Origin of the sequence: Pseudomonas sp. 5Ae-yellow, assembly GCF_014077575.1 — a bacterium.
Lineage (GTDB): Bacteria > Pseudomonadota > Gammaproteobacteria > Pseudomonadales > Pseudomonadaceae > Halopseudomonas > Halopseudomonas neustonica.
This window is the reverse complement of sequence record NZ_JACGWE010000007.1, coordinates 1-55,535: the sequence shown is the minus strand read 5'-3', so window position 1 is coordinate 55,535 and position 55,535 is coordinate 1. Positions and strand designations below refer to the sequence as shown.

The 55,535-nt window shown below is 57.2% G+C and carries 56 protein-coding genes (1 of these 56 running past the window's edge); 26 read left to right on the top strand and 30 right to left on the bottom strand.

Features of this window, described 5'->3' with window-relative positions; all coding sequences use genetic code 11:
* The 3 genes in view from H4J77_RS06565 to H4J77_RS06555 are tightly spaced (at most 55 nt apart) and all read right to left on the bottom strand, a layout consistent with a single transcriptional unit that may run on beyond the window.
* Positions 1–375 carry the start of a TRAP transporter large permease subunit gene (locus H4J77_RS06565; RefSeq protein WP_182247618.1) on the bottom strand. 1,002 nt of this gene lie to the left of the window's left edge, so only the first 375 of its 1,377 coding nucleotides appear in the window; it begins with the start codon at positions 373–375; its stop codon lies beyond the left edge, outside the window.
* Positions 375–935, bottom strand: a complete 561-nt coding sequence (locus H4J77_RS06560) for a TRAP transporter small permease subunit (RefSeq protein WP_182247616.1) — start codon at positions 933–935, stop codon at positions 375–377. Before H4J77_RS06560 ends, H4J77_RS06565 begins: the two co-directional genes overlap by 1 nt.
* Positions 936–990: 55 nt before the next feature.
* The gene (locus tag H4J77_RS06555; protein ID WP_092287122.1) at positions 991–1,383 is read right to left on the bottom strand and encodes an acyl-CoA thioesterase; all 393 of its coding nucleotides are present in this window, start codon (positions 1,381–1,383) and stop codon (positions 991–993) included.
* Between the two features lie 250 nt (positions 1,384–1,633).
* Here H4J77_RS06555 and H4J77_RS06550 point away from each other — a divergent pair, with 250 nt between their 5' ends.
* From H4J77_RS06550 to phoU, 5 genes are all read left to right on the top strand, one after another.
* The gene (locus H4J77_RS06550) at positions 1,634–2,602 is read left to right on the top strand and encodes a PstS family phosphate ABC transporter substrate-binding protein (protein ID WP_123888106.1); all 969 of its coding nucleotides are present in this window, start codon (positions 1,634–1,636) and stop codon (positions 2,600–2,602) included.
* 120 nt (positions 2,603–2,722) lie between these two features.
* Positions 2,723–4,999 carry an ABC transporter permease subunit gene (locus tag H4J77_RS06545; protein ID WP_182247613.1) on the top strand — a complete coding sequence of 759 codons (2,277 nt, stop codon included), beginning with the start codon at positions 2,723–2,725 and terminating at the stop codon, positions 4,997–4,999.
* An 18-nt stretch (positions 5,000–5,017) separates the two neighbouring features.
* Positions 5,018–6,685, top strand: coding sequence for a phosphate ABC transporter permease PstA (pstA, locus tag H4J77_RS06540; protein WP_182247611.1), 1,668 nt, complete (start codon positions 5,018–5,020; stop codon positions 6,683–6,685).
* Between the two features lie 27 nt (positions 6,686–6,712).
* Positions 6,713–7,546: a phosphate ABC transporter ATP-binding protein PstB gene (pstB, locus tag H4J77_RS06535; RefSeq protein ID WP_182247609.1), complete on the top strand. Its 834-nt coding sequence runs from the start codon at positions 6,713–6,715 to the stop codon at positions 7,544–7,546.
* A gap of 14 nt (positions 7,547–7,560) precedes the next feature.
* Positions 7,561–8,292: a phosphate signaling complex protein PhoU gene (phoU, locus tag H4J77_RS06530; RefSeq protein ID WP_182247607.1), complete on the top strand. Its 732-nt coding sequence runs from the start codon at positions 7,561–7,563 to the stop codon at positions 8,290–8,292.
* 63 nt (positions 8,293–8,355) lie between these two features.
* Here phoU and H4J77_RS06525 read toward each other — a convergent pair whose 3' ends face one another.
* A complete protein-coding gene (locus H4J77_RS06525) occupies positions 8,356–8,670 on the bottom strand; it encodes a c-type cytochrome (RefSeq protein ID WP_123888111.1) in 315 nt (104 codons plus the stop codon).
* 378 nt (positions 8,671–9,048) lie between these two features.
* On the opposite strand from H4J77_RS06525, the gene H4J77_RS06520 reads away from it, so the two are divergent.
* Complete coding sequence (locus H4J77_RS06520; RefSeq protein ID WP_182247605.1) at positions 9,049–9,954, top strand: response regulator; 906 nt, start codon at positions 9,049–9,051, stop codon at positions 9,952–9,954.
* Between the two features lie 5 nt (positions 9,955–9,959).
* On the opposite strand, the gene phoR is transcribed toward H4J77_RS06520, so the two are convergent.
* The 4 genes from phoR to H4J77_RS06500 form a co-directional block, all read right to left on the bottom strand.
* Positions 9,960–11,252, bottom strand: coding sequence for a phosphate regulon sensor histidine kinase PhoR (gene phoR, locus H4J77_RS06515; protein ID WP_123888113.1), 1,293 nt, complete (start codon positions 11,250–11,252; stop codon positions 9,960–9,962).
* Positions 11,253–11,320: 68 nt separating this feature from the next.
* Positions 11,321–12,010 (bottom strand): phosphate regulon transcriptional regulator PhoB, encoded by a 690-nt coding sequence (gene phoB, locus H4J77_RS06510; protein WP_182247603.1) that lies wholly within the window; start codon positions 12,008–12,010, stop codon positions 11,321–11,323.
* 122 nt (positions 12,011–12,132) lie between these two features.
* Positions 12,133–13,020: a 4-hydroxybenzoate octaprenyltransferase gene (ubiA, locus tag H4J77_RS06505; RefSeq protein ID WP_182247601.1), complete on the bottom strand. Its 888-nt coding sequence runs from the start codon at positions 13,018–13,020 to the stop codon at positions 12,133–12,135.
* Between the two features lie 25 nt (positions 13,021–13,045).
* Positions 13,046–13,567, bottom strand: a complete 522-nt coding sequence (locus H4J77_RS06500) for a chorismate lyase (protein WP_182247599.1) — start codon at positions 13,565–13,567, stop codon at positions 13,046–13,048.
* 190 nt (positions 13,568–13,757) lie between these two features.
* Here H4J77_RS06500 and H4J77_RS06495 point away from each other — a divergent pair, with 190 nt between their 5' ends.
* The 3 genes from H4J77_RS06495 to H4J77_RS06485 all read left to right on the top strand — a co-directional run bounded on the left by H4J77_RS06495 (position 13,758) and on the right by H4J77_RS06485 (position 15,598).
* Positions 13,758–13,925, top strand: a complete 168-nt coding sequence (locus tag H4J77_RS06495; RefSeq protein ID WP_123888117.1) for a rubredoxin — start codon at positions 13,758–13,760, stop codon at positions 13,923–13,925.
* 23 nt (positions 13,926–13,948) lie between these two features.
* The gene (locus H4J77_RS06490; protein WP_182247597.1) at positions 13,949–15,115 is read left to right on the top strand and encodes an FAD-dependent oxidoreductase; all 1,167 of its coding nucleotides are present in this window, start codon (positions 13,949–13,951) and stop codon (positions 15,113–15,115) included.
* A 210-nt stretch (positions 15,116–15,325) separates the two neighbouring features.
* Positions 15,326–15,598, top strand: a complete 273-nt coding sequence (locus H4J77_RS06485; protein ID WP_092287169.1) for an HU family DNA-binding protein — start codon at positions 15,326–15,328, stop codon at positions 15,596–15,598.
* Positions 15,599–15,661: 63 nt separating this feature from the next.
* Here the strand turns inward: H4J77_RS06485 and H4J77_RS06480 are convergent, their stop codons facing one another.
* The 3 genes from H4J77_RS06480 to H4J77_RS06470 all read right to left on the bottom strand — a co-directional run bounded on the left by H4J77_RS06480 (position 15,662) and on the right by H4J77_RS06470 (position 20,161).
* Positions 15,662–17,068 carry an aminoacyl-tRNA deacylase and HDOD domain-containing protein gene (locus tag H4J77_RS06480; RefSeq protein WP_182247595.1) on the bottom strand — a complete coding sequence of 469 codons (1,407 nt, stop codon included), beginning with the start codon at positions 17,066–17,068 and terminating at the stop codon, positions 15,662–15,664.
* Positions 17,069–17,165: 97 nt separating this feature from the next.
* On the bottom strand, positions 17,166–19,250 hold the full coding sequence (gene recG / locus H4J77_RS06475; RefSeq protein WP_404940758.1) for an ATP-dependent DNA helicase RecG: 2,085 nt from the start codon (positions 19,248–19,250) through the stop codon (positions 17,166–17,168).
* The gene (locus H4J77_RS06470; protein ID WP_182247591.1) at positions 19,247–20,161 is read right to left on the bottom strand and encodes a hydrogen peroxide-inducible genes activator; all 915 of its coding nucleotides are present in this window, start codon (positions 20,159–20,161) and stop codon (positions 19,247–19,249) included. Before H4J77_RS06470 ends, recG begins: the two co-directional genes overlap by 4 nt.
* A 201-nt stretch (positions 20,162–20,362) precedes the next feature.
* Here H4J77_RS06470 and H4J77_RS06465 point away from each other — a divergent pair, with 201 nt between their 5' ends.
* A complete protein-coding gene (locus H4J77_RS06465) occupies positions 20,363–21,205 on the top strand; it encodes an NAD-dependent epimerase/dehydratase family protein (protein ID WP_182247589.1) in 843 nt (280 codons plus the stop codon).
* Positions 21,206–21,216: 11 nt separating this feature from the next.
* On the opposite strand, the gene H4J77_RS06460 is transcribed toward H4J77_RS06465, so the two are convergent.
* Positions 21,217–22,542 carry a PQQ-dependent sugar dehydrogenase gene (locus tag H4J77_RS06460; protein WP_404940757.1) on the bottom strand — a complete coding sequence of 442 codons (1,326 nt, stop codon included), beginning with the start codon at positions 22,540–22,542 and terminating at the stop codon, positions 21,217–21,219.
* 177 nt (positions 22,543–22,719) lie between these two features.
* Here H4J77_RS06460 and H4J77_RS06455 point away from each other — a divergent pair, with 177 nt between their 5' ends.
* A complete protein-coding gene (locus H4J77_RS06455) occupies positions 22,720–23,142 on the top strand; it encodes an OsmC family protein (RefSeq protein ID WP_182247587.1) in 423 nt (140 codons plus the stop codon).
* Between the two features lie 181 nt (positions 23,143–23,323).
* Here H4J77_RS06455 and H4J77_RS06450 read toward each other — a convergent pair whose 3' ends face one another.
* From H4J77_RS06450 to gmk, 4 genes are all read right to left on the bottom strand, one after another.
* Positions 23,324–23,704 carry a RidA family protein gene (locus H4J77_RS06450; RefSeq protein WP_123888124.1) on the bottom strand — a complete coding sequence of 127 codons (381 nt, stop codon included), beginning with the start codon at positions 23,702–23,704 and terminating at the stop codon, positions 23,324–23,326.
* 17 nt (positions 23,705–23,721) lie between these two features.
* A complete protein-coding gene (spoT, locus tag H4J77_RS06445; protein WP_182247585.1) occupies positions 23,722–25,869 on the bottom strand; it encodes a bifunctional GTP diphosphokinase/guanosine-3',5'-bis pyrophosphate 3'-pyrophosphohydrolase in 2,148 nt (715 codons plus the stop codon).
* Between the two features lie 64 nt (positions 25,870–25,933).
* Positions 25,934–26,191, bottom strand: a complete 258-nt coding sequence (gene rpoZ, locus H4J77_RS06440; protein WP_123888126.1) for a DNA-directed RNA polymerase subunit omega — start codon at positions 26,189–26,191, stop codon at positions 25,934–25,936.
* 84 nt (positions 26,192–26,275) lie between these two features.
* The gene (gene gmk / locus H4J77_RS06435; RefSeq protein WP_182247583.1) at positions 26,276–26,899 is read right to left on the bottom strand and encodes a guanylate kinase; all 624 of its coding nucleotides are present in this window, start codon (positions 26,897–26,899) and stop codon (positions 26,276–26,278) included.
* Between the two features lie 145 nt (positions 26,900–27,044).
* Between gmk and H4J77_RS06430 the strand changes: the two genes are divergently transcribed.
* Both H4J77_RS06430 and H4J77_RS06425 read left to right on the top strand, forming a co-directional pair.
* Entirely contained in the window at positions 27,045–28,298 is a 1,254-nt protein-coding gene (locus H4J77_RS06430; protein WP_182247581.1) for a DUF2254 domain-containing protein, read from the top strand.
* A 131-nt stretch (positions 28,299–28,429) separates the two neighbouring features.
* Complete coding sequence (locus H4J77_RS06425; protein WP_182247579.1) at positions 28,430–29,188, top strand: GntR family transcriptional regulator; 759 nt, start codon at positions 28,430–28,432, stop codon at positions 29,186–29,188.
* 52 nt (positions 29,189–29,240) lie between these two features.
* Here H4J77_RS06425 and H4J77_RS06420 read toward each other — a convergent pair whose 3' ends face one another.
* Together H4J77_RS06420 and H4J77_RS06415 are read right to left on the bottom strand one after the other, a co-directional pair.
* The gene (locus H4J77_RS06420; RefSeq protein ID WP_123888130.1) at positions 29,241–30,605 is read right to left on the bottom strand and encodes an NCS1 family transporter; all 1,365 of its coding nucleotides are present in this window, start codon (positions 30,603–30,605) and stop codon (positions 29,241–29,243) included.
* Positions 30,606–30,712: 107 nt separating this feature from the next.
* Positions 30,713–31,456 carry an aspartate/glutamate racemase family protein gene (locus H4J77_RS06415; protein ID WP_123888131.1) on the bottom strand — a complete coding sequence of 248 codons (744 nt, stop codon included), beginning with the start codon at positions 31,454–31,456 and terminating at the stop codon, positions 30,713–30,715.
* A 164-nt stretch (positions 31,457–31,620) separates the two neighbouring features.
* Between H4J77_RS06415 and puuE the strand changes: the two genes are divergently transcribed.
* Genes puuE through H4J77_RS06400 form a run of 3 tightly spaced genes read left to right on the top strand, consistent with a single transcriptional unit; the run spans position 31,621 to position 33,920 of the window.
* On the top strand, positions 31,621–32,544 hold the full coding sequence (gene puuE / locus H4J77_RS06410; protein WP_182247577.1) for an allantoinase PuuE: 924 nt from the start codon (positions 31,621–31,623) through the stop codon (positions 32,542–32,544).
* 14 nt (positions 32,545–32,558) lie between these two features.
* Positions 32,559–33,407 carry a bifunctional allantoicase/(S)-ureidoglycine aminohydrolase gene (locus H4J77_RS06405; protein WP_182247575.1) on the top strand — a complete coding sequence of 283 codons (849 nt, stop codon included), beginning with the start codon at positions 32,559–32,561 and terminating at the stop codon, positions 33,405–33,407.
* A gap of 24 nt (positions 33,408–33,431) precedes the next feature.
* Positions 33,432–33,920: an ureidoglycolate lyase gene (locus tag H4J77_RS06400; protein ID WP_182247694.1), complete on the top strand. Its 489-nt coding sequence runs from the start codon at positions 33,432–33,434 to the stop codon at positions 33,918–33,920.
* Between the two features lie 51 nt (positions 33,921–33,971).
* Here H4J77_RS06400 and H4J77_RS06395 read toward each other — a convergent pair whose 3' ends face one another.
* Positions 33,972–34,838, bottom strand: coding sequence for a YicC/YloC family endoribonuclease (locus H4J77_RS06395; protein WP_182247573.1), 867 nt, complete (start codon positions 34,836–34,838; stop codon positions 33,972–33,974).
* 163 nt (positions 34,839–35,001) lie between these two features.
* Here H4J77_RS06395 and rph point away from each other — a divergent pair, with 163 nt between their 5' ends.
* Together rph and H4J77_RS06385 are read left to right on the top strand one after the other, a co-directional pair.
* Positions 35,002–35,721 (top strand): ribonuclease PH, encoded by a 720-nt coding sequence (rph, locus tag H4J77_RS06390; protein WP_123888135.1) that lies wholly within the window; start codon positions 35,002–35,004, stop codon positions 35,719–35,721.
* A 139-nt stretch (positions 35,722–35,860) separates the two neighbouring features.
* Complete coding sequence (locus H4J77_RS06385) at positions 35,861–36,262, top strand: DUF4870 domain-containing protein (protein WP_182247572.1); 402 nt, start codon at positions 35,861–35,863, stop codon at positions 36,260–36,262.
* Positions 36,263–36,378: 116 nt separating this feature from the next.
* Here H4J77_RS06385 and H4J77_RS06380 read toward each other — a convergent pair whose 3' ends face one another.
* Positions 36,379–37,158, bottom strand: coding sequence for an exodeoxyribonuclease III (locus H4J77_RS06380; RefSeq protein WP_182247571.1), 780 nt, complete (start codon positions 37,156–37,158; stop codon positions 36,379–36,381).
* Between the two features lie 72 nt (positions 37,159–37,230).
* Here H4J77_RS06380 and pyrE point away from each other — a divergent pair, with 72 nt between their 5' ends.
* Positions 37,231–37,875 (top strand): orotate phosphoribosyltransferase, encoded by a 645-nt coding sequence (gene pyrE, locus H4J77_RS06375; protein WP_123888138.1) that lies wholly within the window; start codon positions 37,231–37,233, stop codon positions 37,873–37,875.
* Positions 37,876–38,023: 148 nt separating this feature from the next.
* Positions 38,024–38,629, top strand: coding sequence for a DUF4124 domain-containing protein (locus H4J77_RS06370; RefSeq protein ID WP_182247570.1), 606 nt, complete (start codon positions 38,024–38,026; stop codon positions 38,627–38,629).
* 29 nt (positions 38,630–38,658) lie between these two features.
* On the opposite strand, the gene H4J77_RS06365 is transcribed toward H4J77_RS06370, so the two are convergent.
* From H4J77_RS06365 to coaBC, 5 genes are read right to left on the bottom strand one after another with little or no spacing between them, the layout of a single operon-like run.
* Positions 38,659–39,111: a thioesterase family protein gene (locus H4J77_RS06365; protein ID WP_182247569.1), complete on the bottom strand. Its 453-nt coding sequence runs from the start codon at positions 39,109–39,111 to the stop codon at positions 38,659–38,661.
* A 5-nt stretch (positions 39,112–39,116) separates the two neighbouring features.
* On the bottom strand, positions 39,117–40,019 hold the full coding sequence (argB, locus tag H4J77_RS06360) for an acetylglutamate kinase (protein ID WP_123888141.1): 903 nt from the start codon (positions 40,017–40,019) through the stop codon (positions 39,117–39,119).
* A 26-nt stretch (positions 40,020–40,045) separates the two neighbouring features.
* Positions 40,046–42,541 carry a phosphomannomutase/phosphoglucomutase gene (locus H4J77_RS20185; RefSeq protein WP_310734944.1) on the bottom strand — a complete coding sequence of 832 codons (2,496 nt, stop codon included), beginning with the start codon at positions 42,539–42,541 and terminating at the stop codon, positions 40,046–40,048.
* A 49-nt stretch (positions 42,542–42,590) separates the two neighbouring features.
* The gene (gene dut, locus H4J77_RS06350; RefSeq protein WP_182247567.1) at positions 42,591–43,046 is read right to left on the bottom strand and encodes a dUTP diphosphatase; all 456 of its coding nucleotides are present in this window, start codon (positions 43,044–43,046) and stop codon (positions 42,591–42,593) included.
* Positions 43,046–44,272, bottom strand: a complete 1,227-nt coding sequence (gene coaBC / locus H4J77_RS06345) for a bifunctional phosphopantothenoylcysteine decarboxylase/phosphopantothenate--cysteine ligase CoaBC (RefSeq protein WP_182247566.1) — start codon at positions 44,270–44,272, stop codon at positions 43,046–43,048. Before coaBC ends, dut begins: the two co-directional genes overlap by 1 nt.
* Positions 44,273–44,455: 183 nt before the next feature.
* On the opposite strand from coaBC, the gene radC reads away from it, so the two are divergent.
* The 3 genes from radC (at position 44,456) to rpmG (ending at position 45,783) form a co-directional block, all read left to right on the top strand.
* On the top strand, positions 44,456–45,130 hold the full coding sequence (gene radC / locus H4J77_RS06340) for a DNA repair protein RadC (protein ID WP_123888145.1): 675 nt from the start codon (positions 44,456–44,458) through the stop codon (positions 45,128–45,130).
* A gap of 249 nt (positions 45,131–45,379) precedes the next feature.
* Entirely contained in the window at positions 45,380–45,616 is a 237-nt protein-coding gene (gene rpmB / locus H4J77_RS06335; RefSeq protein ID WP_123888146.1) for a 50S ribosomal protein L28, read from the top strand.
* Positions 45,617–45,627: 11 nt separating this feature from the next.
* Positions 45,628–45,783 (top strand): 50S ribosomal protein L33, encoded by a 156-nt coding sequence (rpmG, locus tag H4J77_RS06330; RefSeq protein ID WP_092287248.1) that lies wholly within the window; start codon positions 45,628–45,630, stop codon positions 45,781–45,783.
* 93 nt (positions 45,784–45,876) lie between these two features.
* Here rpmG and H4J77_RS06325 read toward each other — a convergent pair whose 3' ends face one another.
* Together H4J77_RS06325 and desA are read right to left on the bottom strand one after the other, a co-directional pair.
* The gene (locus tag H4J77_RS06325; protein WP_182247564.1) at positions 45,877–46,770 is read right to left on the bottom strand and encodes a M23 family metallopeptidase; all 894 of its coding nucleotides are present in this window, start codon (positions 46,768–46,770) and stop codon (positions 45,877–45,879) included.
* 84 nt (positions 46,771–46,854) lie between these two features.
* Positions 46,855–48,039 (bottom strand): delta-9 fatty acid desaturase DesA, encoded by a 1,185-nt coding sequence (desA, locus tag H4J77_RS06320; RefSeq protein WP_182247562.1) that lies wholly within the window; start codon positions 48,037–48,039, stop codon positions 46,855–46,857.
* A 149-nt stretch (positions 48,040–48,188) separates the two neighbouring features.
* On the opposite strand from desA, the gene H4J77_RS06315 reads away from it, so the two are divergent.
* Together H4J77_RS06315 and H4J77_RS06310 are read left to right on the top strand one after the other, a co-directional pair.
* The gene (locus tag H4J77_RS06315; RefSeq protein WP_182247560.1) at positions 48,189–50,465 is read left to right on the top strand and encodes a bifunctional diguanylate cyclase/phosphodiesterase; all 2,277 of its coding nucleotides are present in this window, start codon (positions 48,189–48,191) and stop codon (positions 50,463–50,465) included.
* Positions 50,465–51,148, top strand: a complete 684-nt coding sequence (locus H4J77_RS06310; protein ID WP_220469279.1) for a cupin domain-containing protein — start codon at positions 50,465–50,467, stop codon at positions 51,146–51,148. The genes H4J77_RS06315 and H4J77_RS06310 overlap by 1 nt, the downstream gene beginning before the upstream one ends.
* A 12-nt stretch (positions 51,149–51,160) precedes the next feature.
* Here H4J77_RS06310 and H4J77_RS06305 read toward each other — a convergent pair whose 3' ends face one another.
* The gene (locus H4J77_RS06305) at positions 51,161–51,958 is read right to left on the bottom strand and encodes an undecaprenyl-diphosphate phosphatase (RefSeq protein ID WP_182247558.1); all 798 of its coding nucleotides are present in this window, start codon (positions 51,956–51,958) and stop codon (positions 51,161–51,163) included.
* Between the two features lie 189 nt (positions 51,959–52,147).
* On the opposite strand from H4J77_RS06305, the gene H4J77_RS06300 reads away from it, so the two are divergent.
* A complete protein-coding gene (locus tag H4J77_RS06300) occupies positions 52,148–53,167 on the top strand; it encodes a cyclase family protein (protein ID WP_182247556.1) in 1,020 nt (339 codons plus the stop codon).
* A gap of 14 nt (positions 53,168–53,181) precedes the next feature.
* Here the strand turns inward: H4J77_RS06300 and H4J77_RS06295 are convergent, their stop codons facing one another.
* Both H4J77_RS06295 and H4J77_RS06290 read right to left on the bottom strand, forming a co-directional pair.
* Positions 53,182–54,873 (bottom strand): diguanylate cyclase domain-containing protein, encoded by a 1,692-nt coding sequence (locus tag H4J77_RS06295; RefSeq protein ID WP_182247554.1) that lies wholly within the window; start codon positions 54,871–54,873, stop codon positions 53,182–53,184.
* Positions 54,874–55,176: 303 nt separating this feature from the next.
* The coding region (locus H4J77_RS06290) for an FAD-binding protein (RefSeq protein WP_220469278.1) at positions 55,177–55,535 on the bottom strand (359 nt) is incomplete at its 5' end.

Here is a 55,535-nt window from a genome sequence, read left to right as displayed (position 1 = left end):
CACGGTTGCGCCGACAATTCCGGTACTGGCGGCAAGCAATGCACCGACAATGCAGACGGAAAAGGCCAGGCCGCCGCGCAGGCCACCAAACAGCCGCGACATGGCATCAAGCAGGTCTTCAGCGATCCGCGATTTTTCCAGCATGACGCCCATGAACACAAACAACGGCACGGCAAGCAAGGTTTGGTTATTCATGGTGCCGAATAGACGGCTGGGCAGTGCGCCCAGAAAGCTTGGCTCAAACACATCCAGAGCGATACCGGCGCCAGCGAACAGCAGGGACATGCCGCCAAGCGTAAAGGCCACAGGGTAGCCTGCCATCAGGGCCAGACAGATACAGATGAATAGCGCCACCGCCATGTATTCCACACCCATTACAGATGCTCCTCATGGCTGATAGGTAAATGTCTTGGCAGGGCGCCGAAAATGACGGCGAGGGTCTTGATCAGTTGCGATATCGCCTGCAACAACAGGCTGGCCACCAGTAATAGAATGAAGCTTTTCTGGATATAGACCCATTGCAAGCCACCGGCGTCGGCAGAGCGCTCCTGGCGTTGCCAGGCCACACTGACGTAATCCCAGCAGTTGAAGGCTAAAAACAGGCACATGGGTAATAAAAACAGCAGCGTACCGGAGAAGTCGATCAGCGCTTGGCCGTGTGAAGAAAAGCGGCGAAAGAAAATATCCACCCGTACGTGCGCATCCCGTTGCAGGGCCCAGGCAGCCGCGCCCATGAAAGCCAGTGAGTGACCATACATGATCAGTTCCTGGGTGGCGGTGGCGCCAATATCGAAGCCGTAGCGCAGCACAACAATGAGGCAGGTCAGCAAGACCATGAATACGCTTAGCCAGGCGACACTGCGGCCTAGCCAATGGTTAATGTAATCAATGGCACGTGCCAGCGTCAGGCTGGCAGAGAATTGCGGGCTGGGCATATCAGCGGGCACTCGGTCGGGGTGGCCGCGCAGTTATTCCGGCCCCAGCAGCGGGTCAGGACGGGATAACGCGGGTCCGGCCACGGTCATCAATGGCAACGAAGACAAAGGTAGCTTCGGTTACTTTACGGCTTTCATCATGGGCCAGATCTTCGCTCCAGACTTCGACCAGCATCTTGATCGAGCTGCGGCCGATATCCAGTACGTCGCAATGAAAGGCCAGCTGGGCACCCACAGGCACCGGAACCATGAAGCCCATGCGATCAATTGCCACGGTAGCGACGCGACCACGAGCGATGCGCGCAGCCGTGCTAGTGCCCGCTACATCCATCTGGGCTACCAGCCACCCCCCATAAATGTCGCCAAAGCTATTGCAATCGCGGGGCAGGGTGGTGATTTTCAGAGCCAGTTCACCCTGTGGAACCGGGTCCATATCTAAGTCGTGCATTGAACACTCGAGTCGTGGTCTATTTGTATTTGTTGTGCTGGCCAGCAAAGCAAGTCGAAAAAAAAACTGGCTGAGCCGCTTATGGTAAGGGATTGAGGCGGGTGTCTCAATCATTCTATTGTTGCGTGTGGCGGAGTTGAGTACCAGTTGGTGTGTTTCACACAATTGTCATAATTCGGGAATAGAGTTGTCACATCACGCTTTGATACTGAGTCGCGTGTTGCAAACACTACCTCACTAGGAGAATGACATGAAACTCAAGCGTATGTTCGCTGCTGTGACCTTCGCTGCTGCCGGCCTGGCTGCCAGCTCAAGCTTTGCTGCCGTTGACCAGACCCTGGAAGATTACCAGCGCGTTGGCGGTGTTTCCGGCAACCTGTCCAGCGTTGGTTCCGACACACTGGCTAACATGATGACGCTCTGGGCCGAAGAGTTTAAGCGTCTGTACCCTAACGTCAATGTCCAGATTCAGGCTGCGGGCTCCTCTACTGCGCCGCCAGCACTGACTGAAGGTACATCCAACCTGGCTCCCATGAGCCGCATGATGAAAGACAGCGAAATCCAGGCATTCGAAGAGCGTTATGGCTACAAGCCTACTGCTGTTCCTGTTGCTATCGACGCCCTGGCTGTATTTGCGCACAAGGATAACCCGATCGAAGGCCTGACCATGGCTCAAGTTGACGGTATCTTCTCTTCAACTCGATTGTGTGGCGGCGAAGAGCTGACTACCTGGGGCCAACTGGGTCTGACTGGCCAGTGGGCTGATCGCGACATCCAGCTGTACGGTCGTAACTCGGTATCTGGTACTTACGGTTACTTCAAAGAGCACGCATTGTGCAAAGGTGACTTCCGCAGTGGCGTAAACGAGCAGCCTGGTTCGGCTTCTGTTGTTCAGTCTGTTAGCCAGTCGCTGAACGCAGTAGGTTATTCCGGTCTGGGTTACAAGACGTCCAGCGTTCGCGCTGTTCCGCTGGCCAAGGCTGAAGGCGACGAGTTCATCGAAGCCAACGAAGAAAACGCTATTGCTGGTACTTACCCGCTGTCACGTTTCCTCTACGTTTACGTGAACAAGGCACCAAACGACGAGCTGGCCCCGCTGGAGCGTGAGTTCGTCAAGATGATGCTGTCCAAGCAAGGTCAGGAAATCGTCTTCAAAGATGGTTATGTGCCTATGCCCCAGCGCGTTGTCGACAAGGTTCACGCCGAACTGGGTTTCTAAGCATCAGTAGTCGGTTGGGCAAGGACGCCTAAGTGACAAGGGGCGTGTCTATGACACGCCCCTTTTTACCGTCATAACCATGTAACCATTTTGTCACATTGACCCTGTAGGGTGTGCGCCATGACTATGCAATCATCACCCAAGACGTCCCGCGTCGATTTCAATACGCCAGCGATGCAGCGCCATCGGGCCGTGCGTCACTTCAAGGATCATCTCACCCGCTGGTATGTCGCGGTGGGTGGCCTTGGCGTGATTGCTGCCGTGTTGCTGATCTTTCTCTATTTGCTCTCTGAAGTGCTACCGCTGTTTGGCGGTGCAGACATCGAGCAGCAAGAGCGCTACTCCACACCCTGGCTAGATGTGGCTGATCCGCCGTTGATGCTGGCGATGGAAGAGCAGGGCGAGGTGGCGATTCGTGTCTCCGAATCCGGTCAGGTGACATTCTTCAAAACCGCAGACGGCAAGCTGATTTCTGAACAGAGCCTGCCCATACCCGAAGGCGTGACGGTATCCAGCTTCAGCGTGGAAAGTCCGAACACTCGCCGGTTTGCTGTTGGTCTGAGCAATGGTCAGGTCATCATCGGCAAGCACAACTATAAGGTGACCTACCCGAACGATGTTCGGTTGATTACCCCCGAATTGAAATTCCCCTACGGTGCTGAGCCGCTCATTCTGGATAAACAGGGGCGTGCGCTGGAGCACGTAGCCATGAGTGGCAACGACAGCGGCCTGACATTGGCAGCTAACGTAGGGCGCGAGCTGCTGGTAACGTCCATCAGCCGCCAGGAAAATATGATGACCGGGGAGGTGACTACCTCCCAGAGCGAGCTGACCCTCAACCCGGCGCAAGGCGAAGTGGATAATATCCTCATCGATCCGCTGCGCCAGTGGATGTATGTGGTCAACGGCGGTCAATATGTGGACGTGCTGTCGCTGCGCGCGCGCGGCGAGCTGAATGGACGCTACAAGGTGGTCGCCGCCAAAGACGCAACGGTTACTGCCAGTAACCTGATGCTTGGCGGCATCTCGCTGATTATTGGTGATAGCCAGGGCGGCTTGCAGCAGTGGTTTATGGTGCGCGGCAATGGTAAGCCTGCACTAACCCCGGTCAGAAGCTTTGATCAGCAGGCCGGTGAAGCGATACAGCTGATTCAGCCAGAGGAGCGCCGCAAGGTATTCCTGACGACAGACGCTGATGGATATCTGGGTATCTATAACTCGACTGCGCATAATAATCTGCTGGTTGAGCCACTGGACAAGCAGCCAATACGATCTTTTGCTATTGGTCCGCGTGCTGATCACCTGCTGGTTGAGCATGACAACGGCGAGTTGAGCTACTGGAACGTCGATAACGAGCACCCGGAAATCTCCTGGTCATCGCTGTGGGGCAAGGTCTGGTACGAAAGCTATCCGGAGCCTGATTACGTCTGGCAGTCGACATCGGCTACGTCCGAATCCGAGCCCAAGCTCAGCTTGGCGCCCCTGACCTTTGGTACCTTGAAAGCAGCGTTTTACGCGATGATTTTGGCCACGCCGATCGCCATCGCCGCAGCGGTCTATACCGCTTACTTCATGGCTCCGGGCATGCGTCGCAAGGTCAAGCCGATCATCGAGTTGATGGAGGCACTGCCGACCGTCATTCTGGGTTTCCTCGCGGGCTTGTGGCTGGCGCCGTTACTGGAGGACAACCTGCCGGGCATTGTTTCCTTGCTGGTTCTCCTGCCCGTGGTATTTATTAGTGTGGCGTATCTCTGGAGTCGTATGCCAGAGCGAGTGCGCCTGACGGTTCCGGATGGCTGGGAGGCGGCAATATTGATTCCTGTCACCATGCTACTGGGGTGGGCCTGCTTTGAGTCCAGCGTCTACATAGAGGCCTGGTTCTTCGGGGGCGATATGCGGGTTTACCTGACGCGTGATCTGGGCATCGATTTTGACCAGCGCAACTCGCTGGTGGTGGGCCTGGCCATGGGCTTTGCGGTTATTCCCACCATTTTCTCGATCGCCGAAGATGCTGTATTCAGCGTGCCGCGCCATTTGACGCAAGGGTCGCTGGCCCTGGGTGCCACGCCCTGGCAGACCATGAGCCGCGTCGTCATCCTGACCGCCAGTCCGGGCATCTTCTCCGCCGTCATGATCGGTATGGGGCGCGCCGTAGGTGAAACCATGATCGTACTTATGGCAACGGGTAATACGCCGATCATGGACTGGAATATCTTCGAAGGTATGCGCACGCTGTCAGCCAACATCGCGGTAGAAATGCCGGAGTCGGAAGTTGGCAGTACGCACTATCGCGTACTCTTTTTGGCCGCACTGGTGTTGCTCAGCTTCACCTTCCTGATGAACACGGCAGCAGAGCTGATTCGACAGCGCCTGCGCAAGAAATATGCCTCACTCTGACCTACAGGAATGCACACAGTGAAACAGAGTAACTTCACAACCTGGTTCAAAACAGGCAGCCCCTGGGTCTGGATGAATGCCGGCGCGGTCGCCATCGCGGTGATCATGACCCTCGGCCTGCTGTTCCTCATTGCCGTTCGTGGTCTTAGCCACTTCTGGCCGGCCGACCTTATGGAGGCCGAGTACACCATTCCAGGTCAGCCAACGATTACCTTGATCGGTGAGGTGACCACCCGCGAGCAGGTACCGACTGAGCGCCTTAAAGGTGCCGGCTTGCCGGTTGATCCGGAAAAGTCCGAGTTTATGGAGCGCGAGCTGCTGAAAGTCGGTAACCGTGATCTGTACGGCGCAGACTTCCGTTGGATCGTGGCCGATTGGCTGACCGACGAGCGCTACCCGGAAGACATCATTGCGATTGAGCGTCGTGAGTGGGGTAACTTTTACGGTTACCTGCTGAGCGTCAATCAGGATGGCAAGGTCGTCGAGGGTGAGCAGGCCCGTCAGACGTTAGAGGCCGCTGTTGAACGGGCGGAGAGTATCTACGCAGAAATCCGCGCGCTGGAAACCGGTGATATCGGCAAAATCAACTCAGAGCTGGAGCGCTTGCGTTTGCGCGAACGCGGCTATGAGCTGGATAACGCCTTGACGGCTGATCGTCAGGCACAGATCGAGGCTGAGCGTGCCGTACAGAACGCGCAGTACGCTGAACTGGAAGCCAAGCTGGTTAATTTGTATACCGCCTTCAATCGGGATAGCCTCATGGCGCGCGCCATGGACGGTCAGGAAAAGCGCATCAGCCTGTCAACGGTGGTCCGCGTATTCCGGCCCAACGCCATGGGTATTTCCGATAAGATTGGGCATTATTTCGCCAAGCTGTGGGAGTTCGTTAGTGATGAACCCCGTGAGGCCAATACCGAGGGCGGTGTATTCCCGGCAATCTTCGGTACCGTGATGATGGTGTTGCTGATGTCGATCATCGTGACCCCCTTTGGCGTATTGGCTGCAGTTTACTTGCGCGAATATGCCAAGCAGGGCGCGGTAACCCGGATTATCCGGATCGCGGTTAACAACCTCGCCGGTGTGCCGTCCATTGTTTACGGCGTATTTGGTCTGGGCTTTTTCATCTACTTTCTTGGCGGCAACATCGACCAGTTGTTCTTCCCTGAGTCGTTGCCAGCACCAACCCTGGGCACCGGTGGTTTGCTATGGGCCTCGCTGACCCTGGCGCTGTTGACCGTGCCGGTGGTCATTGTGGCTACTGAAGAAGGGCTAACGCGCATTCCACGATCGCTACGCGAAGGCTCGCTGGCGCTGGGTGCGACCAAGGCCGAGACGCTGTGGAAAGTGATTTTGCCGATGTCCAGTCCGGCGATGATGACCGGTCTGATTCTGGCAGTGGCGCGTGCTGCCGGTGAGGTGGCCCCGCTGATGCTGGTCGGCGTAGTCAAACTGGCGCCTACGCTGCCGGTAAACGGCAACTACCCTTATTTGCACTTGGACCAGAAGTTTATGCACCTGGGCTTTCATATCTACGACGTCGGCTTCCAGAGCCCGAACGTTGAAGCGGCTCGCCCTCTGGTTTATGCCACCGCTTTGTTGCTGGTTGGTGTGATTGCCTCGCTGAACTTTGCGGCGGTAGCGATTCGAAATCACCTGCGCGAAAAATACAAAGCGCTGGAAAACTAATAACCCTTTCAACGCGGACTCAAGACTATGTCTAACAGTACCAAAACCCATGCAATGGATATGAGCGCCCTGGGTCGCCCTCATGAAGAAATGAGCATGGACCAGGAAACCATCGCGCTGGAAGTGCCTGGCCTGAGCCTGTTTTATGACACCAAGCAGGCGTTGCATAACGTCAGCATCAAGATTCCTCGTAACCGCGTAACGGCCTTTATCGGTCCGTCAGGTTGCGGTAAGTCGACCCTGTTGCGCTGCTTTAATCGGATGAACGACCTGGTCGATAGCTGCCGTGTCGACGGCGAAATCCTGCTGGACGGCCAGGATATTTACGCCAAGGGCGTGAATGTCTCCGAGTTGCGTCGCCGCGTTGGCATGGTATTCCAGAAGCCGAATCCCTTCCCAAAATCGATTTACGAGAACGTTGCCTATGGCCTGCGTATTCAGGGCGTAAACAACAAGCGTACCCTGGATGAGGCCGTCGAGTGGTCGCTTAAAGGCGCCGCACTCTGGGATGAGGTGAAGGATCGTTTGAATGAGTCGGCGCTCGGTATGTCCGGTGGTCAGCAGCAGCGTCTGGTTATTGCCCGCACCATTGCGGTTGAGCCGGAAGTGCTGTTGCTGGACGAGCCTGCCTCGGCGCTGGACCCGATCTCGACGCTGAAGATTGAAGAATTGATCAATGAACTCAAGTCGAAGTTCACCATTGTCATCGTGACCCACAACATGCAGCAGGCGGCGCGGGTGTCCGACTACACTGCCTTCATGTACATGGGCGAGTTGATCGAGTTTGGTGATACCAACACCCTGTTTACCAACCCGTCGAAAAAGCAGACGGAAGACTATATCACTGGCCGTTACGGCTAACCGGGGATTGCACCATGCCAGATAAAGAACTGTTTAAGCAGCACATATCCCAGCAATTCAATTCCGAGCTGGAAGAAATTCGCACCCAGCTGCTGGAAATGGGTGGGTTGGTCGAGAAACAGATAAACGATGCGATTGTGGCGCTGATTGAAGGCGATGCGAAGCTGGCCGAACAGGTCCGCGAGAAGGACGACGCCATCAACCAGATGGAGTTGGATATCGATCAGGAGTGCATGCGCATTCTGGCGCGCCGTCAGCCAGCTGCCAGCGATCTGCGTCTGGTGATCAGTATCAGCAAGATCATCGTCGATCTGGAGCGTATCGGTGACGAGGCTTCCAAGATTGCGCGTCGTGCCATTGATCTGGTTGAAGCTGGGCAGGCGCCCAAGGGCTATGTCGAGTGTCGGCATATTGGCCATCATGTGCGGCGCATGGTGCAGGAGGCGCTGGATGCCTTTGCTCGTATGGATACGGATCAGGCGTTTTCCGTAGCGCGCGAAGATAAATCAGTTGACCAGGAGTACAAGTCGGCTATGCGCGAGATGATCACCTTCATGATGGAAGATCCGCGTTCCATCTCTCGGGTGCTCAACATTCTTTGGGTGCTGCGTTCACTCGAGCGTGTGGGCGACCATGCGCGCAACGTGGCAGAGCATGTGATCTATCTGGTCAAGGGTACCGATGTGCGTCATATCGGCCTCAAGCGCATGGAAGCTGAAGTGCGCCGGGAAGATAATCCAGAATAAGCTCGGCTGCAGCAGCTACAAAAAAACCGCCAGATGGCGGTTTTTTTAGTGGGTTGGTTTGACTCAGTTATGGCTGAGTACCCACTCGGCCAGTATTTTGGCCTCTTCGTCGGTTACCTGGTTTGGCGGCATGGGAATCGGGCCCCAGAGTCCGGAAATGCCATTTTTGATGTGGCCAGCAACCGTTTCCACTGCACCTTCCTGTCCGGCGTACTTCTTGGCGACCTCGGTGTAGGCTGGGCCGACCAGCTTGGTGTCGATTCTGTGGCAGGCGACACAGGCCTTGCTGTTGTACAGATCTTCACCTGCACTAGCGAATACCGTACCGGCGGTCAATAAGGCGCCGGTAGTCATTACCGATAGCAGTATGCGTTTCATAAGGAAGTCCTCACGAGCTTAACGGAATAGGCAGTTTGACCTGCTTGTAGTGAGCGCTTTGCGAGCGTCTTTCTGAGAGTAAACATGGACGTTATTTAGCCAAATGGCAAGTGACGCTTTGTCACGTCTCGGCGCTAGCGCAGTGGACAGGGTGATCTCATAGCTGGTCCGATAAACCAGGCTTGCATCGTGGCAGTGGCGTGCCTTGCATGCGCAGCCGGCTGTTACTTCAGCCGATTAAAACCTTAAGTTTCCAGCAATTTTACCGAAATAGTGCGGTGTAAATGCTTTCAATAGCGGCTCTTTGCTGCAAAGCTACTGAGGTATTTATGGCGCTCTGCGCTAAGCTAGGAGCATTACTAGAGGAATCAAGAAACCATGGCAAAAGTGTCAGTCCTGATCGTCGATGATGCACCTTTCATTCGAGATCTGGTGAAAAAGGCTCTACGTAGCTACTTCCCCGGTTTGCAGATCGAGGAGGCCATCAATGGCCGCAAGGCGCAGCAGGTGCTGGAGCGCAGCTCGTTCGATCTGATTCTGTGTGACTGGGAAATGCCGGAGATGGGCGGTCTGGAGCTACTCCAGTGGTTTCGCGCGCAGCCGGATAGAGCGAAAGTACCCTTTGTCATGGTGACCAGCCGCGGCGATAAGGAAAACGTAGTTGAAGCCATTCAGGCTGGCGTGACCGACTACATTAGCAAGCCCTTCACCAACGAACAGTTTATCACCAAGGTAAAAAAAGCGTTGCAGCGCGCAGGTAAGTTGGACTTGTTGCAGGGACGGCAGGCACCTACACCCAGTACCGGCATCGCGCAGGGGTCAGTAGCAAGCCTGACCGGTGGTCGGAATACTGAGGCACCGGCGGCAGCCCGGCCGGCGCAGCCAGCCAAGCCAACCAATCCTTTTCCCGGCGCCCCGACTTCGCCACCCCCTGCGGCGGCTCAGTCCGTGCGCGGCCAGGCTCAGCTGCGATTGCCTGGCCAGCAGTTTGGTTGTGTCATCAAAACCTTAAGCCTGCGCGATGCACTGGTGGTTGTGCGCCGTGGCGAGCGTATGCCGCTGGTATTTGAAAGCGGGGTGCTGGATCTGGAGCAAGACAGTGATCAGTCGGTCGCGCGTCTTAACGTCTATATCCATGCGGTTGCCGCGTTGGAACCCAATGTAGACTGCGAGTGGGTCAAGGTCACGCTCAAGTTTGTAGATCAGGATCCGCAGAAACTCGATTACCTGTCGCGATTGGTCGCCTCAGGCACGGCACAGCAGCATTACAGCCCCGGGGCCTGATGCCCTCAGCTCGAGCGACGAGCAGGGAAGTGGCAGATAAAGGTGCTGCCTTCCCCCAGGCGGCTCAGAATTTCCAGCCGGCCCTGATGGCGCAGCAGTACGTGCTTGACGATGGCCAATCCCAGTCCCGTTCCTCCAGTATTGGTACTGCGACTGGAGTCAACGCGGTAGAAACGTTCGGTTAATCGGTTGAGGTGCTGCGGCGCGACACCGACGCCATTATCCGTTACAGACAGGTGCTGCCCGGCATCGTCACTCCACCAGTGCAGTTTGATCTCGCCTTGCTCAGGCGTGTATTTCACGGCATTAAAGGCCAGGTTTGAGAAAGCACTGCGTAGCTCGCCTTCAACGCCATGCAGACGGGTGTTGCCCTCAATCTCCAATGTTACCTGGTGACCTTGTTCGCCTGACAAGGCTTGGGCATCCTTGCGAATGCTTTCCAGCATCGGCTTCACGTCAATGTACTGATCGTCGCTGGTATGGTCTGAAGTCTCAAGGCGCGCTAACAGCAGCAAGTCATTGAGCAGGCTCTGCATGCGGCTGGATTGCTGCTGCATCTGCTGCAATGGTCGCTTCCAGCGCGGATTCATGTCGGCTTCGCTATCGAGCAGCGTTTCCACGTAGCCCACTACGACCGTAAGCGGCGTGCGTAGCTCATGCGAGACGTTGGCCACAAAATCCTTACGCATTTGCTCAAGATTGTGTAGTCGGGTTACGTCGCGCACCACCATCAAGCGCTCGCCCAGGCCATAGCGAGTAACGGCATACTGCAGTTGGGTGTTCAGGTTGATGGGCGAGTGAATTTCCAGCGGCTCGCGAAAGTCGCCACTTTCGAAATACTCGATAAAGCGCGGATCACGTATCAGGTTGTTGACGTGCTGGCCGCTATCATCCGGCGTGCGCAGACCGAGCAGCCGCTCTGCGGAGTGGTTCCACCATTCCAGGTGACCCTCTTTGTCGATCATCACGACGGCATCACGCAGAGCGGCAGTTGAGGATTGAATGCGGTCGATGACAGCCTGCAGACGCGCACGCATGCGCCCGTCGCGTCGTTGCAAATGATAGATGCTATCGAAAATTTCTCCCCAGACGCCTTTGGCTTCTGGTGGTGGCTCATTCGGGTGTGTGCTGAGCCACTCATAGAAGCGCGACATCTGACGTAGAGTCCAGGCCAGATAGAACCCCAGGCCCAGCGCCAGGGTCCAGGCTGGCTGCTCAATGATCCAGCCAACCAGCAGGCAGACCAGTACCAGCAACAGAAGCTGGCTCAATACCCGGCTGAAACTGTTTTTACCCACAGGAACTCCTTCGCCTGCTAAATGACGCCGGCACCAGGCGGCAATTGATCCGCGAAGCAGTCACATGCTCACGCCTTGGTAGAGAATCGATAGCCAGTGCCGCGTACGGTTTGTACCAAATGCTCATAGTTACTGCCAAGTGCCTTGCGCAGTCGGCGAATATGCACATCAACAGTTCGCTCTTCCACGTACACATTGCCGCCCCATACCTGATCAAGCAATTGGCCGCGAGTATAGGCGCGTTCCTGATGGGTCATGAAAAATTGCAGGAGTCGGTATTCGGTGGGGCCGATTTCGGCAGCGCTATCATCGATGGTTACGCGGTGGCTGACGGGGTCCAGATGCAGGCCGGATACTTCGATAGGAGCTTCGTTGTCTACCGGGCCAGCACGGCGCAATACTGCCTTCAGGCGCGCCACTAGCTCGCGGGGCGAGAAGGGTTTGGTGATGTAGTCGTCGGCGCCTACTTCCAGCCCCTGGATCTTGTTGTCCTCTTCGCCTTTGGCGGTCAGCATGATGATCGGAATATCGGTGGTCATTTCATCACGCTTGAGCCGGCGCGCCAGCTCGATACCTGTGGTGCCGGGCAGCATCCAGTCGAGCAGGATAAGGTCCGGTTTGCTATCGATGATGCTGGCATGCGCCTGCTGGGTATTCTCGGCTTCCAGGCAGTCGTAGCCTGCCATCTCCAGTGCAACCGCGATCATTTCCCGGATTGGTGCTTCGTCATCGACGATCAGAATGGTTTTGCCTGACATGATTTACCGTCTCGTTGCAGATTGCTGACATGCGTCGATTAGATAACATTTTTATTTCATTTGTGTGACCAGTCAGCGTCGAGACGATGAAGATTGAGCCTTTATTGGCGTCCTCGGCGCGGCTACAGCCAGTAATCCAGAGCCAGTCCGATGAAAACCAGCATGCCCGCCCAGTGGTTAGCCAGGAAAGCGCTCAAGCAGGCCTGAGCGTCGCGTTCGCGGATCAGCCAGTGCTGCCAGACAAAGCCGAGCGCCATGCCGCCCAGACCGAGATAATAATAAAGGCCAAGCTCGAAGCGAGAACCGACCAGAAGCAGGCAGATAAGTGTTAAGCCCTGCAACATGCCAATAATGGCACGATCGGCTTCGCCAAAGAGGATCGCGGTCGACTTGATGCCAATGCGCAGGTCGTCTTCGCGGTCACACATGGCGTACTCGGTATCGTAGGCGACGGTCCACAGCAGGTTAGCCAGAAAGACCAGCCATAGCTCCGGCGGCAGGCTGTTGGCCTGGGCGGCAAAGGCCATGGGGATAGCCCAGGAGAAAGCCGCGCCCAGCACGACTTGTGGATAGAAGGTAAAGCGTTTGCAGAACGGATAGATGGCGGCCAGTGCGATGCCGCCAAATGACAGCATGATGGTTAGCTTGTTGGTGAACAGCACCAGAGCGGCGCTGAGTATTACCAGAACGGCAAAAAGGATGAGCGCCTGCTTGGCGCTGATGCGGCCGGTCGCCAATGGGCGCTGTCGGGTGCGGGTGACATGGCCATCGAGATTGCGATCGGCATAGTCATTAATGACACAGCCGGCGGCGCGCATCAGAATAACGCCGAGAATAAAAATCACCAGGTTGGCGGTCCCAGGCATACCTTCGGCAGCCAGCCAGAGCGCCCACAGGGTTGGCCATAGCAGTAAGTAGGTGCCAATGGGGCGATCCAGCCGCATCAGTTGAATGTAGTCGTTGGCTTTTGGATGCAGCCGCCCCAAGGGTTTAATCAGCAGGCCTAGCAAGGGATCACTCCAGATAGACAGTGGATCAGGTGCCGGCGCGCGGCCAGCCCTGCAAGAATACTTCACAGACCAGAAGCTGCAACTGGCCATCGGAAAAGTGTGAACGTCGTGCCCAAAGCCCGTTGGCCTTGTACTCGGCTGGCAGCCAGTGCGCTGGGTACTGACTTATTTCAATTGGGCCGCGGCTAATTTGCGGATTACGAAACAGCAGGTGTCCGAGGCTAGTGGTGCCCAGATTGTTCAACTCCATCGCGGCACTGCCGAGCGCGCTCAGCGGTGCGACCGTGCGCGCGAACACGCGCGCTGCGCCATCCGTATGCAGTAGCACTTCGCGCGCCCATACCGCCTCGCCTGGTGTCACACCCAATGCCAACGCTTCATCCTGGCGCGCTGGCTGCTGGCACTGTTCAAGCAGTTGCACGTGAAAGTCCTGATTGCCTGCCTCGGTCAAGCGCTGGGTAAGCGATCCCTCAGCGCAGAGCCAATTGAACAGGGGGGCAGGTGGCGGAGCAGGGTGGGAATCAGTGGTAAACCAGTCGGGCAGCATTGCGACAGGATCTCTCCGGCAGGCGTTTGGGCAATGTCCAGCAGTGTAGCATGAAACAGCGCTGCGCCGCGCTGGCACGGGGTGATCAGCGTGGCCAGAGGCGGCGTTCCAATAGGCCTGGCCTTGGACTTGCATCACAATTGCGGTAGTGTCTTTAGCAGCATATTTTCAACTGATACAGGTAGCAGCAATGAAGAAGTGGCAGTGTATCGTGTGTGGTTTTATTTACGACGAAGCCGAAGGTTGGCCGGATGAGGGCATATCGGCAGGTACGCCTTGGGAGGATGTCCCCGTAGACTGGATGTGTCCCGATTGCGGAGTAGGCAAAGAAGATTTCGAAATGATCGAGATCGGTTGATAGCGCTTCAGGGAGAGACATAGGTGAGTGACGAGGCTCCGCTGGTTATTGTGGGTACGGGTTTGGCTGGTTATAACCTGGCCAAAGAGGTGCGCAAGCTGGACGCAGATCGCGAGCTGGTCTTGGTGACCGCTGATGATGGGCGCTTTTACTCCAAGCCCATGCTCTCTAACGGTTTTGCCAAGGGCAAGAAGGCTGACGAGCTGGCGATGCAAGATGCCGCTGCGATGTCCGAGCAGCTCAGCGCGCAGATTTTCACTCACACGCAAGTGACAGCTATCGACGCCGAGCGCCGAGTGTTGCAATTGGGCGAGCGCCAACAGCCTTATTCCGACCTGGTACTGGCGTTGGGCGCAGCGCCCCGCCAACTCCCGTGGGCTGACGCCTTGGGTGAGCGGCTGCTATCGGTCAATGATCTGCAGGATTACAGCCGCTTTCGGTCTGCGCTTGAGGGCAAACACGACGTGCTGATTATTGGCGCAGGCCTGATTGGCTGCGAGTTTGCCAACGATTTGTTGTCCGGCGGCTACGCCGTCACGGTGGTTGCGTCCGATCCTTACCTGATGCCGCAATTGATCCCTGAGCCCGTAGCCGCAGCCGTGCAGGCCAGGCTGGAGGCGCTCGGCGCGGTCTTCCATCTGGGTTGCGCCATCGAATCGCTGGCGGTGGCTGAGCACGGCGTGAGTCTGCGCCTGGATGACGGCAGTGAAATCCGGGCTGATCAGGCCCTATCGGCCACAGGGCTGACCCCACGATTGGCGTTGGCAGAGACCGCAGGACTGGAAATCGGCCGAGGTATTATCGTTGATCGCGCCCTGGCTACCAGCCAGCTGCATATTTATGCGCTAGGTGACTGTGCCGAGGTGCAGGGCCTGAATCTGATGTACGTAATGCCGCTGATGACGGCAGCTCGTGCACTGGCTAAAACGCTGTGCGGTACAGTTACGGAGGTGAGTTACCCGGCCATGCCGGTCATGGTGAAAACGCCTGCTTGCCCCCTGGTGGTTGCGCCACCACTGACAGCGGCGTCGGGTCATTGGAGAACCACTGGCGAAGACGGCGATCTGCAGGCGCTGTTTCATGATGATCAAGGTCAGCTACATGGCTTTGCCTTAACCGGCAGCAAGGTTGCTGAAAAGCTTAAGTTGACGCGTGAATTGCCGGGCTGGTTAGTCGCGGCGCAGGCCTGAGCCAGGCGCTTTGTCCTTTGGTCGGGAAATTGCGTGTTCCAGCGCCTCTTCCAGCGCCCGATCACTGGCGTAATTCAGTCAGTCGTGCCATGCTGATTATGCGTGGCAGAGCGGCTGGGCCGGTGGTCCTGTGGCTAAATCACTTCCGCTGCGAGGATAGTGGCGGTAACAACAAAAACAACAAAAACAACAGAAAAAATGAGGCTTCATATGCGTAAACCGGATCTCGCGGCGGCGATTGCCGACAAGGCTGACTTGAGCAAGGACCAGGCAAACCGAGTGCTTAACGCCGTACTGGATGAAATCACTCAAGCTCTGAGTCGCCAAGACTCAGTCACCTTGGTCGGTTTTGGAACCTTCCTGCAACGTCACCGTGGTGCCCGCACCGGCAAAAATCCACAAACCGGCGCGCCTGTACAGATCAAGGCGAGCAATACGGTTTCTTTCAAGCCTGGCAAGAGTCTCAAAGACGCTGTCAACTGATCGTACCGAGTGACGGAGGTCGTTACTCGACCTCCGTTGCAGCAAAACTAGCAGTTCTGCTGCTTAGTTCTCCGGCTGATACTTGCTTACCAGCACCCTCAGCGCATCGCGCGCCTGCAGTACCTTTCCTACTACCTCTTCAGCCTCGCCTTCAGTCAAGCCCAAGCGCTCGAGCAGCGTATCGGGTATCGGCATTTCCGGGCCTGAGCCAATACGATGGCGGCTGAGCAGTGCTAGTGTCAGATAGACCAGGTTGGCATAAACATGTTGCTCGCCCCGATAGTGAGGGTTGTGCTGTTGGCGCAGGGCAACGCTGACTTCCTCAGGCATATCCCAATAACGCATCAGCCAGCTACCAATCTGATCACGGGTGACGCCAATCAGGTGCTGCTCTATGAGGTGCGGCGCTACATGCGGGTTGGCCTCTACGTGACGGCAGATCATCTTGAAGTAGGGTGGGAAAATGTAGGCCAGCACCAGATAACCGAAGTTATGCAGCAGGCCTGCCAGGTAATTCAGGCCGAGTTCCGGGCGCTTCTCGCGCGGCATGGCTTTTGCCAGCCCCTCAATGACGGCGGCCGTATAGATCGACTGTTCCCAGTAGGGAGTGCTGCGATCGGGTGCATCCTTGGGTAGCTTGAACGTTTTGCCCAGTGAAAGCCCGACCGCTAAGTTGATTACCAGATCAAAGCCCAGTACCCGGCCAATGGCATCTTCTACCGATTTTATCTTGCCGGGTGCGGCGTAGTAGGGCGATGCGGCCCAGCTAACGACTTGAGCAGCCAGGCTGGGATCGGTCTCTACTACGTCGGCCAACTCGTCGATACCGGCTTCGGGATTAACCCGCAGCTTCATGATTTTGTGTGCGGTCTCCGGTAGTGGAGGAATCTCGATGGTTTCTTCCAGGCGCTGCTTCATGCGCAGGGCGGTGAAGTTCTGCACTGCCTCGGATAGATCCTGGGTGTCCTGCTCAGGGCTTGCGGCTGGATTTTGCAGGCTGCTCAGGGGGATCGAGAAGCGCGCCATGCTCGCTTTGGCCATCAGGGTCTTGGCGTCGTCCTGGCTGATCTGCAGACACCAGCCGGGCAAGCCGCTATCGAGGGTCAGACAGGCTTGCTCCAGCAGCGCTTGCTCGCAGACACAGGGGGAGTTGAACAAGATGGGTAAGCCGGGCAGCTCGCTGAGCTGGTGTTTGCTCAAAATGCGCTGCAGTTCACTATCGCGCACTGGTTGCAGCTCCCGGCCAAGCAGACTGCTTAGCCGTTTAAGGTCAAGCAGGTGGTCCTTGGGAATCAATGAAAGCACAGTGCCCAGGCTGTCGCAAAGCAGGCTTGCCTGTACTTGCTGTGCTACCGGACCGGCATATTCCAATGGTCGCAGCTGATAGCCAATGCCTTGTTGTTGCAGTAATTTTTCGATCAGGTCAGGCAGGCTGGTGCTGTGGGTGTCGCGTGCGGCTTGATTGCTCATTGCTCTTTCCTTGATCCGTTGGTTGAGACGGGCTCATGGCTTATAAGGCTTTTTCCAGATCTTAGCATGCCCGCTGACAGGCTGAGCAGAATCGCCCTCAGACCTGGGCAAAATGCTGTCCCTGGGCGATCCAGCGGTCCAGCAGTGGCTGAACATGTGCCGGGTATTCTTTGGCTAGCTGTTGCGCTGCCTGTTGGACTGCCGGAAGCAGGTCGGCATCGCGCATCAAATCCGCGACGCGGAACTGTACTAGCCCGGTCTGGCGAGTACCTAGTACCTCACCCGGGCCACGCAAGGCGAGATCTTTTTCTGCGATCACGAAGCCATCGCTGCTCTCACGCATGATGCCCAGACGTTCGCGACCCAGCGCCGATAGGGGGGCGTGATAGAGCAAGACGCAGTGGCTGGCGGCGCTGCCACGCCCGACCCGTCCGCGCAGCTGATGCAGTTGTGCCAGCCCCAGGCGTTCCGGGTTTTCAATCACCATGAGACTGGCATTGGGCACATCGACACCGACTTCGATGACGGTGGTCGCCACCAGCAGATGCAGATCGCCGCCTTTGAAAGCAGCCATGATCTCGGCTTTTTCCGCCCCTTTCATGCGACCGTGAATAAGGCCTATGGACAGCTCCGGTAGGCTGTTGCAGAGGTCTTCCCAAGCGCCTTCGGCGGCCTGTGCCTGTAGCTGCTCGGACTCTTCGATCAGGGTGCAGACCCAATAGGCCTGTCGTCCCTCGGCGCATCCAGCGCGTACCCGCTCGATCACTTCTGGCCGGCGGCTGTCAGAGACCAGCACGGTGTTTACCGGGGTGCGGCCGGGTGGCAGTTCGTCCAGGATCGAGGTATCCAGATCGGCGTAGGCGCTCATGGCCAGCGTGCGCGGAATGGGGGTAGCGGTCATGATCAGTTGATGCGGCGAAAAGCCGCCGGCGGCGCCTTTGTCACGCAAGGCCAGGCGTTGCTGCACGCCAAAGCGATGCTGCTCGTCGATGATCGCCAGGCCCAGGTTGTGGAACTGCACTTCATTCTGAAACAGCGCGTGGGTACCGACCACCATGGCGGCTTCGCCGGTGGCAATCATTTGCAGCTGGTTGGCGCGTGCTTTGCCTTTTAGTTTCCCGGCGATCCATGCGACGGACAGGCCGAGGGCAGAAAACCAGCGTTGGAAGTTATTGAAGTGCTGTTCGGCCAGAATTTCGGTCGGCGCCATCAGCGCGACCTGCCAGCCCGCTTCCTGCGCCTGCAATGCGGCCAGCGCAGCGACAACCGTCTTGCCGGCGCCAACATCACCTTGAACCAGCCGCAGCATGGGTTTGGGCTGGGCCAGGTCGCCCAGCACCTCGTCAGCTACTCTGGCCTGGGCACCGGTCAGTGGAAAGCCCAGTTGTTGCAGAAAAGCTTTGGCCAGGGTGCCTTCGGCCTGCATAACGGGAGAGCGATGCTCGCGCATTTGCGCGCGCAACCGGAGCATGGCCAACTGGTGTGTCATCAGCTCCTCAAACGCTAGCCGGTGTTGAGCCCAATGACGACCATCCTGTAGCGCTTCCAGGTCGATGTCGGGTGGCGGGCGGTGGAGTATCTGTACGGCTTGATGCAATGAGGGTAGCTGGTATTGCTCGGCCAGGGCAGCAGGCAGCCACTCGGGTAGATGATTGCCGTTGGCCAGCCAGCCGAGCGCAGACTCGCTAAGGCTACGCAGGCGCTGCTGTGACAGACCCTCAGTCGCCGGATAAATCGGTGTGAGCGTCTCGTTGACCGGCAGCGGCTCGGAGCCATCCAGGTTCTGCATCTCCGGATGATAGATTTCCAGCCCGGAAGCGCCGGGACGTACTTCACCATAACAGCGCCAGCGACTACCGCGGCTGAGGTTGGCCTTTAGCGCGGCCGAGAAATAATAGAAGCGCAGGCTAATGGTGCCGCTGCCGTCCTGGATGCGACAGAGCAGGCTGCGGCGTCGACCCATAACCACATCGGCGGCCACCACCACGCCCTCGATAACCGCATCGAGCCCTGGGTTCAAAGCGCCAATGGGGGTGACGCGCGTTCTATCCTGATAGCGCAGCGGTAGATGAAAAAGGACGTCCTGAACGCTGTTCAGGCCTAGCTTACCCAGTTTTTCTGCGAGCGCCGGGCCGATGCCCTTGAGCACCGTCAGTGACGTATGTTCGGCGACGCTACTCACTTTGGCGGCTGGCCCACCGAGCATAGGCGGATCGAGTCGCTGAGCATCTCGACGGCTTTGGGGCGAGGAAAGCTCGCACGCCAGGCGATGGCGACCGTGCGGTAGGGGGCCGGCGCAGCGAAGGCTTTGGTCACCAGCAAATCCGAGCTGTAGTAGCGGTCATCGGCCGCAGACATCGGCAGTACGGTCATGCCAATACCGGAGGCAACCATGTGGCGTATGGTTTCCAGCGAGCTGGATTCAACCGTCGTGTGCTTGTGCTGCTCGTCCCCTTTGCGCACGGTGGGGCAGGCTTCCAGGACCTGATCGCGGAAGCAGTGCCCTTCGCCGAGCAGCAACAGCTTGTTGTCGTCGAGTTCGTCCAGGCTGACGTTGGTACGCTCGGCCCAAGGGTGGCTGGCGGGAATCAGCAGGCTGAAGGGCTCATCGTAGAGCGGCATGGTCAGTACATCGGGTTCCTGAAACGGCAACGCGATGATGATGGCATCGAGCTCGCCATTGCGCAGCTTGTCGCGCAGTACGTGGGTGAAGTTCTCTTCGATATACAGCGGCATTTCCGGCGCTACCTTGTGCAATTGCGGCACCAGGTGCGGGAACAAATAAGGCCCGATGGTGTAAATAGCACCGACCTTGAGCGGGGCGGCCAACTGGTTTTTGCCAGCGCTGGCCAGCTCGCGAATCGCCAAGGCTTCTTCGAGTACCTTTTGCGCCTGCCCGACGATACGCTGGCCGATGGGTGTCACCCTCACGGCACTTTTGCTGCGCTCAAAAATCATGATGCCCAACTCGTCCTCGAGCTTTTTCACCCCAACACTGAGCGTTGGCTGGGACACATGGCAGCGCTCTGCTGCGTGGCCAAAATGCTGTTCTTGGGCGAGTGTCACTATGTAGCGTAATTCGGTCAGGGTCATCGTGTTGCGGCCTGGGCTGGTAGCGGTGAATCGTTAAACGCTAGCATAGCCCTTTGATCGATAGAGTAAAACAATCAGAAGCGTCCGGTTGTGAGCTTATATGTGTGGCACGCTTGATATTATCCGGGCCGCATCCCAGCTTGCGGTTCAGCGGTTCCAGAACCTAGAGTGTGGCAGTCAAACGTTATCAACGAGGTGGTTATGAAGCAGGTCGTTATTGCTGGCTGCGGTGATGTGGGAACGGCGTTGGCGCATCAGTTATTGGCACGTGGCTGGCAAGTATATGGGCTGCGGCGTGATCCGGGGCAGCTGCCAGAAGGTGTAGTGCCTATTGCTGCCGACCTGACCCAGGCTGAAAAACCGGCAGACTGGCCAGCCAAAGTCGACTATCTGGTCTACTGTCCGGCCGCTGGCAAGCGTGAACCGGAGCTATATCAGCAGCTTTATGTTGATGGTCTGGAGCATGTGTTGGCTTGGATAAAAAGCAGTGGTCAGCGGCTTAATTACCTTTTGCAGGTATCCAGTACCGGGGTTTATGCGCAATCGGAAGGGGAGTGGGTAACCGAGAACAGTCGGGCCCTTGCCGACTCGCCAACGTCCCGCAAGCTGTTGGCGGCAGAGGATATCGCGCTACGTAGCGGGGTGCCGGCGAGTGTGGTACGTCTGGCTGGTATTTATGGGCCGGGTCGTAATCGTTTGATCCAGCAGGTGCGTGATGGCCTAAAGGTGCCCGCAGAGCCGCCGCAATATACTAATCGTATCCATCGTGATGATGCGGTGAGTCTTTTGGCTCATCTGTTGGCTCTGGCCGATAAGCGTGAGCTGCTGGCGCCCTGCTATTTGGGTGTGGATGACGAGCCGGCCAGCCTGTTCGAGGTGACCAGTTGGCTGGCAGAGCAATTAGGCACACGCTTGCAAGCGGACGGCCCGGTTTCTACTCGCACCGGCAGCAAGCGTTGCAGCAACGCGCTGGCTCGAGAGTTTGGCTGGCAGCCAGCGTATCCCAGCTTCCGCGAGGGCTACGCCGAGCTGCTGAAGATCTGAACCAGTAGGCGTCAGTTCTGCTCGGCGGCGCTGACGCGCCAGACAACATTGCCGACGTCATCGGCGACCAGCAGTGCGCCCTGTCCGTCGATGGCGACGCCAACCGGGCGGCCCTGCGCCTCGCCTTTCGCGTTGAGAAAGCCGTCTAGTACGGTGTAAGGCGCATCATTTGGCCGACCTTCCTTGAAGGGGACGAAGAGCACTTGGTAGCCACTATGGGGTTCGCGATTCCAGGAGCCATGCTGGCCGATGAACAAACCCTCTGTGAAAGGCGCGGGTAGGCGGCTACCGACGGCATTGCTCAGCCCCAGCGATGCCGTGTGCGCGCCGAGGGCGTAGTCGGGCACCAGTGCCTTGGCGACCTGGGCTGGATTGCGCGGGGTGACACGTTCGTCCAGGTGCTGACCGTAGTAGCTCCATGGCCAGCCATAGAAGCCGCCATCCTGGACTGATGTCATGTAATCCGGCACCAGATCATTGCCTAGCTCGTCGCGCTCATTGACCACTGTCCATAGGGTGCTGCTATAAGACTCCCACGCCATGCCTACCGGGTTACGCAGCCCGCTGGCGTAAATCCGCTTACTGCCGGTGGTGGGATCTATCTCCCAAATTGCCGCGCGGCCCTGCTCTTGCTCCAGCCCGTTCTCCGCGACATTACTATTGGAGCCCACTGTGGCGTAGAGCTTGCTGCCATCAGGGCTGGCGATCAGGTTCTTGGTCCAGTGATGGTTCAGTGTGCCTGCGGGTAGCGCGGTAACCAGCTCGCCCGGCGCGCTGATCTGCGTTTGGTCGGCGTGATAGGAAAACCGCACCACGCCATCTGTGTTGGCGACGTAGAGATCGTTGCCAACCAGCGCCATACCGAAGGGTGAGTGCAGGTTGTCGATAAAAACGGTGCGTTGGTCGGCAACGCCGTCGCCATTGCTGTCCCGTAGCAGGCTGATACGGTCGGCACTTGGGGTGGTCGCCCCGGCTTTGGTCATTACCCGGTTAGCGACCCACTCCTTCACGCCGCCGCTGCCCTCTGGTTTGGCTGGTGCATTGGTTTCAGCAACCAGTACATCACCGTTGGGCAGCACATGTAACCAGCGCGGGTGATCAAGGCCTTTGGCAAAGGCAGCGACTTGCAAGCCTTTGCCAGCTTGGGGCGTTGCACCCGTCGGCCAACCCACCGCGGGAGCAATATTCACCGTCGGCAACAGGCTTGAGTTTGGCTCTGGCAGGGCGGGGTGGGGGCCCATGCCAGCTTTGATCGGCAGTGCCTGCTGAGCGCCACAACCGGTTAGCGTCAGCGCAAGGCCGAAAAGAGAAAGGTAAACGCGCGGGGAATTATTCACTGGATTTCCTTGTCGGTGTAGGGACAGCAATAAAGACACTGCAGCTTGTTAACGGTATTTGGCAATCATTTAGTAATGACCTGTCTGCGGTGATGACGTTCACCCGGCTGAACCAATTTGCATGAAACCAGATGGCTATTCGGCCGTCTGCGGCACTCGCAAAACGAGGAGTACTATATGAATAAGTCAGCATCAGCCCATTGGCAGGGCTCTCTCAAAGAAGGCAAGGGCACCATTTCCACCGAAAGTGGGGCGTTGAAAGCTAATCCCTATGGGTTTAACACTCGGTTTGAGGGTGAGCCGGGTACTAACCCGGAAGAACTGATTGGTGCTGCCCATGCTGGCTGCTTCTCCATGGCGTTCTCCATGCTATTGGGCGAGGCGGGTTACACGCCAGACAGTATTGATACCAAGGCCGTCGTCACGCTAACCAAGCAGGATGATGGCTTTGCGGTTACCGCTGTGGCGTTGACTATGAGCGCCACGATCCCCGGTATTGACCAGAAAGAGTTTGATGAGATTGCTGGCAAAGCCAAGAGTGGTTGCCCTATCTCCAAGCTGCTGAAAGCGGATATCAGCCTTGATGCGAAGCTCGGCTGAGCCGGCGTCGCCAGCTGCAAGTCTTAAGCTACAAGTAGGCTTTAGGTGGCGGCTGGGTCGTTGAAGAGCAGCGACGGCTCTTGTTGCTGCTGTAGGCAAAAAAACCGCGCGGGTTCGGCCTGCGCGGTTTTTTTCTTTCAGCTTGCGGCTTGTAGCTTAAAGCTTGCCGCTGTGGTGGGCGTTAGCCGACCACCATGATGCCGTCCATTTCTACCGGCACACCCTTGGGCAATGCGGCGACGCCGATCGCAGCGCGAGCTGGATAAGGCTTCTCGAAATAGCGCTCCATGATCTCATTGACCTTGGCGAAGTTGCCCAAGTCGGTCAGGAAAATGTTCAATTTGACGATATCCTGCAGCGTGCCGCCAGCAGCCTCGGCAACCGCAGTGAGGTTGTCGAATACGCGACATACCTGCGCTTCAAAACCCTCAACGACCTCCATAGTAGCCGGGTCCAGAGGTATCTGGCCTGATAGATAGACAGTGTTGCCGACCTTGATGGCCTGGGAGTAGGGTCCGATTGCGGCAGGTGCCTGCTCGCTAGTGATAACTTGCTTGTTCATGAGTGCTCCAGAGAAAGTCAGTTCTTAAGGCGGGTAATACGCATCACACCATTGAGTGAGCGGATGCGCTTGATCATTTGTGACAGGTGCAGGCGATCGCGCACGCGGATAACCAGCTGAACCACGCTGATGCGACCGTCGCGCTCATCGACGCTAATTTTGTCGATACTGGCGTCAGCCACGGTAATACCGGTTGCCAGTTGAGCGATAATGCCGCGCTGATGTTCCAGCTCTACCCTCAGTTCTACAGTAAATTCGCCACTGACGTCTTTGTCCCATGTCAGGTGCATGGTCTTTTCGGTGTTATGCCGACTATCGACCAGGTTTTTACAGTTCTCCTGGTGGATTACCATACCCTTGCCAGATGACAAGTAGCCGACGATGGGATCGCCAGGAATGGGATTGCAGCAGCGCGCGAAGCTGACAACCAGGCCTTCTGTGCCGCGGATCGCCAGCGGGTTTTCGCCACTGCCGGTATCGTCCTGGCTCTGGTCAATGCGCTGTTTTTCAGTGTCTTCTGCGGCGCCGTCAGCAGCTAGCAGGCGGCGCGCGACCACGTAGGCCATCCGGTTGCCCAGACCGATATCCGATAGCAGGTCTTCCAGGTGCTCCATGCCGCAATCATTCAGTACCTGGTCGATACGCGGCTGTGGAATATCTGCCAGGTGGGTATCAAAGCTGGTCAGCACCTTGTCGAGCAGCCGTTCGCCGAGGGCAATAGACTCGGAATGGCGCTGATGCTTGAGGAAGTGACGGATGTTGCTGCGTGCCTTACCGGTGATGACGAAGCTCAGCCAGGCTGGATTGGGACGGGCGCCAGGGGCGGTAATGACTTCGACGGTCTCGCCGCTTTGTAGTGGCTCAGATAGTGGCGCTAGTCGGCGATTAACGCGACAGGCGATACAGCTGTTGCCCACATCGGTATGCACAGCATAGGCAAAATCGACCGGAGTAGACCCCTTGGGTAGCTCCATAATGCGACCTTTGGGGGTGAAGATGTAGACTTCGTCCGGGAAAAGGTCGATCTTGACGTTCTCAATGAACTCCAGCGAGTTGCCGGCGTTCTGCTGCAACTCCAATACGCTTTTCAGCCATTGGCGAGTCCGCGCGTGATTGCCATTGATCACGTCATCCTTGGATTTGTAAACCCAGTGCGCGGCGATGCCACTGTTGGCCAGCTCTTCCATCTCTTCGGTGCGGATCTGAATCTCGATGGGCACGCCGTGCATACCGAACAGCGTGGTATGCAGGGATTGGTAGCCATTGGCCTTGGGGATGGCGATGTAATCCTTGAAGCGTCCGGGGAATGGCTTGTACAGGCTGTGCACTGCGCCCAGTACGCGGTAGCAGGTATCTGCCTTGTCGACGATGATCCGGAAGGCATAGACATCCATGATCTCGGTGAAAGCTTTGCGCTTGCCGCGCATCTTCTGGTAGATGCCATAGAGGTGTTTCTCGCGGCCCATTACAGTGCCTTTGAGTCCTTCACGCTCCAGGCAAGCCTGTAGTGAATCGAGAATCTTGTTCAGCAGTTCCTTGCGGTTACCGCGTGCGCTGCGTACTGCGCGGTCGATCAGTTGCGATCGCATCGGATACATCGACTTGAAGCCGAGGTCTTCAAACTCGGTGCTCAGGCTGTGCATGCCCAGGCGAGCCGCAATGGGGGCGTAGATTTCCAGAGTTTCCTTGGCGATACGCCGGCGTTTTTCCGGGATCAACGCGCCAAGCGTGCGCATATTGTGCAGACGGTCAGCGAGCTTGACCAGAATTACCCTAATATCGCGGGCCATGGCCAGTGCCATTTTCTGGAAGTTCTCAGCCTGCGCCTCGGCCTTGGTCTCAAAGGTCATTTGGGTCAGCTTGCTGACGCCATCCACCAGCTCGGCCACTGTCTCGCCGAATTGGGTAACCAGTGCGTCCTTGGGAATGCCCGTATCCTCGATGACGTCGTGCAGCATGGCGGCCATCAGGCTCTGATGGTCCATGTGCATGTCGGCAAGAATATTGGCTACTGCAAGGGGGTGGGTGACGTAGGGCTCACCGCTGCGACGGGTTTGACCGTCGTGCGCCTGCTCGGCGTAAAAATAGGCCCGCCGGACCAGGTTGACCTGTTCCGGCTCTAGATAGCTAGCGAGGCTGTCGGCAAAAACTTCTATTGCAGACATGTAGTCCTCCTGCGCTCACCGTGGCGAGCGTTGACCTCAGGAGTCCACGGCCTGCGCAAACTGCTTACTCGGCTTCGTCTGATTCCAGCGAGTACAGCGGCTCTTGCTGGTCCTGCAGTGCTTCTTCAGCCATGATTTTGTTGGTAAACAGGCCTTCTGCAATTTCGCGCAGGGCAACGACGGTCGGCTTGTCGTTTTCCCAGGCTACCTTGGCTTCTTTGCCACCGGTGGCCAACTGACGTGAGCGCTTGGAGGCCAGCATAACCAGCTCAAAACGGTTTTCTACATTTTCCAGGCAGTCTTCAACGGTAACGCGGGCCATGGTGTTACTCCGAAACGGGTATCTATGAAATCGGGGTGCGTGCCTATTCGGGACGCAGGACCAAACAGTGTACTGAATTGCGCCTCACTCTGACAAGAGCGCTTGTAGCAGAGCAGTGTGGCGCGACTGTTGCGCGTCCAGTCGCAGGTGTCTTGCGCGCACTATGGCTCTGAGATCGTCCAGTGCGGTATGGAAGTCGTCATTGATCACCACCGAGTCGAATTCCACGTAGTGGCTCATCTCGGCCACGGCCTCCGCCATTCGCTTGTCGATCACGGTTTCATCATCCTGGCCGCGCTGGGTCAGGCGCTCGCGCAGCGCGGTCTGGGACGGCGGCAGGATAAAGATGGAATGGGCATTGGGCAGCTTGCGGCGCACCTGTTGCGCACCCTGCCAGTCAATTTCCAGGATCAGGTCATGCCCCTCGGCCAACGTACGCTCAACCGTCTGCTGCGAGGTGCCGTACAGGTTGCCAAACACCTCGGCGTGTTCAAGAAAGTCGCCGTCACCTACCTGCTTTAGGAATGCCTCGCGGGAAGTGAAATGGTAATTGACCCCGTCGTGCTCTCCCGGGCGCATGGCCCGAGTGGTGTGCGAAACCGATACCCGCAGGTTGCCGGTCAGCTCGATCAGCGCCTTAACCAGGCTGGTCTTGCCCGCGCCTGAAGGGGCAGAAATGATGTACAGGGTGCCGGTCGCTTGGCTCATCGAAAACAATATCCTGCGGGTCGGTGAAAAAGGGGGGTGGGCGAATTATAGGGATATTGACGGCTGTCGTCATGGATAACCTTTGCGCGGCGCAATCCGCTAAGCTGTTGCTTACAGACGAATCGCAACGGGAAACGCGCAGCAGATGATTTCTAAATGGCAATGGCTGCTAGCGCAGCTGAGCCGCACCCTCTGGGTGCGGGCTACTCTTTACGTCGTGCTGTCCATTGCTGCAGCGCTGCTGGCAGTGCTGGTCGAGCGCCTGTTGCCTGAACCGCTGCCCATCACGATAGGCGCCTCCGCGGTTGATAGCATTCTTGATATTCTCGCCTCCAGCATGTTGGCGGTGACAACCTTTTCGCTCAGCGTCATGGTTTCCGCCTATAGCGCAGCTACCTCTGAGGTCACGCCACGTGCCACGCGGCTGCTGATGCAGGACACCACGACACAGAATGTGCTTGGCACCTTTATTGGTTCTTTTCTCTACAGCCTGATTGGGATTATTGCGCTAAGCACGGAGGTTTACGGCGAAAGCGGTCGTGTCATCATGTTTGGCATGACGCTGCTGGTGGTCGCGCTGATCGTGATCACGATTCTGCGCTGGATTGAGCATCTATCGCATTTTGGCCGGGTGGGTGACACCACGGCGCGGGTCGAAGTGGTTGCTGCTGGCTCACTCGATGACCGCATAACCAACCCTTGTCTGGGGGCACATGCGCTGCGTGATGACAGTATCCCCGCCGGTGCGCACGCGCTCTACCCGCGGCATTGCAAATACTTGCAGCACCTGGATATGGCAGCTTTGGCTGACTGTGCTCAAGCGCATGACGTGAACCTTTACGTTACCGTCTTGCCTGGCGGCTTTTGCCACCCCGCCGAGCCCTTGTTGTGGTTGCAAGGGGAGCTTGGTGAGGCGTGTGAGCAGTCGCTGCATGACTGTTTTACCTTTGGCGAGCTGCGATCATTTGACCAGGACCCACGCTTTGGCTTTTCGGTGCTCTCGGAGATTGCTTCTCGTGCACTCTCACCCGCGGTAAATGATCCGGGTACTGCCATCGATATTTTAGGCCGGGGAGTGCGCCTGCTGTCTGCCTGGGTAAAGTATCGCGAGCCGCAAGAGCAGGACGAAGTGCGCTACCCGCGTGTCTGGCTAAAGCCCTTGCAGCTGGATGATCTCTTTGACGATCTGTTTGGCCCGATTGCGCGTGATGGGGCAGCCCGCATCGATGTCCAGCTGCGTCTGCACAAGGCGATGCAGGCGCTGATCGCGCTCGATCCGGTTTTCTCCACTCCGGCAAAGCGCTTGAGCGGTGAAGCGCTGGCACTATCGGAGCAAGCCATGGTGCTGGATCTGGATAAGGCGCGCGTGCGCAACCTGGCTGTGGCTGAGCGGGTTTAAGTGCTCGAATGGGCTGAGGGGCGTTTGTTATCCACAGGCATTCAGGGGACGCAGCAGCGTCGGCGCTAGTACTACGAAGCGTATACAATAGCGCGCAGATTTTAACCTAGAGCGCATAGAGAGATTACCTGATGACGTCACACCGGCCTCCGTCGGAGCCCCGCAGCACCGACTATGCTTCCACCCGCGTGGGTCGAAATAAGGTGAGCGGCAAAGGCGCCCAGCACCAGGACGCCATATACCGAGCCATCAGCGACGCCGTCATCGAGCATCGCCTCAAGCCGGGTGCGCGTCTGCGCGAAGATGCCCTGGCCGAGGTGTTTGGTATCAGTCGCACCGGTATTCGCAAGGTGCTGCAGCGCTTGGCGATGGAGCAGTTGGTCACCTTGACGCCGGGTAAGGGCGCAAGCGTTACGCGGCCTTCAGCCGAGGAAGCGCACGAGGTATTTGAGGCGCGGCGGCTGGTTGAGGGCGGCTTGCTGGCCAAGCTGACGCGGCGGGTCAATGCCGATGAGTTGCAGGAATTGCGCGCGTTAGCCGATCAAGAACAGCAGGCTCTGCATGAGCGTGAGCAGAGTGACGCCATCAAGCTGTCGGCGGCGTTCCACAATCGCCTTGCCGCGCTGGTGGGCAACCAGACCTTGACGCGCTTTGTTGATCAGCTTTGCTCGCGCTCATCACTGATTCTGGCGATGTATGGTCATGCAGGAAATCTGGGGTGTGAATGCGGCGACCACAGCCAGCTGATCGACCTTTTGCAGGCCGGTAAAAGTGATCAGGCAGCTGAGTTCATGGGCCGCCACCTCGATTCAATAGAGGCGTCATTATCCATAGACGACGCCCCCGAAGAGGCGCCGGATTTACGCAATATCTTTTCTGCTTACCAGTAACTCGATACTGAACACCCGAGTGCAGTGCATCGGGTGTTCGATGCGTTTAGTCTTACTGGCGAAAACGCTGACATGGCGCCCAATACCGCATCAACAGGTAATAGCAAAGTCCGGCTGGAATCAGACTGGCGTACCAGGAAACAACGGCAATATTGAGTGCGACCACCGCGCCCACGGCGGTGGCAATCAGTGCAGCATAGTTCACGCCACGGTAGGGTCCTTGAGCATCGTAGAGGTGCTCAAGGTTCAGCGTACGCTTGCGCAGTAGATAATAGTCGACCACCAGAATCGCAAAGATCGGGCCGAGGAAGGCCGAGTAGGTCTGGACGAAAATCTGCAGGCCGGCAGCCGAGTCATCGCTTACCAGCTTCCACGGAAAAGTCGCAAAGGCCAGCAGGCCGACGATCACAGTGGCGGGGCGGAATGACAGCTTGAACACATCCATCAGTACGTAGGTTGGCGGCACCACGTTGTTCAGCACGTTGGTGGTGACCTGCGCAAAGGCAATGAACAGCAGCGTGGTCATCAGCAGTGGTGTGTTGTCGACCGCATTGGCGAATACCTGAATCGGATCGGCCACGCCCGTGGCTTCTGACACCATGTAACCGATCAAGCCCATGAACAGCGTGCAGGGCAGGATCGACATGGAGTAGAGCGTGGTCAGCAAGCCGGGACCGCTGCCGTGCTTGTGTTCACGGGAGTAGTCGCTGACGTTGAGGATCATGGTGCTGTAGATACCGAGAAACAGCATGGTAGCGCTCCAGAAGGGCAGTCCCCAGGAGCCCTGCATGGTGAACAAGCTGGTCGACAATTCATCGCCGTAACGCTGCACCGTGCTGTAGAACATGTAAACCAGCGACGCCAGAATAAAGGCGCTACCCACGTTTTCCAGCCACTTGATGCCCTGAAAGCCCATCACCGACAGTCCAATCTGCAAGAACTGGAAAGCGATAAAGAAGAACACCAGATTATCGAAGCCGAATAAGGTGGCTGACACCATATTCAATGCGCCAGCGCCAATCCAGCTCTGAAAACCGTACCAGACAATCGCCGGCACTGCCCGCACCAGGCCTGGCAGGCGGGTGCCGCCAAAGCCGAAAGCGCTGCGCGCCTGTACCATAAAGGGGATGCCGTATTTGTAGCCGGCGGCGCCGTTGAGTACCAGCGCGACGCCGATCACGAAACAGCCGATGGCGATCGCTAGGGTGGCCTGAATCAGGTTGAGGCTGCCGACCACGCTAGAGCCCATGGTGAAGGTGCCGATGGACACGCAGCCGCCGAACCACGCCAATAGGTATGACAGGCGGCCCATAATGCGGGTCTGCTGGGGAGCCAGGGACTCAGCTCCCGGGGCTTTGGACTCGGTCTGTGATTGCGCTTGCAGGCTGCTCTGCGCTGCGGTGGCGTCGGTTTTCATGAGACTGCCTCGTGACGTGAGTTTTTCATTGTTATCTCCGTGGATCGCGCGATCCCGATTTTATGGGTGACGCTGTAATACCGCATCCGCTGCACGGATGCGGGCTTTCAGGTCGGTTTGAGATTGGAATAGTCCGCAAAGCGGCCGGTAAAGGGTTTTGGCAGCGGGAAGGCCAGGTCACCAAACTTACTGGTACCCAGCCCCAGGCCGACTACCGCTTCTGCCAGTTTGATGGCCGCAGTAACGCCTTCGACAATCGGCAGGCCGACGGCTTCGCTGATCTGTGGTGTCAGGTCGGCCATGCCGCCGCACCCCAGTACGATGGCGCCGATGTTGTCTTCACGCTTGGCACGCAGGCATTCTTCGATGATCAGTTCCAACGCCCGATCCGGATTGTCTTCCAGTTCCAGTACGGGGATGTCGGCAGCGCGTACACGGCGGCAGGTGTGGCTAAAACCGTAGTTATCCAGCAGGTGTTCGGCGATGATGGCGGTGCGTGGCAGTGTGGTAACCACCGAAAAACGGGTGCTGATCAGGCTGGCGATATGGAAAGCCGCTTCGGCAATGCCAATCACTGGTGCGCGGGTCAGCTCGCGGGCGGCGTACAGGCCGGGATCACCAAAGCAGGCGATGATGTAGGCGTCGGTTGCTTCGCGCTCGCCAGCCAGAACTTCTTCTACTACGCCCAAGGCGCTGACCGCCTCATCGAAATGGCTTTCAATGGATACTGGGCCACTGCTTGGCTGCGTGGCGGTAATGCGTGTGCTGGCCGCCGCTACGGACTTGGCGGCACTTTCGATGGTCGCCGTCATGGCTTGGGTAGTATTGGGGTTTATGACGCGAATATGCATTGAATTGGCTCGTATCTATATTTGTACACAAGGTTTAAGAATAATTGTATACAATCTATTGAGTCAAAAAGCCAAAATACTTCATGCTTATTGCATGCGATAAGCTTGCCTGACGAGCCACGCTGGCAAGCATTTTGCACAGCTTACGTAAAGGACATGCCGTTATGACATCCAGCCCTGACTATCCCCGTGACCTTATCGGCTACGGGCGCAATACGCCCGAGGCCAACTGGCCTGGGCAGGCCCGAATTGCTGTGCAGTTTGTTCTCAATTACGAAGAGGGCGGTGAAAGCTGCGTGCTGCACGGTGATACGCATTCGGAGAGGTTTTTGTCTGAAATCGTCGGCGCAGAAGCCTTTCCGGCCCGTCATTTGAGTATGGAGTCGATTTATGAATACGGCTCACGGGTGGGTGTTTGGCGCATTCTCAAAGAATTTGAACGGCGCGATCTGCCGCTAACCGTTTTCGGTGTGGCTATGGCGCTGGAGCGCAACCCCGAGGCGGCGCAGGCGTTTCGTGAGCTGGGTCATGAAGTGGCGTGCCACGGCTGGCGCTGGCTGCATTATCAGGATGTGCCCGAAGCGGTGGAGCGTGAGCACATGCAACGCGCGATGGACATTTTTCAGCGTCTTTACGGCGAAAAGCCAGCGGGTTGGTACACTGGTCGTGACAGCCCCAATACGCGCCGTCTGGTGCTCGATGAAGGCAGCTTCCTTTACGACAGTGACTACTATGGCGATGACCTGCCGTTCTGGACGCGAGAAGCCGATAGTCAGGGTGAGCTGCACAACCACCTGATCGTGCCCTACACGCTGGATACCAACGACATGCGCTTTGCCTCGCCGCAGGGTTTCAACACCGGCGATCATTTTTTCCAGTACCTGAAAGACGCTTTTGACGTGCTCTACGCCGAAGGTGAAGAACTGCCGAAAATGCTGTCTATCGGCCTGCACTGCCGTTTGATTGGCCGGCCGGGACGTTTCCGTGCGCTGCAGCGTTTTCTTGATTATATCGAATCCCATGATCGGGTCTGGGTGACACGGCGCGTCGACATCGCCCGTCACTGGGCTGATCACCACGCCATTTGAGCCAAGGAGCCAGCATGTCCAAGCAACCGACAGAACCGCGTACTTATTACGCCCCGACCGGTGGTCATCCACCGCAGACGCAATTGACCACCGATCGTGCGGTCTTTACCGACGCTTACGCGGTGATCCCCAAGGGCGTCATGCGCGACATCGTCACCAGCCATTTGCCGTTCTGGACCGGCACCCGTCTGTGGGTGCTGTCGCGCCCGCTGAGCGGCTTTGCCGAGACCTTTTCCCAGTACATCATGGAAGTGCAGCCCGGTGGCGGCAGTGACAAGCCGGAAACCGACCCCACAGCCGAAGGCGTGTTGTTCATCGTTGAGGGTGGCATGACCCTGACCCTGAACGGCCAGCAGCACGAGATGAAGGAAGGCGGTTACGCCTTTATTCCTCCGGCCAGCGATTGGCAGGTGCGCAACGATTCTGGCGCCGTGGTCCGCTTTCACTGGATACGCAAGGCTTACCAGAAAGTCGAGGGTATCGACGCACCAGAAGCCTTCGTTACCAACGAAAATGACATCGATCCACTGGTAATGCCCGGCACCGACGGCGCCTGGAGCACCACGCGGTTCGTGGATATGAGCGACATGCGCCACGACATGCACGTCAATATCGTCAACTTTCAGCCCGGCGGTGCTATTCCCTTTGCCGAGACCCACGTAATGGAGCACGGCCTCTATGTGCTGGAAGGCAAGGCCGTTTATCTGCTGAACAAGGACTGGATCGAAGTTGAGGCCGGTGATTACATGTGGCTGCGTGCTTTCTGCCCGCAGGCCTGCTATGCCGGCGGCCCTGGTCCGTTCCGCTATCTGCTGTACAAGGATGTAAACCGCCACATGAAGCTGCCGACCTTTGCTCGCTGAGGAGTGATAGATATGGCTGCTGCTATGTTGGAGTTGCGAGCCGAGCCACTGACCCCGGAGGCCTTCGCGGCCTTCGGTGATGTGATCGACTCGCGCAGCTCGGATCATTTCATGATCAACTCCGGGCGCACCCGGCGTCATCACGACCTGGCCAAGGTTGAAGTGGCGGGCGAGTCACCGCGCGTGCTGATCAGTATCTTCGTCAGTCAACCGGTTGAGGTGCCCTTGGAGTTGACCTTCCTCGAACGTCACCCGCTCGGCAGCCAGGCGTTCATGCCGCTGCATGAGGAGCAGTTTCTGGTTGTAGTGGCGCCGCCTGGTGACACTATCGATCCGGCCGCAGTGCGCGCCTTTATTACCGATGGCCGCCAAGGTGTGAACTACGCAAAAGGCACCTGGCACGCGATTCAATCGGTACTCGAGCGCGAAGGTGAATTTTTGGTGGTCGATCGTGGTGGTGCCGGGCACAACTGCGATGAGTATCCGCTCAATATCCGGGTCACGCTGGAGTGAGCTAGTGACAGGGCTGGCCCAGATGCAGCCCTGTTTATTAGCAGGGCGCAGTTACTCTATATTCTGAATCTGTTCTCTCATCTGTTCGATAAACACTTTCAAATCCACAGCAGCCTGGGTGCTGCGGGTGTCGATAGCTTTGGAGCCGAGGGTGTTGGCTTCGCGGTTGAACTCCTGCATGAGAAAGTCCAGGCGTCGGCCAATGGCGTCCTTGCTATCGAGCACACGATGAGTCTCGGTGACGTGGGTGTCGAGTCGGTCGAGTTCTTCGGCCACGTCAATCTTCTGCGCCAGCATGACGATTTCCTGTTCGACCCGGGTGCTGTCCAGCTCCAGCTTGGCTTCGTTGAAGCGGTCGATCAGCCTCTGTCTGTGCGCGCTCAGCAGGGTAGGCATCATCTCGCGCAGTATGGCGGTGCGGTCGCTGATGCTGCTCAGGCGTTCTTCAATCAATTGTTTGAGCTCGGCACCTTCGCGGGCGCGGTGATCTTTGAGTTCGTTGAGCGCTGGCTCAAAGAGCTCACGGGCGCTTTTTACCAGCGCCGCCTGATCGCTTTCCTGACCGCTGATAACGCCAGGCCAGGCCAGTAATTCGAGCGGATTGATGGTCGAAGGGTTGGCCAGGTTGGCACTGACCTGCTCGGCAGCCTTGACCAGTTGCGCTACCAGCGGTTGGTTGAGGCTGATGTCACGTGCTTCGCTGCTGGCGGGGTTGAAGCGCAGCGTACATTCCACTTTACCGCGCGCCAGTTGCTTGCGCAGCCGCTCGCGCAGCGGTCCTTCAAGCTCACGGAAGGCCTCCGGCAGACGCAGGGTGACTTCCAGATAGCGGTGGTTAACCGAGCGCATTTCCCAGGCCAGGTTACCCTGATCGGTGCTGAGTTCGCTGCGGGCGAAGGCGGTCATGCTGTTAACCATGGGATTCCTCTATCAGTTTGAATGGCCGGCTCGGCCAGCAAAGCCGCATTGTAGCCTCTTGCCTGCCTTCAGGTAAGCAACTGGTCGCCGCGAACAGCTGAGAGGCCGATCAGCCTGCTATACTCCGCCGACTTTACATACCGCAGTACAAGGATTCTCCAATATGCAACGCCCCAGTGAACGTGCCGCCGACCAAATGCGTCAGGTAACCCTGACCCGCCATTACACTAAGCACGCTGAAGGTTCAGTGCTGGTCGAATTTGGTGATACCAAAGTGATCTGTACGGTCAGCGTGGAGGCCGGTGTACCGCGCTTTCTGCGTGGCTCTGGTCAAGGCTGGGTGACCGCCGAATACGGCATGCTGCCGCGCTCCACCGGCTCACGCATGCAGCGTGAAGCCAGCCGTGGCAAGCAGGGTGGACGTACGCTTGAGATCCAGCGCTTGATCGGCCGCTCATTGCGCGCAGCGATCGACCTTAAGGCACTGGGCGAGAACACACTGTATATCGATTGCGACGTCATTCAGGCCGACGGCGGCACTCGCACAGCCTCTATTACCGGTGCCTGCGTCGCTCTGGTTGATGCGTTGCGCGCCATGAAGCAGCGCGGTGCCATCAAGAAGGTGCCTGAAGTGCAGATGATTGCGGCGATTTCCGTGGGTATCTACCAGGGTGTACCGGTACTGGATCTGGATTACCCGGAAGACTCTGCGGCTGATACTGACCTGAACGTCGTTATGACCGACAAGGGTGGTTTTATCGAAGTGCAGGGCACCGCCGAGGCTGCTCCCTTTAGTCCTGAGGACCTGAACGCCATGCTGGTGCTGGCGCGTAAGGGCACCGAAGAGCTGTTTGCCATGCAGCTGGAAGCGCTTAAAGACTGAGTGTTCAGCGCGTATATGAACCAGTAGAGGCAGGCTTTAGGCCTGCCTTTTCTGCGACTGGTCAGGTGGTAATACCCGTGGCCGGTGAAATTTGCTACAACGTGAGTACATTCCACTTTGCCTTGCCATGGAGGCCTGCATGACTGATGAAAGCGTCACTAACCAACCCACACCAACGCCTGAGTCTCAGCCGCCTGGTACCCCAGGGCAGCAAGCGCGTCAGTGGGCGCTCATTGCGCACGTTGCCGGGTTTCTCGGCTGCGTTATTCCTTTCGGTAACCTGATTGGCCCTTTGATTGTTTGGCAGCTAAAAAAGGATGAGGATCCCTTTATCGACGACCAGGGCAAGGAAGCGCTCAACTTTCAGATCACAGTCTCACTGCTGATGCTGTTGAGCTTCTTACTTATTGTCGTGGTAGTGGGTCTATTCCTGGTATGGCTTGTGGCAATTGGCGCGATCGTGCTGATGATCATTGCTGCGATCAAGTCGAACGAAGGTACGGCCTATCGTTATCCGTTCTGCTGGCGTTTGATCAAGTAAAGGGCAGGGCTATCCCGGCGAGGTTGCACGGCCGGGGCAGCATACTGCTTGCCTTTGTTGGCCGGAAAGGCCCTTGGGGATCTTGCAGCAAGGGCGCACGTGGCGCCCGCAAAGGGTCAGATAGTCAGCGTCCAGTCGTAATCGACGATTACCGGAGCGTGCTGCGAAAAGCGGGCATTGCGCGGTATCTTTGCGCTTTTTACAAAGCGGCGCAGGCCAGGCGTCAGGAACTGATAGTCGAAGCGCAGCCCCAGATTCAGGTTTTCGGCTTGCTCGCTATTGGGCCACCAGCTGTAAAGCTCTGATTCTCGGGTAACTTCGCGTACAGCATCGACATAACCCATATTGCCGTAAATCTCGTCCATCCAGGCGCGCTCAGGGGCCATGAAGCCGGGTTCGTGCTGGCAGTCGCGCCAGTTCTTTACGTCCAGCTTGAGATGAGCAACATAGAGCGAGCCACAGTAGATGAACTCGCGACGCTTGCGGCGCTGCTTGTTGAGGTAGCTGGCGAAGTCTTCCATGAACTTGAATTTCTGGTTCAGGTCAGCGTCACCATCGCGGCCCGAAGGCAGCAGCAGTGAGCCGATGCTGACCTTGTCGAAATCGGCCTGCATGAAGCGGCCGTAACGATCGGCGGACTCGAAGCCCAAACCCATGATAATTGCCTTGGGCGCGGTGCGAGTGTAGATGGCAACGCCACCCTGACTGGCAACTTCGGCCTCAAAGCAGTACTGCCAGTAACCGTCGATCCAGTAGGGATCCTGCTCTAGCTCGGGGGCTGTGACTCGAATGTCCTGCAAGCAGATGACGTCCGCATCCTGCGTGCGCAACCAGTCAAAAAGACCGCGTTCGGCTGCGGCCTTCACTCCGTTGACGTTAAGACTGATAATTCGCATGCATGGCCCCCCAAAAAACGTGGGTGTATGATAACCGAGCTTGATTGACTTTTGTTAACGAAGAGGGTGTAGATGCACGAATATCAGCGGGAATTCATTCGATTTGCACTGGATCGCGAGGTGTTGCGCTTTGGTGAGTTCACCCTCAAGTCTGGACGCAAGAGTCCTTATTTTTTCAACGCTGGCCTGTTTAACAGTGGTGGCTCGCTTAGCCGTCTTGGCCGTTTTTATGCTCAGGCGCTGGTTCACAGCGAACTGAAGGACGTTGATGTGATCTTCGGGCCGGCATACAAAGGCATCCCGCTGGCCGCCGTCACTGCAGTTGCGCTGGCCGATAGCTTTGACCGCGACTTGCCTTACTGCTTCAATCGTAAAGAGGCCAAGGATCACGGTGAAGGCGGGACCCTGGTTGGCGCGCCGCTGGAAGGGCGGGTGCTGATTATCGATGACGTCATTACTGCCGGTACCGCCGTGCGCGAGGTCATGCAGATTATTGAAGCGCAAGGTGCAACACCCGCAGCGGTGATGATCGCGCTGGACCGGCAGGAACGCGGCCAAGGTGAGTTGTCGGCCATTCAGGAGGTTGAGCGCGACTTTGGTATCCCAGTGATTAGTATCGTATCGCTTAATCAGGTGATGAGCTTTATTGCTGATGATGCCGAGTTGCAGCGGCACTTGCCCGCAGTAGAGGCTTATCGCGCCGAATACGGTATTTAATTTCACCGTCCCGACGCGCGTGTTGCGGGCTGCAGGTATAAATAGGCAAGAGATGAGGTTAATCTCTGAGTTTAGATTGCCGATATACTGCCAATTTGCCATAAGACAGCTGTAAAGGCTGCGTAAACACGAAGCAGAGGACGAGGATGTGCCTGCATTTAAACGAGTGATGGGTTTTGCCTTGCTGGCGCTTGGCGCTTGCGGGTCGAGTCTGGCGCAGGCAGACCTGTATCGTTATATCGACGATAAGGGCGTTACCGTGCTGGATAGCCGAGTCCCGCCGCAGTTTATCAGTCGTGGATACGAAGTGCTGGACTCGCAGGGCAGGGTGAAGCTGGTGGTTTCAGCGGCGCCTACGCCTGCCGAGCGGGAAGCGAAGCGAGCCGCGCTGGCAGCGCAGCAAGAACAGGATGTTGCCGATTCGAATTTGCTGCGCCTGTACAGCAGCGAAGCAGATTTGGAGCGCGCGCAAAATCGTCAGCTCCAGCAGATTGATAATCAGATCACCGCCTCCAAGGCGAGCATCGACGATCTGCAATTAGAGCGCGAGGAGCTGCAAAGCCGCGCTGCTCAGGCTGAGCGGGCGGGTCGCGAAGTTGATCCTGACTTGCTGGCTGAATTAAGTGCCGTGGATGCTGAGACGGCACGCCTGCAACGGCTTATCAGTCGCAAGCGGCAAGAGATCGTCGAGAATAACGCAGAGTTTGATCGTCAGCGCGAGCGGCTCAAGTTCTTGCTTAACGAAGACGATTAGCGCCCCGGTGGGGCGCTAATTCATTGCTGTTAAGCTTCGGCGGCAGAGGTTTCTTGCGGCGCCACCTGCTCAAACGCGCGCACGGCAGCTTTAAATTCCTCTGGAATCGGCAGCGGCTTGCGTGTTTGTTGGTCGGCACGCACGTAAACAATCTCTCCGGTTACCAGCAATTCCTCGTCGCGAAAAAGACCCAAAGTGAAACTCATACTGCTGTTGCCAAGGCGCGATACGCGCAGCCTTACGTCGAGCAAATCATCGAAGAACGCCGATGAGCGGTATTCCAGTAGCGTCTTGACGGCAAAAAACTCGTTGCCGGACAGGTCTTCGCGGCCGGGATTGGCTGCATTGAGCGCGCGGTAGTACTCAGTCACGCCAACGTCGGCGTAATTGAGGTAATGACCGTTGAAGACGATGCCTTGCGGATCTGCCTCGGACCAGCGTACCCGCAGCGGGCAGCCAAAGTGAAAGTCGGCCAACTGCATACGGGTTAAACTACCTTTTGGTTGGTGATCAGGGTGCCTACGCCGGTGTCGGTAAAGATTTCCAGCAGCACTGCGTTGGGTACCCGGCCGTCGACGATAATGGCGCTGCTCACACCACCCTGGACGGCATCCAGGGCGCAGCGGATTTTCGGTAGCATGCCGCCGTAGATGGTGCCATCAGCAATCAATTCGTTTACCTGGCCGGTGCTAAGGCCAGTCAGGACCTTGCCTGACTTGTCCATCAGGCCAGCAATGTTGGTCAGCAGCATCAGTTTTTCAGCTTGCAGTGCCTCTGCTACCTTGCCGGCGACCAGGTCGGCGTTGATGTTGTAGGAGGCACCGTCCGCGCCGACCCCAATGGGTGCGATGACCGGGATATAGTCGTCTGACACCAGGCGGTTGATTAGTTTGGTATTGATTTCCACCACCTCGCCAACGTGTCCAATGTCGATGATTTCCGGCTTATCCATACCGGGGGTGTTGCGTGTCACCTTGAGCTGACGCGCCTTGATCAGTCCTGCATCCTTGCCGGTCAGGCCGATGGCACTGCCACCGTGTTGATTGATCAGGTTGACGATGTCTTTGTTGACCTGCCCGCCCAGCACCATTTCCACCACGTCCATGGTCTGGGTGTCGGTTACGCGCATGCCTTCGATAAAGTTGCTTTCGATATTCAGGCGTTTGAGCAGGTCACCAATTTGCGGACCGCCGCCGTGCACCACTACCGGATTAATCCCCACCGTCTTCATTAGTACGATGTCGCGCGCAAAGCTATTTTTCAGCTCTTCGCTTTCCATCGCGTTTCCGCCGTACTTGATAACGATGGTTTTACCGGTAAAGCGTTGGATGTAAGGCAGGGCCTCGGTCAGTACCTTGGATACCTGGATGGCTGCGTCGCGATTCAACATGGTGATCTGCTATCTCCTGAGTTCAGTCAGAATGTAATGTTAACCTCGGGAGCCGCTGCCTGCAGTTGCTCCCGGAATAATTGCTGTACCCGTTCCAGCTCGTCCTGCTGTTCTGCCTCAAAGCGCAATACCAGCATCGGTGTGGTGTTGGAAGCGCGTATCAGGCCCCAGCCATGGGGGAAGTCGACCCGGATGCCATCCAGTGTGGTTATCTTGCCGTCGCCCCAATCAGCCTGCTCCGCGAGTATTTTGATAATGGCAAATTTTTGCGTTTCGCCTACGGTCAAATTGATCTCGGGTGTGCTGATGCCGGTCGGGTAGCGCGCCATCACGGCGCTCGCTGACTCAGGCTGCATGGACAGCAGTTCGAGCAGGCGGCAGGCGCTGTACAGGCCGTCATCAAAGCCAAACCAGCGCTCCTTGAAGAACACGTGACCACTCATTTCGCCGCCGAGTAGCGCGCCGGTTTCCTTCATCTTGGCTTTGACCAGCGAGTGGCCAGATTTCCACATGACAGGGCGGCCGCCAGAGCGATTGATCAGCGCGGGTAGCTGGCGGGTGCATTTAACGTCAAAGATGATGTCGGCTCCGGGGTTGCGAGTGACTATATCTTCGGCAAACAGCATCAGTAGGCGGTCAGGGTAGATCATTTCACCGGTGTCGGTAACGAAGCCGAGACGGTCGGCATCGCCGTCGAAAGCGACGCCAAGATCGGCATTTTCGCGCTTCACAGTATTGATCAGTTCGACCAGGTTCTCGGGCTTGCCCGGGTCTGGATGGTGATTCGGAAAGAGCCCGTCCACCTCGCAGTAAAGCGGTACCACCTGGCAACCAATACTTTCCAGCAAGGCTTGTGCGATCACGCCACCCACACCATTCCCGCAATCCACCACCACTTTCAGTGGACGGGCCATTACCACGTCGTCAACGATGTACTGCTGATAGTCATCGAGTATGTCGAGCTGTTCGCGGCTACCTGATCCCGACTGCAGCTTGTTGTCGCGCAGCCTTTGGTTCAGAGCGCCTATTTGGTCTCCCGAAAGCGTTTCGCCGGCGACCACGATTTTCAGCCCATTGTAGGCGGGTGGGTTGTGGCTGCCGGTCAGCATCACGCCTGACGTGGCGCCTGTGGTGTGCGTGGCAAAGTACAGGACCGGTGTTGGCACCATGCCCAGGTCAGTTATCGCGCAGCCACTTTCCATCAGGCCCTTGATCAGTTGTTCGGTCAGTGCAGGGCCGGACAGTCTGCCATCACGCGCGACCATAACGCGTGGCTCACCCGCTTCGATTGAGGCGCTACCGATACTGCGACCAAGCCAGTAGACGTACTCCTCGGTCAGGCTTTTACCGACCACACCGCGAATATCGTAGGCTCTGAATATCTCGTCGGGTAGCGTCGGGATGCTGGGCGCTGCGGGCGCTGGAGCCTCGTTCATGGCAAAGGGGTCGTCGTCGAGAATATCGATATCGAGTATTTCGGTAGGCTGAAAAAGCGGGTCGGTGAAATCGTCACTGGGCTTTTTTTCCGGCTTGGCTACGGCGACCTCCGCCTCATCAGTGCGCTTGGCTGATGCACCCAGGGTTTGCCCCGAGCGCTTTACCAGCTGCATGATGTTCTGCGCCAGTGGCTCCAATGGGCTCAGTTGCACCCCCGCTGCCTTGTGGCCCAGGGTCAGTTGGGTCAGGGTGTGGGTGTCGTTACGCAGGCTCTGTACCCAGCTGCGTTGCAGCCACAGCATGCCGAACAGCCCACCCAGAAGTGCCAGCAGGGCAGCGCCGACCAGTAACAGCGGGTCGGCGCTACTGTGTGACAGTTTGCTGCCAGCTTTGAACTCGATTTGCCAGGCCGGGTTGCTGGTGCTTAACCGTACCGCCTGGCCATTACCGTTACCGCGCTGAAACAGTACTTGCTCACCTGAGCCGGGGAATTGTTGGATGAGCGTTATCTGGCCGATGTCGTCGGCGAGTGCCGGCAGTCCGTTGATGACCCGGTCAAGCTGAAATACCCCGGTCAGGGTGCCGCCAACCGCTGCTTTTTCGGAGGCACGCAGTGGCTTGACGCCGTACAGGCGCCAATCGCCATCAACATTGTGCGCTTCAAGCGGGACTGGCAGTCCGCGCTCTGCTCGACGAATCATGTCAAGCGCGGCAAAGCTCAGCGGTGCGGTATCGTTGCGCACCAGTTCCGCCTGCTCGGTGGCAGAGGTATAAATCGCCAGAGTGTTGGCCAGATGGTAGCGCAGCAGGCGGTCAATACTCTGATTGCCACCTTGCTGGAGTGCGACCTGCAACTGTGGGTTGCTGGCTAAGCGGGTGAGGTCGGCCTGCAGCTGCTGCATGCTCTGGTCGATGCCAGCCAGTTGCTGTTTTGCATAGCTTTCCACCAGCTCATCGTTGCGCTGTGCGGTGAAGCCTGTCAGCGCCAACCACAGCATGGCAGCACCCGCGGCAACACCAGCGATGGCCATGCCAAGGGGGATGACGGTGTTGGGTAGTCCTGCCTTGGCATCAGTCTTTTTCATTTTCATTATTGTCCTTGCCTCCCTGCAACAGTTGAACTGCCTGCCTGACTCAGTGACTGCCGGTGTGGCCGAAGCCACCGGCACCGCGCTGGCTATCGTCGAACTCGTCGACAATCTCAAATTTGGCCTGCAGAACCGGGACCAGTACCAACTGCGCGATACGCTCACCCGGATTGATGGTGAAAGCGCTGCTGCTGCGATTCCAGCAAGACACCATGAGCTGGCCTTGGTAGTCGGAATCGATCAGGCCGACCAGATTGCCCAGTACGATGCCGTGCTTGTGGCCCATGCCGGAGCGCGGCAGGATCATGGCTGCCAAGCCAGGATCGGCAATATGAATAGCCAGGCCGGTCGGCAGCAACTGGGTTTCGCCCGGCTGTAGTTGCAGCGGTTCCTGCAGCATGGCGCGCAGATCAAGGCCCGCTGAGCCGATGGTGGCATAGGCCGGCAACGGCCATTCAGCGCCAAGGCGAGAGTCGAGTACTTTGGCTTGCAACGCGTGCATCAGGTTTCCTTATTGCTGTGATTTGATGCCATCAGGTTGGCGATCCGGCTAATGATTTCACGTGCCAGCTTGGATTTGCTGGCGCGTGGCAATGACTCGCTTTGCAAGGCGCGGTCGATCAGCGTGACGGCGTTATCATCACTATTAAAGCCGATCCCGCTCTGGCTGACATCATTGGCGATAATCAGATCAAGTTTTTTACGCTGCAGCTTGTCGGCAGCGTAGCTCATCAGGTCGTGGGTTTCGGCCGCAAAGCCCACGGTCCATGGGCGTTGCGGGTGCTCTGCCAGAGTTGCAAGTATGTCCGGATTGCGCACCAGCGTCAGTGTCATGCCGTCTTCACTACCCGGGGTTTTCTTCAGCTTTTGCTCGGCGCAGCTGGCAGGGCGATAGTCGGCCACGGCAGCCGAGGCAATGAAGAGATCGGCTGGCATCGCTGCCTGACAGGCGGTCAGCATGTCCTCGGCGCTGATAACGTCTACTCGTTGCACGCGCGCTGGCGTCGGCAAGTTGACCGGCCCGGCTACCAGCGTGACCCGCGCACCTGCCTCTATGGCAGCTTCGGCCAAGGCAAAGCCCATTTTGCCGGAGCTGTGGTTGGATATATAGCGCACCGGATCGATAGCTTCGCGCGTCGGTCCGGCATTGATCAGCACATGCTTGCCACTAAGAATGCCACGCTGAAAGCACTCGGCTGCGCGCGCTGCTATGTCGGTTGGCTCCAGCATGCGCCCTGGCCCGACGTCGCCGCAGGCTTGTCCACCGCTGCCGGGGCCAAATACGTGCACCTTGCGCGCCAGCAACAGCTCCAGGTTGGCTTGGGTAGCGGCGTCACGCCACATTGCCTGATTCATCGCCGGAGCGAGCGCTATGGGGGCGTCGGTTGCCAGCACTAGCGTGGTCAGCAAATCATCACCACGGCCCTGGGCCAGACGTGCCATCAGGTCGGCCGTGGCAGGAGCAATCAATACCAGATCGGCCCAGCGTGCCAGCTCGATATGGCCCATGGCTGCTTCCGCTTCAGGGTCCAGCAGATCACCGTGCACCGGGTGGCCGGACAGCGCCTGCAAGGTCATCGGGGTAATGAACTCGCGCGCGGCCCTGGTCATCACTACCCGTACCTCGGCGCCCGCATCACGCAGGCGCCGGACCAGCTCTGCGCTTTTATAAGCGGCAATGCCACCACTGACACCCAGTACTACCTGCTTGTTGATCAACGGCTGCATTGTGAACTCCCCCTCATGCTGCGCCGACGCCCGTAGAGCGCCCGGTAAATGCCCGCTACGATAGCACAGCGCTGGTTCTGAGTGACCCTGAAACAGCCTGTGTCCGCTCATTATGAGTGGGCCATCGAGAGCAAAATTACGCGCCACGGATGTACGCGTACAGCAGCCAGGGAGTAAACACGTATGGCGATAACAGACTGGCCGGTAGCAGAACGGCCGCGGGAAAAGTTATTGGCGCAGGGGGCTGACGCCTTATCGGATGCCGAGTTGCTGGCTATTTTCCTGCGCACGGGTCTGCCAGGCCGCAGTGCCGTGGACCTAGCGCGCGACCTGCTCGCAGGATTCGGTAGTCTGCGCGGGCTTTTGCAGGCCGACCTGCGCGAGTTCAGTCAGCACGCGGGGCTGGGGCCTGCCAAGTATGCGCAACTGCAGGCGGTGCTGGAAATGGGGCGGCGGCATTTATTCGAGGATCTCAAGCGTGGTTGCGCACTGACCTCGCCAGGCGCGGTGAGACAGTTTCTCAAGAGCCGCTTGATGGCGCTGCCGCATGAGGTCTTTGCCTGTCTTTTCCTGGATAACCAGCACCGGGTCATTGCCTTTGAAGAGCTGTTTCGCGGCACGCTGGACAGTGCCAGTGTTTATCCGCGTGAGGTAATCAAGCGGGCGTTGGCGCATAATGCAGCAGCATTGATACTGACGCACAATCATCCCTCGGGGGTGGCCGAGCCCAGCCAGTCTGATCTGCAGCTTACGCGTCGTTTAAAGGAAAGCCTGGCGCTGCTGGATATTCGCGTGCTTGATCACCTGATCGTGGGCGATGGCGATCCGGTCTCTTTTGCAGAGCGCGGGCTGTTGTAAGCGAAGAGCCCGTGGTGCGCGCCCTGGAGGGCAAAACGGAAGGTTATAGGCTAACCGCTCGTCTGCAATTTGTGTGAATAATCATTGCTTGGTGCGGACGTTTTTGGTATAAAGCTCCGCTCTTCTCGGGGCTGCGCCTGTAAATGTGTATTTGCAGGCTGGATAATTCCAGTTGCCCCGGCTGGATCACAGATTCTTTTATGGCTTCCAACCAGTTTGGGTTGGGCAATTGGTTGGAGAGGGTTAACCATGTCTCGAGTATGTCAGGTGACCGGTAAAGGTCCAGTGACTGGGAACAATGTTTCCCACGCTAACAACAGAACCAAGCGTCGTTTTCTGCCTAATCTGCAGCACCATCGCTTTTGGGTTGAGTCGGAAAAGCGTTTCGTCCGTCTGCGCACGTCTGCCAAGGGCATGCGTATTATCGACAAGCGCGGTATCGACGTCGTATTGACTGAAATCCGCGCCCGCGGCGAAAAAGTTTAAGGAGCAGTTCCATGCGTGAATTGATTCGTTTGGTTTCTACTGCCGGTACTGGTCACTTCTACACTACCGACAAAAACAAGCGCACTACTCCCGATAAGATCGAAATCAAGAAGTTCGATCCGGTTGTACGCAAGCACGTGCCTTACAAGGAAGCCAAGATCAAATAAGATCGACGCTGACTAGCAAAAAACCCGCCTGGTGCGGGTTTTTTGTTGCCTGCTGAAAAGTGGGTGATTCGTTAAAGGCACTGATGCTGCGGCTCAGGGCTCGCCACCTACGGCGAAGTTGGGCAGGCTGTCGACCGGTTGGGCAAACTCGAAAGGTATTGAAACGGTCTGCAGGCCAACGTTCTTTTGCACCACAAAATGCAAGTGCGGGCCGGTACTGTTGCCGGTATTGCCTGACAGCGCGAGTAGCTGTCCGGTATTGATGCGCTGGCCTTCTCTAACCTGCACTGAGCCGCGTTTGAGGTGCAGGTAGACGCTCATGGTGCCATCGTCATGCAGCAGGCGTACAAAGTTGCCTGACGGGTTTGTACCTCGGCCTGTCTGGCTGTTCTCGGTCTTGACCACCAGGCCGCTGCGCGAGGCGACGATTGGCGTCCCTTCGGGCATGGCAATATCCATCGCGTACCGGCCCTTCACGCCGCTATGGCTATAGCGCCCGCCCGGACCCTGGGTCAGGCGGAACGGGCCACCCCGCCAAGGCAGAGGGTAATAGGTCAGTGATTGCTCTGCTCGCGGATCGCCTAGCGCATGCTCGAGTTTGTAGTCGTAATGTACCTGGCCACTGCCCGTAGGTTGTAGCGTCAGCAGCCGGAGTTCCTGGCGTGGCTGCATCACCCAGGTTATGGGTTCGCTTGGCACGCCGGTGACGTTCTGGGCATTGCTGATGCTCAATTTAATTTCGACCGGGGCGTAGAGGTCGTTGTGGACAATCAGGGTTTCGCCGCCAGCGTGGCTGCGTTTGGTGACATACACTTGGCGGTCAACGTTCTCGACCATGGCATCACGGAAGACAATAACCTCTGCGCCCGATACTTCCTGATCGGTATAGGTCGTTACACCATTGGCGTCGGTGTATTTATAGATGCTGCCAGCCAGAACACAGGGGCTGAGCAGCAGGGGGAGTGTGAATGCTAGTAAGGCACGCATCCGTTGCTACCTTTCAGAGAGTTATTGAGCGCGAAGTTCAGTTTAGCGCTGAACGCGGCTCGAGGCGAGCCGCGTCCAACAGCCTCAGGCTGCGCTGGGTTTCAGCGAGTAGGTGCGCAGGGTCTCGGCAAAGTCCTGCAGTGCCTTGATGCCGCTTTCTTCTGCCTGTTGGCACCAATCTTTCAGCGCCTGCAGCATCTCGTGACCGTTGGCGCTGGTGCGCCCCCAGATCTGTTGCAAGGCCAGCCGCTTTTCGTAGATAACTTTGAGTGATTGGCTATGTGTCAGCATGGTATCGATACGCGCTTTATGCTGCTGGTCCAGCAGGCTCGGCTCGCGACTGAGCAGGCGCTTGGCGCGGCGGAAAAGATGGCGAACAGACGCATCCACCTTGTCGATTTCCTGCCGTACCAGGGGTTTGATCACCAGCTTGCGGTACTGTGCCATGATCTGGAAGCGGTTATTGAGAATCGCCATGGCGGTATCCATGTCCAGCGTCTGTTTGCCCTCTACGCGGTGAGCGATGGGTGCGGTGCGCCGCACCGAGGCCAGCCCCAGCAGACTGAACAGGCGAATCCACATCCAGCCCATATCGAACTCCCACTTTTTTACCGAGAGCTTGGCGGAGTTGGGGTAGGTGTGGTGGTTGTTGTGCAGCTCTTCGCCGCCAATCAGGATGCCCCAGGGCGAAATATTGGTGGCAGCGTCGCGGCATTCGAAATTGCGGTAGCCGACTGCGTGACCAAGGCCATTAACCACGCCCGCAGCAAACACGGGGATCCACATCATTTGTACGGCCCACACGGTGATGCCCAGCGCACCGAACAGGGCGAGGTCTATCAGTGCCATAAGGGTTACGCCACCGATCTGGAAACGGCTGTAGACATTGCGCTCGACCCAGTCATCAGGGCAGTTCTTGCCGTAGATGCGCAGGGTGTCTTCATTTTTGGACTCTTCCATATAAAGCTCTGCGCCCTTGCGCAGTACGGTCGACAGTCCTTTGTGAACGGGGCTGTGGGGATCTTCTGGCGTCTCGCATTTGGCATGGTGTTTACGGTGAATAGCGGTCCATTCACGGGTGTTCATGCTGGTGGTGAGCCACAACCAGAAGCGAAAAAAGTGTTTGAGCGCCGGATGCAGTTCCAGCGCCCGGTGTGCGGAGTAGCGGTGCAGGTAGACGGTGACACTGACGATAGTGATATGCGTCAGAACTAGAATTACGGCCAGAATCTGCCAGCCGGACAAGTTGAGTAAGCCGTTGTACCACATAGATCTGTATTACCTCGTTAGAATACACGGACTAAAGGGCCCTTCGTCCTGATTATGGACCAACAAATGCACAATGAACATGACCGCGGGTCGCCGAATAGAGGCTACCGTAGTAACCAAATGTTGAGTGTTACAGATAGGGAACTGTTATGAGTTCCAGTGCGAGTGCGTGTTTAATCGCTGTTAAATACCTTCTTGTGGCGACCACCTGGGTCCTGTTTAGTGATTATTTGCTGACTTGGGTTGTGCTCGAGCCTGAGCTGCAGCTTCAGCTCCAGACGTTCAAGGGTATGGCCTTTGTGCTTATCACCACGGCTGTGTTGTTTTTTACTGCACGCCATCAATTGCGCGGGCGTCGACAGCAGGAGCTCGCTTTGCGCAAAAATGATGAGCGCTTCAATCTGGCACTGGCCGGCGGCAACGATGGGGTCTGGGATTGGGATCTGGTCGCCGATGCGTTTTACTTGTCTGCTCGTTGTCGCGAGTTATTAGGCATTACCGCCGAACGACCGGGAGGAATAGCACAGCAGTGGCGTGAGTATTTGCACCCCGACGATAAGGAGCCGGTAAGAGCCGCGTTTATCGCACACCTGCGCGGAAAGACCGAACGCTTGGAGCTAACCTATCGGGTTGTTGGCCAGCACGCGGATCTTGTGTGGGTGCAAGTCAGCGGGCAGGCGGTCCGCAACCAGCAAGGGCGTGCTTTGCGCCTGGTTGGAATACTGCGTGATATCAGCGAGCAGGTGAGGCGTGAGCAGCGTTTGTTACAGGCTGGGGTGATGTTCGACTGTACCAGCGAGGGTATGCTGATCTGCGACGCTGAGCAGAACATCATTGATGTCAATAATGCCTTTTGTCAGATAACCGGCTATCAGCCAGCGGATGTGATCGGCCGCTCCCCGAACTTGCTGGCCTCGGGACGTCACGATACCGAGTTTTACCGCCGCATGTGGCAACAGATCATAGCGACCGGGCGCTGGTCGGGAGAAATCTGGAATCGCCGCAAGGACGGTGAGATTTACCCTCAATGGCAAAATATTATTGCGGTGAAAGACCACATGGGCACGCTGACCCACTACGTCGCCGTGTTTGCCGACATCAGCATGATCAAGCGCAGTCAGCAGGAGATCGATTATCTGGCACACCACGACCCTTTGACCAAGTTGCCTAACAGGCTGTTGTTCAACGAGCGTCTGAACACCGCGATAGTGCGTGCAAGTCGGCACATTACGACCTTGGGTTTGATCTTCATCGACCTTGACCGTTTCAAGGGCATCAACGACAGCCTGGGGCACAGTTTGGGTGACGAGATGCTGCAGCGGGTCGCCGAGCGGGTTCAGCAGGTGTGTGAAGACGCTGATACGCTCTCGCGGCTCAGTGGTGACGAGTTTGCCTTGCTGGTCGAGCGCCCCGTTGGTTTCGATGATCTGAGCAAGTTGGCCGAGCGCATCCAGCAGCTTTTGCTGGAGCCATTTGAGCTGAATGGTCAGCTTATTCATATGACGGCCAGTATCGGGCTGAGCCTGTTTCCGTCTGACGGAAATGATGGGGCGGAGTTGCTAAAAAATGCTGACTCAGCGGTATCGCTGGCCAAGAGCCGGGGCCGCAACAGCTATGCATTTTATACTCAGGAGTTGACTGAGCAGGCGCGGCGGCGAATGAACCTGGAGACCGAGCTGCATCTCGCGTTACAACAACATCAGTTGCGCGTTTATTACCAGCTACAGAAAGATCTACGCAGCGGGCAATGGATCGGCATGGAGGCTTTGGTCCGCTGGGAGCACCCGGAACATGGCGTCATCCCACCGGACGAATTTCTGCCTGTCGCCCGGCATGCCGGGTTGATGGGGGAAATCGACGAGTTTGTATTGCACCAGGCCTGCGCGCAGATGCGTCAGTGGCTGGATGCTGGTTATCCGCTGCGCACAATGGCGGTAAATATGTCCGGCTACTGGATGGAGCGCGGTGATGTGTTGAGCAGTGCGCGCAGTGCGCTGGCAAATAGCAATCTGGATGCACACTACCTTGAGTTGGAGGTCACCGAGGACGAGGTGATGCATTATGGTGACTTGAGTGTGAGTCTGCTGGACCAACTGTCAGAGCTGGGTGTACGGCTGGCGATTGACGATTTTGGTACCGGCTATTCCTCGCTGTTGCGACTCAAGCGGATGCCCGTTAACAAGCTGAAAATTGATCGCGGTTTTATCAGTGATTTGCCCGGAAGCGAGAGTGACAGTGCGATGGCCCGCACTATTATTGGCTTGGGAAAAAGCCTGCAGTTGACCACTATTGCCGAAGGTATAGAGACGCAGGCTCAGGAAGACCTGCTGCGTGAGTTTGGTTGCGTCGCAGGACAAGGCTATCTTTACAACCAACCATTACCTGCTGTTGAAGTGGAGAAAATACTGATGGCGGTAGAGCTCTGATGTCTGTTTTCACAGCGTTGAATATGGATCGCCAATTGCCGGTATGCGTGCGGCCGGGGGAGCAGTTATGGCTAACAGCTGCTCAGGCACCGGTGCGGCGCTGGCCGCTGGAGCGTGAAGCGCCGGAGAGTGGGCAGGTAACCAGCTTGGTGGAATATCTGCCTGGTGCGCATTTCCCTCAGCATCTGCATCCCCAAGGGGAGGAAATACTGGTGTTGTCGGGTGTGTTCAGCGATGAGAGCGGCGATTACCCCGCTGGCAGTTATTTACGCAGCCCGTCTGGCTCTCGGCACAGTCCATTTTCCGCGCAGGGATGTTTGCTTTTCGTGAAGCTCAATCAGTTTGCTGCAGAGGACAGGCAGTGTATTCGTTTAAGGCCGGAGCAGCAGCAATGGCAGGTGCTGCCCAGCCAGCAGCAGAGCCTGCTGCATAGCCATGGCGACGAGCTTACGCTACTGGTTGATTGTGCTGCTGGTGCTGCGCTCGAGCTTCCTGCTCAGGTGGGTGGCGAACTGCTGGTACTGCAGGGTGCCTTTGAGGCGCTTTCGCCGCTCGCCGAAGACGCCAACAGAGTGCCGTTGCCCCGTCATTCCTGGCTACGCGATACCTGCCTCGCTTCGCGCGGCCTGGTGGCTACCGAGCCAGGCCGGGTGCTACTTAAACTGGGCACCTTGCGTGGTTGAGCGCCCTGCGGCTTAAAGGAATATCCACAGCAGCGCGATACCCAGAACTATCCGATAGATCACAAAAGGCTGCATGCCGATACGTGTAATAAAAGCCAGAAAGTAATGGATACACAGGTAGGCGCTGATACCTGACAAGACTACACCGCCTAGCATGGCGGCGACATCGATCGGCACCTCAGCCTTGATCAGCTCCAGGGTCTCCAGGCCGCAGGCCAGCACAATGACCGGAATCGACAATAGAAAGGAGAAGCGCGCCGAGGCCTCCCGGCTCAGGCCCAGCATTAGCGCGGCGGTCATGGTAATACCCGAACGAGATGTACCGGGAAACAGCGCTACGGCCTGCGCACAGCCTATTAGCAGCACATCTTTCCAGTTCATCTGATACTCGGTTCGCTTGCCCTTGTGGCGCCAGTCCGCCCAGCTTAGTAGTAAGCCGAATACGATCAGCCCGACGGAGAGATAAATAGGCGAACGCAATACGGTCTCGATCGTATCCTTGAGCAGCAACCCCGCAAGGCCTACCGGAATGGTGCCAAGAATAACCGCCCAGGCCAGCTTGGCATCCGCATCCAGCTGGTGAGTCTTTAGCGAGCGGCCCCAGCTGACCGTCATGCTGAAGATGTCCCGCCGAAAATAAATGAGTACGGCGGAGAGGCTGCCTAAATGCAGGGCGACATCGAAGGCCAGCCCCTGATCCGGCCAGTCGGTCAAAATAGGTACCAGAATCAGGTGTGCTGAGCTGGAAACCGGAAGAAATTCGGTAATGCCCTGAACGATTGCCAGGACGAAAACTTGTAGCCAATCCATAGTAGGGCCAAAGCTCCAGAAAAGATCAGGCGCAAGTATAAAGCATGCTGCGCGCCCTAGCGCGAGTGCTGGCGGCACTGCGCTGGTTATGGTGGGCCAACACGCGAACTAATTCACGGCGCCACCTACTGCCGGGCGCCCTCGCTGCATGGCAAGGTAGTCGAACAAAATAATAACAGGAGGCATCCGATGCGTTGGAAAAATCGACCACAAGGCTCGAACTGGGGTGACTTTGGCGTAGATGACGAGCTGGGCAGGCTGAACATGCTGACCCCTGAAAAAGTGCTGCAGGGCGTGGCTGAAGTCCGCGAAGGGCGTAGTTTCTGCCTCAGCCTGCCGCTCGATTTGCCGGGTGGCAATGCGCTCAATCGGTTTCGCTACCCACCGCGTCGTTTTACTTCCGGGCGTGAGGGTAAACTGAACTACAACTTTGAACTCAACCGCCTTAATCCTGCATTCACTGACGTGGTGAGTGATGACGCGGTGCTATTGTTCACTCAGTACTCCACCCAGTGGGATGCACTTTCCCATGTTGGTGGCCTGTTTGATGCCGACGGCGACGGTGTGGCTGAGCCGCTTTACTACAACGGTTGGCGCGCTGGCCCCGACGTGCAGGGGCCCGCTGGTTGCGATGATGCACTGGAAGGGGTGAACGCCAGGCGTCTGGGTATTGAGAAAATGGCTGAGACGGCCGTTAGTGGGCGTGCAGTGCTGATTAACCTGGCTCGCCATTGCGGTCGTGAGCGGGTCCTGGTGGATCATGCGCGGTTGATGGCGATTTGTGCTGCTGATGAGGTCGTTATCGAGCCCGGCGACATGGTTTGTCTCTACACCGGATTCGCCGACGTTATTCTGGAAATGGACGGCAAGCCTGATGCACAGCGCCTGGCCTCAAGCTGCGCGGTGCTCGACGGGCGTGATCCAGCACTGCTGCAATGGATTACGGACTCTGGTCTGAGTGTGCTGATTGCTGATAATTATGCGGTAGAAGCTTACCCTGCGCGTGAAACCGAGGGGTGTTGTGCGGCGTTGCCGCTGCATGAGCATTGCCTGTTCAAGCTAGGCATTCATTTGGGTGAGCTCTGGTACCTTACTGAGTTGGCTGAGTACCTGCAGGCAAAAGGGCGTAGTCGTTTTTTGCTGACGGCGCCGCCATTAAGACTTCCAGGTGCCGTTGGCTCGCCAGTCACGCCGGTCGCTATGGTTTGAGCGGCCGGTTTGACTCAGCAGTGGGTTATCTCGAAGCGATTTCGCCCGGCGTGTTTGGCTGCATAGAGTGCTTCATCGGCTTGTTGCAGGGCTGTATCGACGGTATCTCCGGGGCCGGCAAGGTAGCCGCCCATACTCACAGTGACCTGCAATTGCAGGTCACCGGCTCCCTGTTCGATGGTCTCACGTATGCGATCCCCAAAGCGTTGCAGGGTCATATCGGTGCACGGCGATAACATCACCAGAAATTCATCGCCACCCCAGCGCGAGGCATGGTCGTAGGGACGCAGTGCGGTAAGCAGGACCTGCGCGATGTATTTCAGCACTTGATCGCCTATTGCATGACCATTAAGGTCATTGATCTCTTTGAACTTATCAACGTCAAGCCAAATCAGACCGAAGTGCTGATGCTCTCGATCGGCTTTAGCCGCGACCTCGTTTAGCAGCTCAGTCATCCCGCGGCGGTTGATCAAGCCTGTGAGTGGATCAAGGCGAGCCAGCCGTTGCAACGCCTCGGTGCGTTCACGGATTTTCTCTTCAAGGTCTATGGTGGTATAGCGAACGGCTTCGGCCATGCTGACAAAATGCGCATTTAGTCTACCCAACTCGCCGTTGGCGGAAGGTAGTTCGGCCGGTGTCAGCTCGCCATCCTGCAGCTGCTGCATGGCGCGTTCCAGTGCGTTCAGCGGCTTCAGGACCTGCTTTTGCAAGGCCAGAGCCATAATTAACAGGCTCAGCACCACGATGGCAGCAAAAAGTAGGATCATGGGCATGAATCCACTGAGTGGCATCAGCACGTTGAGGTCCATCAGGGTTATTTCGTACCAGCCGATACTGGGCAGATAGGCGATTCCGGCAAGGTTTGATTTGCCGTCTACAGTGACAAAGTCACTGATTACCTGCGCGCCTTCCTGCTTGCTGCCCTTTAGTTGCTGCATCAGATAGCGTACGTGTGCGCTGTCTTCCTCGCTGTCGAACAATTGATCAACCAGAATTTTTTGCCCTTCCGGCTTAACGATGTTGGCGTAATTTATTTTAGCTGGGTCGCGGTGCAGCTGAATTGCGCCATTCTGGTCGACAAATAGAGTGGTTATTCCGGGCTGGTTCAGGTCGACGATTTCTTGCAGGAAATCGTCCAGAGCAAGGCCGGTGCCGACGATGCCGAGCACCTCGCTACCGTCGCGGACGAGTACGTCTATCCAGAGTTTGGTTACCCCTAGCTCGGCATCGGGGTTGATATTCAGATGAAAGTCGTGGTTTTGTTCGATTAAACGATAAAACCAGGCGTCATCAGGATTGTCAGGCTTTAGTTGATAACGCAGCCAACGACCGTCGAATTCGTTTTTAGCATTGTTGTGATAGTAGTTGCCGGTCCCCAGCAGGCCAACGAAATAGCTATGGTCACGAAAGTTGCCGCGAAAGCTCTCAAGCTCGGCGATAGCCTGTGTGTGCAGCTCGGGCTGATTTGGGTTGCGGGCCCAGCGCTGTATTACCTTGGAGTCAGCCATCTGCCGCGCTAAGGCAATCTCACGCTCCAGTGGCTGTAGCAGGCGTGCGCTGTCGTAGCGCACTTGTACTTCCGCGAGATGCCGGCCCCACTGCTCGATGATACCTGAGGTTATTTGTTGGAATACCAACCAGGCGCCAAGCGAAGCACACATAATCAGTACGGAGGTGAGCAACAGAAATCGGGTTTTAAGGCTCACGCGTGTCTTCCCTGTCAGTCGGCTTGATGTGCACTTTCTATTCCCTTTGGTTAAGTGCCTCAGTGTGAGTATAGTTTTTATCGTGTTGCGAAGACATCACTGGCGCGAAGCCGCGACACTCATGACCCATTTTGGGTTGGTCGACCTGAAAAAGTGCAATTGGCATGCATAAAATGAAGACCGTCAGCTGTTCGCTGCCGGTTAACATTCAGGCATAAAAAAACCCGGCTCTTGCGAGACCGGGGTTTTTCTTGCAGCTTGCAGCTTGCAGCTTGAAGCTTGCGGCTGCTCTAAGCCTGCGGCTTAGAGCTTAGCTTCCAACTCAGGTACTGCTTCAAACAGATCTGCAACCAGACCGTAATCCGCTACCTGGAAGATTGGCGCTTCTTCATCCTTGTTGATCGCAACGATCACCTTGGAGTCTTTCATACCAGCCAAATGCTGGATGGCGCCGGAGATGCCGACCGCGACGTACAGCTGCGGCGCAACGATCTTACCGGTCTGACCAACCTGCATGTCGTTCGGTACAAAGCCGGCGTCAACCGCGGCACGTGATGCACCTACTGCAGCGCCCAGCTTGTCGGCAACCTTGTACAGCATTTCAAAGTTGTCGCCATTCTGCATACCGCGACCGCCAGAGATGACGATCTTGGCACCGGCCA

Excerpts from the sequence above, each read along its gene's own strand:
- H4J77_RS06560 (WP_182247616.1), bottom strand. The coding sequence starts at position 935 with ATGCCCAGCCCGCAATTCTCTGCCAGCCTGACGCTGGCACGTGCCATT.
- H4J77_RS06555 (WP_092287122.1), bottom strand. The coding sequence starts at position 1,383 with ATGCACGACTTAGATATGGACCCGGTTCCACAGGGTGAACTGGCTCTG.
- H4J77_RS06550 (WP_123888106.1), top strand. The coding sequence starts at position 1,634 with ATGAAACTCAAGCGTATGTTCGCTGCTGTGACCTTCGCTGCTGCCGGC.
- H4J77_RS06545 (WP_182247613.1), top strand. The coding sequence starts at position 2,723 with ATGACTATGCAATCATCACCCAAGACGTCCCGCGTCGATTTCAATACG.
- pstB (WP_182247609.1), top strand. The coding sequence starts at position 6,713 with ATGTCTAACAGTACCAAAACCCATGCAATGGATATGAGCGCCCTGGGT.
- phoU (WP_182247607.1), top strand. The coding sequence starts at position 7,561 with ATGCCAGATAAAGAACTGTTTAAGCAGCACATATCCCAGCAATTCAAT.
- H4J77_RS06525 (WP_123888111.1), bottom strand. The coding sequence starts at position 8,670 with ATGAAACGCATACTGCTATCGGTAATGACTACCGGCGCCTTATTGACC.
- H4J77_RS06520 (WP_182247605.1), top strand. The coding sequence starts at position 9,049 with ATGGCAAAAGTGTCAGTCCTGATCGTCGATGATGCACCTTTCATTCGA.
- phoB (WP_182247603.1), bottom strand. The coding sequence starts at position 12,010 with ATGTCAGGCAAAACCATTCTGATCGTCGATGACGAAGCACCAATCCGG.
- H4J77_RS06500 (WP_182247599.1), bottom strand. The coding sequence starts at position 13,567 with ATGCTGCCCGACTGGTTTACCACTGATTCCCACCCTGCTCCGCCACCT.
- H4J77_RS06495 (WP_123888117.1), top strand. The coding sequence starts at position 13,758 with ATGAAGAAGTGGCAGTGTATCGTGTGTGGTTTTATTTACGACGAAGCC.
- H4J77_RS06485 (WP_092287169.1), top strand. The coding sequence starts at position 15,326 with ATGCGTAAACCGGATCTCGCGGCGGCGATTGCCGACAAGGCTGACTTG.
- H4J77_RS06480 (WP_182247595.1), bottom strand. The coding sequence starts at position 17,068 with ATGAGCAATCAAGCCGCACGCGACACCCACAGCACCAGCCTGCCTGAC.
- H4J77_RS06470 (WP_182247591.1), bottom strand. The coding sequence starts at position 20,161 with ATGACCCTGACCGAATTACGCTACATAGTGACACTCGCCCAAGAACAG.
- H4J77_RS06465 (WP_182247589.1), top strand. The coding sequence starts at position 20,363 with ATGAAGCAGGTCGTTATTGCTGGCTGCGGTGATGTGGGAACGGCGTTG.
- H4J77_RS06455 (WP_182247587.1), top strand. The coding sequence starts at position 22,720 with ATGAATAAGTCAGCATCAGCCCATTGGCAGGGCTCTCTCAAAGAAGGC.
- H4J77_RS06450 (WP_123888124.1), bottom strand. The coding sequence starts at position 23,704 with ATGAACAAGCAAGTTATCACTAGCGAGCAGGCACCTGCCGCAATCGGA.
- spoT (WP_182247585.1), bottom strand. The coding sequence starts at position 25,869 with ATGTCTGCAATAGAAGTTTTTGCCGACAGCCTCGCTAGCTATCTAGAG.
- rpoZ (WP_123888126.1), bottom strand. The coding sequence starts at position 26,191 with ATGGCCCGCGTTACCGTTGAAGACTGCCTGGAAAATGTAGAAAACCGT.
- gmk (WP_182247583.1), bottom strand. The coding sequence starts at position 26,899 with ATGAGCCAAGCGACCGGCACCCTGTACATCATTTCTGCCCCTTCAGGC.
- H4J77_RS06430 (WP_182247581.1), top strand. The coding sequence starts at position 27,045 with ATGATTTCTAAATGGCAATGGCTGCTAGCGCAGCTGAGCCGCACCCTC.
- H4J77_RS06425 (WP_182247579.1), top strand. The coding sequence starts at position 28,430 with ATGACGTCACACCGGCCTCCGTCGGAGCCCCGCAGCACCGACTATGCT.
- H4J77_RS06420 (WP_123888130.1), bottom strand. The coding sequence starts at position 30,605 with ATGAAAACCGACGCCACCGCAGCGCAGAGCAGCCTGCAAGCGCAATCA.
- H4J77_RS06415 (WP_123888131.1), bottom strand. The coding sequence starts at position 31,456 with ATGCATATTCGCGTCATAAACCCCAATACTACCCAAGCCATGACGGCG.
- puuE (WP_182247577.1), top strand. The coding sequence starts at position 31,621 with ATGACATCCAGCCCTGACTATCCCCGTGACCTTATCGGCTACGGGCGC.
- H4J77_RS06405 (WP_182247575.1), top strand. The coding sequence starts at position 32,559 with ATGTCCAAGCAACCGACAGAACCGCGTACTTATTACGCCCCGACCGGT.
- H4J77_RS06400 (WP_182247694.1), top strand. The coding sequence starts at position 33,432 with ATGTTGGAGTTGCGAGCCGAGCCACTGACCCCGGAGGCCTTCGCGGCC.
- H4J77_RS06395 (WP_182247573.1), bottom strand. The coding sequence starts at position 34,838 with ATGGTTAACAGCATGACCGCCTTCGCCCGCAGCGAACTCAGCACCGAT.
- rph (WP_123888135.1), top strand. The coding sequence starts at position 35,002 with ATGCAACGCCCCAGTGAACGTGCCGCCGACCAAATGCGTCAGGTAACC.
- H4J77_RS06385 (WP_182247572.1), top strand. The coding sequence starts at position 35,861 with ATGACTGATGAAAGCGTCACTAACCAACCCACACCAACGCCTGAGTCT.
- H4J77_RS06380 (WP_182247571.1), bottom strand. The coding sequence starts at position 37,158 with ATGCGAATTATCAGTCTTAACGTCAACGGAGTGAAGGCCGCAGCCGAA.
- pyrE (WP_123888138.1), top strand. The coding sequence starts at position 37,231 with ATGCACGAATATCAGCGGGAATTCATTCGATTTGCACTGGATCGCGAG.
- H4J77_RS06365 (WP_182247569.1), bottom strand. The coding sequence starts at position 39,111 with ATGCAGTTGGCCGACTTTCACTTTGGCTGCCCGCTGCGGGTACGCTGG.
- argB (WP_123888141.1), bottom strand. The coding sequence starts at position 40,019 with ATGTTGAATCGCGACGCAGCCATCCAGGTATCCAAGGTACTGACCGAG.
- H4J77_RS20185 (WP_310734944.1), bottom strand. The coding sequence starts at position 42,541 with ATGAAAAAGACTGATGCCAAGGCAGGACTACCCAACACCGTCATCCCC.
- dut (WP_182247567.1), bottom strand. The coding sequence starts at position 43,046 with ATGCACGCGTTGCAAGCCAAAGTACTCGACTCTCGCCTTGGCGCTGAA.
- coaBC (WP_182247566.1), bottom strand. The coding sequence starts at position 44,272 with ATGCAGCCGTTGATCAACAAGCAGGTAGTACTGGGTGTCAGTGGTGGC.
- radC (WP_123888145.1), top strand. The coding sequence starts at position 44,456 with ATGGCGATAACAGACTGGCCGGTAGCAGAACGGCCGCGGGAAAAGTTA.
- rpmB (WP_123888146.1), top strand. The coding sequence starts at position 45,380 with ATGTCTCGAGTATGTCAGGTGACCGGTAAAGGTCCAGTGACTGGGAAC.
- rpmG (WP_092287248.1), top strand. The coding sequence starts at position 45,628 with ATGCGTGAATTGATTCGTTTGGTTTCTACTGCCGGTACTGGTCACTTC.
- H4J77_RS06325 (WP_182247564.1), bottom strand. The coding sequence starts at position 46,770 with ATGCGTGCCTTACTAGCATTCACACTCCCCCTGCTGCTCAGCCCCTGT.
- desA (WP_182247562.1), bottom strand. The coding sequence starts at position 48,039 with ATGTGGTACAACGGCTTACTCAACTTGTCCGGCTGGCAGATTCTGGCC.
- H4J77_RS06315 (WP_182247560.1), top strand. The coding sequence starts at position 48,189 with ATGAGTTCCAGTGCGAGTGCGTGTTTAATCGCTGTTAAATACCTTCTT.
- H4J77_RS06310 (WP_220469279.1), top strand. The coding sequence starts at position 50,465 with ATGTCTGTTTTCACAGCGTTGAATATGGATCGCCAATTGCCGGTATGC.
- H4J77_RS06305 (WP_182247558.1), bottom strand. The coding sequence starts at position 51,958 with ATGGATTGGCTACAAGTTTTCGTCCTGGCAATCGTTCAGGGCATTACC.
- H4J77_RS06300 (WP_182247556.1), top strand. The coding sequence starts at position 52,148 with ATGCGTTGGAAAAATCGACCACAAGGCTCGAACTGGGGTGACTTTGGC.